General features: G+C 40.0%; 60 protein-coding genes and 7 tRNA genes (1 of these 67 running past the window's edge). 41 read left to right on the plus strand and 26 right to left on the minus strand.

All coding sequences use genetic code 11. The features are described 5' to 3' along the window. Positions 1-22: 22 nt before the first annotated feature. From ACED20_RS05015 to ACED20_RS05030, 4 genes are all read right to left on the minus strand, one after another. Complete coding sequence (locus tag ACED20_RS05015) at positions 23-340, minus strand: hypothetical protein (RefSeq protein WP_378103681.1); 318 nt, start codon at positions 338-340, stop codon at positions 23-25. A gap of 303 nt (positions 341-643) precedes the next feature. Further along, entirely contained in the window at positions 644-1,183 is a 540-nt protein-coding gene (locus ACED20_RS05020; protein WP_294236246.1) for a hypothetical protein, read from the minus strand. 3 nt (positions 1,184-1,186) lie between these two features. After that, positions 1,187-2,545: a hypothetical protein gene (locus tag ACED20_RS05025; RefSeq protein WP_294236244.1), complete on the minus strand. Its 1,359-nt coding sequence runs from the start codon at positions 2,543-2,545 to the stop codon at positions 1,187-1,189. A gap of 119 nt (positions 2,546-2,664) precedes the next feature. Continuing rightward, positions 2,665-6,363 carry a hypothetical protein gene (locus tag ACED20_RS05030; protein WP_294236242.1) on the minus strand — a complete coding sequence of 1,233 codons (3,699 nt, stop codon included), beginning with the start codon at positions 6,361-6,363 and terminating at the stop codon, positions 2,665-2,667. Positions 6,364-6,881: 518 nt separating this feature from the next. Here ACED20_RS05030 and ACED20_RS05035 point away from each other — a divergent pair. The 4 genes from ACED20_RS05035 (at position 6,882) to ACED20_RS05050 (ending at position 9,232) form a co-directional block, all read left to right on the plus strand. Further along, positions 6,882-7,847, plus strand: coding sequence for an ion channel (locus tag ACED20_RS05035; RefSeq protein WP_378103684.1), 966 nt, complete (start codon positions 6,882-6,884; stop codon positions 7,845-7,847). Between the two features lie 6 nt (positions 7,848-7,853). Next, complete coding sequence (locus ACED20_RS05040) at positions 7,854-8,342, plus strand: YkgJ family cysteine cluster protein (RefSeq protein WP_294236238.1); 489 nt, start codon at positions 7,854-7,856, stop codon at positions 8,340-8,342. 115 nt (positions 8,343-8,457) lie between these two features. Continuing rightward, positions 8,458-8,796: a hypothetical protein gene (locus ACED20_RS05045; RefSeq protein ID WP_294236236.1), complete on the plus strand. Its 339-nt coding sequence runs from the start codon at positions 8,458-8,460 to the stop codon at positions 8,794-8,796. Between the two features lie 181 nt (positions 8,797-8,977). Then, a complete protein-coding gene (locus tag ACED20_RS05050) occupies positions 8,978-9,232 on the plus strand; it encodes a hypothetical protein (protein ID WP_378103685.1) in 255 nt (84 codons plus the stop codon). 468 nt (positions 9,233-9,700) lie between these two features. Here the strand turns inward: ACED20_RS05050 and gdhA are convergent, their stop codons facing one another. The 3 genes from gdhA to ACED20_RS05065 all read right to left on the minus strand — a co-directional run bounded on the left by gdhA (position 9,701) and on the right by ACED20_RS05065 (position 13,225). Beyond that, a complete protein-coding gene (gene gdhA / locus ACED20_RS05055) occupies positions 9,701-11,059 on the minus strand; it encodes an NADP-specific glutamate dehydrogenase (RefSeq protein WP_294199597.1) in 1,359 nt (452 codons plus the stop codon). A gap of 190 nt (positions 11,060-11,249) precedes the next feature. Beyond that, positions 11,250-12,359 (minus strand): DNA-processing protein DprA, encoded by a 1,110-nt coding sequence (gene dprA, locus ACED20_RS05060; RefSeq protein WP_294236232.1) that lies wholly within the window; start codon positions 12,357-12,359, stop codon positions 11,250-11,252. A 95-nt stretch (positions 12,360-12,454) separates the two neighbouring features. Continuing rightward, a complete protein-coding gene (locus ACED20_RS05065; RefSeq protein ID WP_294199594.1) occupies positions 12,455-13,225 on the minus strand; it encodes a rhomboid family intramembrane serine protease in 771 nt (256 codons plus the stop codon). Between the two features lie 271 nt (positions 13,226-13,496). On the opposite strand from ACED20_RS05065, the gene ACED20_RS05070 reads away from it, so the two are divergent. From ACED20_RS05070 to ACED20_RS05085, 4 genes are all read left to right on the plus strand, one after another. Next, positions 13,497-14,426, plus strand: coding sequence for a DUF3078 domain-containing protein (locus ACED20_RS05070; RefSeq protein WP_294199592.1), 930 nt, complete (start codon positions 13,497-13,499; stop codon positions 14,424-14,426). 188 nt (positions 14,427-14,614) lie between these two features. Further along, the gene (locus ACED20_RS05075) at positions 14,615-14,962 is read left to right on the plus strand and encodes a tRNA-binding protein (RefSeq protein ID WP_294220530.1); all 348 of its coding nucleotides are present in this window, start codon (positions 14,615-14,617) and stop codon (positions 14,960-14,962) included. A gap of 11 nt (positions 14,963-14,973) precedes the next feature. Beyond that, a complete protein-coding gene (locus ACED20_RS05080) occupies positions 14,974-15,678 on the plus strand; it encodes a 3'-5' exonuclease (RefSeq protein ID WP_294220528.1) in 705 nt (234 codons plus the stop codon). Positions 15,679-15,681: 3 nt separating this feature from the next. Further along, positions 15,682-16,008 carry an SUF system Fe-S cluster assembly protein gene (locus ACED20_RS05085; protein WP_146940630.1) on the plus strand — a complete coding sequence of 109 codons (327 nt, stop codon included), beginning with the start codon at positions 15,682-15,684 and terminating at the stop codon, positions 16,006-16,008. 476 nt (positions 16,009-16,484) lie between these two features. Here ACED20_RS05085 and ACED20_RS05090 read toward each other — a convergent pair whose 3' ends face one another. Beyond that, on the minus strand, positions 16,485-16,886 hold the full coding sequence (locus tag ACED20_RS05090) for an OsmC family protein (protein WP_294236230.1): 402 nt from the start codon (positions 16,884-16,886) through the stop codon (positions 16,485-16,487). 37 nt (positions 16,887-16,923) lie between these two features. After that, the gene (locus ACED20_RS05095) at positions 16,924-17,772 is read right to left on the minus strand and encodes a hydroxymethylglutaryl-CoA lyase (RefSeq protein WP_294236229.1); all 849 of its coding nucleotides are present in this window, start codon (positions 17,770-17,772) and stop codon (positions 16,924-16,926) included. 188 nt (positions 17,773-17,960) lie between these two features. Between ACED20_RS05095 and pepT the strand changes: the two genes are divergently transcribed. Beyond that, a complete protein-coding gene (pepT, locus tag ACED20_RS05100) occupies positions 17,961-19,208 on the plus strand; it encodes a peptidase T (protein WP_294236228.1) in 1,248 nt (415 codons plus the stop codon). Between the two features lie 48 nt (positions 19,209-19,256). Here pepT and ACED20_RS05105 read toward each other — a convergent pair whose 3' ends face one another. After that, positions 19,257-19,706 carry a hypothetical protein gene (locus ACED20_RS05105; RefSeq protein WP_294199585.1) on the minus strand — a complete coding sequence of 150 codons (450 nt, stop codon included), beginning with the start codon at positions 19,704-19,706 and terminating at the stop codon, positions 19,257-19,259. A 133-nt stretch (positions 19,707-19,839) separates the two neighbouring features. Here ACED20_RS05105 and ACED20_RS05110 point away from each other — a divergent pair, with 133 nt between their 5' ends. After that, positions 19,840-20,127, plus strand: coding sequence for a hypothetical protein (locus ACED20_RS05110; protein WP_294224012.1), 288 nt, complete (start codon positions 19,840-19,842; stop codon positions 20,125-20,127). Positions 20,128-20,186: 59 nt separating this feature from the next. On the opposite strand, the gene thiL is transcribed toward ACED20_RS05110, so the two are convergent. Beyond that, positions 20,187-21,248, minus strand: a complete 1,062-nt coding sequence (gene thiL / locus ACED20_RS05115; protein ID WP_294199583.1) for a thiamine-phosphate kinase — start codon at positions 21,246-21,248, stop codon at positions 20,187-20,189. Positions 21,249-21,308: 60 nt separating this feature from the next. Next, a complete protein-coding gene (locus tag ACED20_RS05120; RefSeq protein ID WP_294231939.1) occupies positions 21,309-21,803 on the minus strand; it encodes a thioesterase family protein in 495 nt (164 codons plus the stop codon). A gap of 312 nt (positions 21,804-22,115) precedes the next feature. Here ACED20_RS05120 and ACED20_RS05125 point away from each other — a divergent pair, with 312 nt between their 5' ends. The 4 genes from ACED20_RS05125 to ACED20_RS05140 all read left to right on the plus strand — a co-directional run bounded on the left by ACED20_RS05125 (position 22,116) and on the right by ACED20_RS05140 (position 25,505). Further along, complete coding sequence (locus ACED20_RS05125) at positions 22,116-23,330, plus strand: NAD(P)/FAD-dependent oxidoreductase (protein ID WP_345766806.1); 1,215 nt, start codon at positions 22,116-22,118, stop codon at positions 23,328-23,330. Between the two features lies 1 nt (position 23,331). Next, positions 23,332-23,739, plus strand: a complete 408-nt coding sequence (locus ACED20_RS05130) for an energy transducer TonB (RefSeq protein WP_294199580.1) — start codon at positions 23,332-23,334, stop codon at positions 23,737-23,739. 148 nt (positions 23,740-23,887) lie between these two features. Further along, positions 23,888-24,526 carry a DUF2306 domain-containing protein gene (locus ACED20_RS05135; protein WP_378103690.1) on the plus strand — a complete coding sequence of 213 codons (639 nt, stop codon included), beginning with the start codon at positions 23,888-23,890 and terminating at the stop codon, positions 24,524-24,526. Between the two features lie 61 nt (positions 24,527-24,587). Then, the gene (locus ACED20_RS05140; protein WP_294265123.1) at positions 24,588-25,505 is read left to right on the plus strand and encodes a YARHG domain-containing protein; all 918 of its coding nucleotides are present in this window, start codon (positions 24,588-24,590) and stop codon (positions 25,503-25,505) included. 8 nt (positions 25,506-25,513) lie between these two features. Here ACED20_RS05140 and ACED20_RS05145 read toward each other — a convergent pair whose 3' ends face one another. Next, the gene (locus ACED20_RS05145; protein WP_295220740.1) at positions 25,514-25,900 is read right to left on the minus strand and encodes a DUF2809 domain-containing protein; all 387 of its coding nucleotides are present in this window, start codon (positions 25,898-25,900) and stop codon (positions 25,514-25,516) included. Positions 25,901-26,041: 141 nt separating this feature from the next. On the opposite strand from ACED20_RS05145, the gene ACED20_RS05150 reads away from it, so the two are divergent. After that, positions 26,042-26,473 (plus strand): energy transducer TonB, encoded by a 432-nt coding sequence (locus ACED20_RS05150; RefSeq protein ID WP_294199572.1) that lies wholly within the window; start codon positions 26,042-26,044, stop codon positions 26,471-26,473. A gap of 31 nt (positions 26,474-26,504) precedes the next feature. Here ACED20_RS05150 and mutS read toward each other — a convergent pair whose 3' ends face one another. From mutS to ACED20_RS05165, 3 genes are all read right to left on the minus strand, one after another. Continuing rightward, on the minus strand, positions 26,505-29,096 hold the full coding sequence (gene mutS / locus ACED20_RS05155; protein ID WP_378103692.1) for a DNA mismatch repair protein MutS: 2,592 nt from the start codon (positions 29,094-29,096) through the stop codon (positions 26,505-26,507). A 301-nt stretch (positions 29,097-29,397) separates the two neighbouring features. After that, positions 29,398-30,267 carry a cupin-like domain-containing protein gene (locus ACED20_RS05160; protein WP_345766808.1) on the minus strand — a complete coding sequence of 290 codons (870 nt, stop codon included), beginning with the start codon at positions 30,265-30,267 and terminating at the stop codon, positions 29,398-29,400. 104 nt (positions 30,268-30,371) lie between these two features. After that, complete coding sequence (locus ACED20_RS05165; RefSeq protein WP_345766809.1) at positions 30,372-30,536, minus strand: hypothetical protein; 165 nt, start codon at positions 30,534-30,536, stop codon at positions 30,372-30,374. A 110-nt stretch (positions 30,537-30,646) separates the two neighbouring features. On the opposite strand from ACED20_RS05165, the gene ACED20_RS05170 reads away from it, so the two are divergent. The 9 genes from ACED20_RS05170 to ACED20_RS05210 all read left to right on the plus strand — a co-directional run bounded on the left by ACED20_RS05170 (position 30,647) and on the right by ACED20_RS05210 (position 38,571). Then, complete coding sequence (locus tag ACED20_RS05170; protein WP_294237839.1) at positions 30,647-31,528, plus strand: bestrophin family protein; 882 nt, start codon at positions 30,647-30,649, stop codon at positions 31,526-31,528. A 62-nt stretch (positions 31,529-31,590) separates the two neighbouring features. Beyond that, a complete protein-coding gene (locus ACED20_RS05175) occupies positions 31,591-32,121 on the plus strand; it encodes an RNA methyltransferase (RefSeq protein ID WP_294199567.1) in 531 nt (176 codons plus the stop codon). 184 nt (positions 32,122-32,305) lie between these two features. Continuing rightward, on the plus strand, positions 32,306-32,956 hold the full coding sequence (locus ACED20_RS05180) for a CBS domain-containing protein (RefSeq protein WP_294199566.1): 651 nt from the start codon (positions 32,306-32,308) through the stop codon (positions 32,954-32,956). A 6-nt stretch (positions 32,957-32,962) separates the two neighbouring features. Further along, on the plus strand, positions 32,963-33,829 hold the full coding sequence (locus ACED20_RS05185) for an NAD kinase (RefSeq protein ID WP_294199565.1): 867 nt from the start codon (positions 32,963-32,965) through the stop codon (positions 33,827-33,829). A gap of 69 nt (positions 33,830-33,898) precedes the next feature. Beyond that, positions 33,899-34,969: a class II fructose-bisphosphate aldolase gene (gene fbaA, locus ACED20_RS05190; protein ID WP_294199564.1), complete on the plus strand. Its 1,071-nt coding sequence runs from the start codon at positions 33,899-33,901 to the stop codon at positions 34,967-34,969. Between the two features lie 88 nt (positions 34,970-35,057). Continuing rightward, positions 35,058-35,912, plus strand: a complete 855-nt coding sequence (gene accD, locus ACED20_RS05195; RefSeq protein ID WP_294199563.1) for an acetyl-CoA carboxylase, carboxyltransferase subunit beta — start codon at positions 35,058-35,060, stop codon at positions 35,910-35,912. Positions 35,913-35,964: 52 nt separating this feature from the next. Continuing rightward, positions 35,965-36,477 carry a DUF6973 domain-containing protein gene (locus tag ACED20_RS05200; RefSeq protein WP_294199562.1) on the plus strand — a complete coding sequence of 171 codons (513 nt, stop codon included), beginning with the start codon at positions 35,965-35,967 and terminating at the stop codon, positions 36,475-36,477. A gap of 209 nt (positions 36,478-36,686) precedes the next feature. Next, positions 36,687-38,090, plus strand: a complete 1,404-nt coding sequence (locus ACED20_RS05205; protein ID WP_294202137.1) for a nucleoside recognition domain-containing protein — start codon at positions 36,687-36,689, stop codon at positions 38,088-38,090. A gap of 88 nt (positions 38,091-38,178) precedes the next feature. Further along, positions 38,179-38,571, plus strand: coding sequence for a hypothetical protein (locus ACED20_RS05210; RefSeq protein WP_294224039.1), 393 nt, complete (start codon positions 38,179-38,181; stop codon positions 38,569-38,571). Between the two features lie 15 nt (positions 38,572-38,586). On the opposite strand, the gene ACED20_RS05215 is transcribed toward ACED20_RS05210, so the two are convergent. The 4 genes from ACED20_RS05215 to ACED20_RS05230 form a co-directional block, all read right to left on the minus strand. After that, positions 38,587-39,471 carry a ferric siderophore ABC transporter substrate-binding protein gene (locus ACED20_RS05215; protein WP_378103696.1) on the minus strand — a complete coding sequence of 295 codons (885 nt, stop codon included), beginning with the start codon at positions 39,469-39,471 and terminating at the stop codon, positions 38,587-38,589. 30 nt (positions 39,472-39,501) lie between these two features. Continuing rightward, the gene (locus tag ACED20_RS05220; RefSeq protein WP_294202141.1) at positions 39,502-39,900 is read right to left on the minus strand and encodes a biopolymer transporter ExbD; all 399 of its coding nucleotides are present in this window, start codon (positions 39,898-39,900) and stop codon (positions 39,502-39,504) included. Between the two features lie 44 nt (positions 39,901-39,944). Further along, on the minus strand, positions 39,945-40,649 hold the full coding sequence (locus ACED20_RS05225; RefSeq protein ID WP_294202143.1) for a MotA/TolQ/ExbB proton channel family protein: 705 nt from the start codon (positions 40,647-40,649) through the stop codon (positions 39,945-39,947). 173 nt (positions 40,650-40,822) lie between these two features. Beyond that, positions 40,823-41,284, minus strand: coding sequence for a hypothetical protein (locus tag ACED20_RS05230; protein WP_294202145.1), 462 nt, complete (start codon positions 41,282-41,284; stop codon positions 40,823-40,825). A 286-nt stretch (positions 41,285-41,570) separates the two neighbouring features. Between ACED20_RS05230 and ACED20_RS05235 the strand changes: the two genes are divergently transcribed. The 6 genes from ACED20_RS05235 to ACED20_RS05260 all read left to right on the plus strand — a co-directional run bounded on the left by ACED20_RS05235 (position 41,571) and on the right by ACED20_RS05260 (position 46,527). Beyond that, positions 41,571-43,367 (plus strand): DUF885 domain-containing protein, encoded by a 1,797-nt coding sequence (locus tag ACED20_RS05235; protein WP_378103699.1) that lies wholly within the window; start codon positions 41,571-41,573, stop codon positions 43,365-43,367. Between the two features lie 164 nt (positions 43,368-43,531). Beyond that, positions 43,532-43,921, plus strand: a complete 390-nt coding sequence (locus ACED20_RS05240; protein ID WP_294202149.1) for a DUF1398 domain-containing protein — start codon at positions 43,532-43,534, stop codon at positions 43,919-43,921. 62 nt (positions 43,922-43,983) lie between these two features. Further along, the gene (locus ACED20_RS05245) at positions 43,984-44,340 is read left to right on the plus strand and encodes a hypothetical protein (RefSeq protein ID WP_294224048.1); all 357 of its coding nucleotides are present in this window, start codon (positions 43,984-43,986) and stop codon (positions 44,338-44,340) included. 225 nt (positions 44,341-44,565) lie between these two features. Continuing rightward, entirely contained in the window at positions 44,566-45,012 is a 447-nt protein-coding gene (locus tag ACED20_RS05250) for a DinB family protein (RefSeq protein ID WP_378103700.1), read from the plus strand. Between the two features lie 167 nt (positions 45,013-45,179). Further along, entirely contained in the window at positions 45,180-46,001 is an 822-nt protein-coding gene (locus tag ACED20_RS05255) for a transposase (protein ID WP_378103702.1), read from the plus strand. Positions 46,002-46,083: 82 nt separating this feature from the next. Next, on the plus strand, positions 46,084-46,527 hold the full coding sequence (locus ACED20_RS05260) for a hypothetical protein (RefSeq protein WP_345766816.1): 444 nt from the start codon (positions 46,084-46,086) through the stop codon (positions 46,525-46,527). A gap of 150 nt (positions 46,528-46,677) precedes the next feature. On the opposite strand, the gene nth is transcribed toward ACED20_RS05260, so the two are convergent. Continuing rightward, a complete protein-coding gene (nth, locus tag ACED20_RS05265) occupies positions 46,678-47,298 on the minus strand; it encodes an endonuclease III (RefSeq protein ID WP_294202154.1) in 621 nt (206 codons plus the stop codon). Between the two features lie 33 nt (positions 47,299-47,331). Here nth and bcp point away from each other — a divergent pair, with 33 nt between their 5' ends. After that, a complete protein-coding gene (gene bcp / locus ACED20_RS05270) occupies positions 47,332-47,781 on the plus strand; it encodes a thioredoxin-dependent thiol peroxidase (RefSeq protein WP_294316861.1) in 450 nt (149 codons plus the stop codon). 90 nt (positions 47,782-47,871) lie between these two features. Here bcp and ACED20_RS05275 read toward each other — a convergent pair whose 3' ends face one another. The 5 genes from ACED20_RS05275 to ACED20_RS05295 are packed head-to-tail and all read right to left on the minus strand — an operon-like array spanning position 47,872 to position 52,105. Next, complete coding sequence (locus ACED20_RS05275) at positions 47,872-48,411, minus strand: GNAT family N-acetyltransferase (RefSeq protein ID WP_294237863.1); 540 nt, start codon at positions 48,409-48,411, stop codon at positions 47,872-47,874. Further along, positions 48,374-49,045 (minus strand): hypothetical protein, encoded by a 672-nt coding sequence (locus ACED20_RS05280; RefSeq protein ID WP_294311569.1) that lies wholly within the window; start codon positions 49,043-49,045, stop codon positions 48,374-48,376. Before ACED20_RS05280 ends, ACED20_RS05275 begins: the two co-directional genes overlap by 38 nt. A 32-nt stretch (positions 49,046-49,077) precedes the next feature. Further along, positions 49,078-50,163, minus strand: a complete 1,086-nt coding sequence (locus ACED20_RS05285; protein ID WP_294219739.1) for a mannose-1-phosphate guanylyltransferase — start codon at positions 50,161-50,163, stop codon at positions 49,078-49,080. A gap of 2 nt (positions 50,164-50,165) precedes the next feature. Continuing rightward, a complete protein-coding gene (locus ACED20_RS05290; protein ID WP_294202160.1) occupies positions 50,166-50,756 on the minus strand; it encodes a SprT-like domain-containing protein in 591 nt (196 codons plus the stop codon). 2 nt (positions 50,757-50,758) lie between these two features. After that, positions 50,759-52,105 (minus strand): TolC family protein, encoded by a 1,347-nt coding sequence (locus tag ACED20_RS05295; protein WP_345766819.1) that lies wholly within the window; start codon positions 52,103-52,105, stop codon positions 50,759-50,761. An 89-nt stretch (positions 52,106-52,194) separates the two neighbouring features. Here ACED20_RS05295 and ACED20_RS05300 point away from each other — a divergent pair, with 89 nt between their 5' ends. The 10 genes from ACED20_RS05300 to ACED20_RS05345 form a co-directional block, all read left to right on the plus strand. Next, positions 52,195-53,439 carry a folylpolyglutamate synthase/dihydrofolate synthase family protein gene (locus ACED20_RS05300; protein ID WP_345766820.1) on the plus strand — a complete coding sequence of 415 codons (1,245 nt, stop codon included), beginning with the start codon at positions 52,195-52,197 and terminating at the stop codon, positions 53,437-53,439. A gap of 44 nt (positions 53,440-53,483) precedes the next feature. After that, positions 53,484-53,558: transfer RNA gene (locus ACED20_RS05305), tRNA-Gly, on the plus strand. A gap of 33 nt (positions 53,559-53,591) precedes the next feature. Continuing rightward, positions 53,592-53,666, plus strand: a tRNA-Val gene (locus tag ACED20_RS05310). A gap of 33 nt (positions 53,667-53,699) precedes the next feature. Continuing rightward, positions 53,700-53,774: transfer RNA gene (locus tag ACED20_RS05315), tRNA-Gly, on the plus strand. A 33-nt stretch (positions 53,775-53,807) separates the two neighbouring features. Beyond that, positions 53,808-53,882 (plus strand) — tRNA-Val (locus ACED20_RS05320). 33 nt (positions 53,883-53,915) lie between these two features. Next, positions 53,916-53,990: transfer RNA gene (locus tag ACED20_RS05325), tRNA-Val, on the plus strand. 33 nt (positions 53,991-54,023) lie between these two features. Continuing rightward, positions 54,024-54,098, plus strand: a tRNA-Val gene (locus ACED20_RS05330). A 33-nt stretch (positions 54,099-54,131) separates the two neighbouring features. Then, positions 54,132-54,206: transfer RNA gene (locus ACED20_RS05335), tRNA-Val, on the plus strand. Between the two features lie 54 nt (positions 54,207-54,260). Continuing rightward, positions 54,261-55,763, plus strand: coding sequence for a T9SS type A sorting domain-containing protein (locus ACED20_RS05340; protein ID WP_345766821.1), 1,503 nt, complete (start codon positions 54,261-54,263; stop codon positions 55,761-55,763). A 249-nt stretch (positions 55,764-56,012) separates the two neighbouring features. Next, positions 56,013-56,180: the 5' portion of a cysteine peptidase family C39 domain-containing protein gene (locus ACED20_RS05345; RefSeq protein ID WP_378103706.1), read on the plus strand. The gene runs 2,205 nt beyond the window's last position; 168 of the gene's 2,373 nt are visible here — the first part of the coding sequence; its start codon is at positions 56,013-56,015; the stop codon falls past the right edge of the window.

Raw genomic sequence — 56,180 nt, forward strand, 5'->3', positions numbered from 1 at the left:
CCTTTTTTCCAAAGAAAAAAGTTTAAATGACTTCAGTAATAAAAACACAAATTACAGAAGTAATAATTAAAATAAATTTATTGTCTGTTAATAATTTAATTATAAAACCTAAAATAAACATTGTCGGTATTGAAAAATTTAAAATAAATATTAGCATAAAAAAATAAGCTTCCCAAAATGCTCCATCAAATATTGTTTCTTGGAAATTAAAAGAGTAACTCGTAGAATATTGATTAAAAAAAAGATGAACAAATGTTGAAATAACACATGTCAAAATCCATACTTTTAACATGAAGATTAAAATAGAAAAACCTGATATTTTTGTACTGAAAGGTTTCATAAAATTTCAATTTTTATACTGTTCTATATTTCCAATGAAATTAACTGGCTTGCTGGATCTTAATTTTTTAAAAAAATTATTAAAATCAATTCTAATAGGTTTTGATTCCATTATAGTTGTTTTTCCTCCATTTTTTCTAATAAATTCAGATACATTTTTTATTAAATTACTACAAGTTGCATCAGCAACTATAAAATAATTTTCTATTGAATACTCTTGTTATCATTTATAAAATAAACTTATGTATAGTGGTAAAAAAAATGACTAGCGGAAGAAATCATAAGAAATTAATAAACTCATCCTCTATTTCGTTACTACTAAATAATTAAATTTTCCATTAATAAAGCAAAGTTTTAAAATACCATATCTATTTTCTTTTTTAATAGCGATTTTAAAAAATTTTTCTTTCATATCAGAATTATTACTTTTTTTGTATTCATAATAAGATTTTTTATAAACTTTACCCAAACTCTCTACCTTTAATGATCGTGTTAATTTTAATCCTTTTAATCTTAAAATAACCTCTTTATTTGGAGAAACGCTTTGAATATAAATTAATTTGGGTGCAGATTCTAAATAATAGAAAGAAAGCCATTTATTTCTCACCAAATAAATAATATCGTTTTGTTTTGAAGATATAAATGGATAATCCAAATCTTTTCCTAAAAAAACATTTCCTTTTGTTTCTGAAGGGTCAATATATTTTTCTAATGTAGAAAATTCAGTAATAAAAAAAGAAGAATTAATTTTTAAGTTTTTAAGTTCTACTGTATCTAATTTTTGCTTTTGAGCATAAAGCAGCGTTGATAAGATTAAATTTAATAATAAAAATAGCTTTTTCATATCTTAATTTTTAGGTTTATTAATTATTACTTCTTTCCAAAACATTGTAAGTCCGTATTGTGCAACTGATTTCAGGCGAATTTTATTCTTATTAGTCATTCCTTTATAATTTGATACTGCAAATTTTCTTTGTGGTACGTTAAAATAAGTCACTCCAAATTTATTTGAAACAACTTTTTTCCAAGAAGAATAGAGTTCATCTGTTATATCCCAACCCATTACGTTTACTTTAAACATAAATCTTCCGTTAGAGCTAATGTCTTTATCTACTGGCAAGTGTGTTTGCTCTGCACCATCCCACTGTTTTGCCCCATTGCTATAATCAGTTCCATCTAACAGTGCATTTATTTCACCTGCAATAGCATATTTCATAGCTATCTTCTGACTTCTTTGAACATCTGTTAGATTTCTAAATTTCACTGCAAAATCAGAATTAACCCCATATGCAACTTTATTTCTTTTATGGACACTTGCAATAGCAAAAATTTCATATTTATCAACAACATTATATGCAACTGAGCTTTCTCCATACGCTGTTGAGGCATGATTTATAAAAGCACTATATGTTGTATTAAGCTTTTTAGCACCAATGAATGTATTTTCCCTATCTCCTTTCTCCTCACAAACATATACATCTGTATTCAATCCGTTCTTTTTACCTGTAACTTTACTCAAAAAAAGACCATCATAATCATAGAAATTACCATTAGTATTTTCCAAGACATTCGTGCTTTCTCCATCACTAATCTCAAAATAAGTTCCTTCCGAATTACTAAAATTTTGTATACCTTCAGATTTATCTCCATTTATAAATATTGTATCTCTATCTTGCTCATCCAAAACTTCAGCATGGAAATACAAATATAATTTCTTTTCTCTTGAATCTTCTATAGTTCTTTTCCATTGTTCAAATTCATTATCACTTTCAGGTCTCAATAAAAAACTTTTCCAGGCAAAATTTTCTAATTTGTTTGCATTGGCATATTTGGAAAAATAATCCTGTCCGTTTTCGTCTTTGTCCTTTGTTCCTTTTCCTACAGTAATAGTAATACTTCCACTTCTATCCTGATTTTTAAAAATTACAGGTCGATCCTTATCGGCAATCTGCCTTTCTTTAGCTTGTCGGATTTCAATTTTCAGCTTTTTACCAATTAGATTTTCTGTTCTAGCAACTAAAAATATTTCATCTCCGAGGTTTGCTTTATGAATTTCAGGAAAACGTTTTTTTTGTTTTGGCTTTCCCTCAAGAATATTTTCTAAATCGTCTATTTCAGGCTTAGATAAATATACATCAATAACATTTTTTATTCCATCATTAGGCAGATTTTTATTGTTTCTACTTTCTCTCTCTTCATCTGCCATTATTTTGGCAGAATTTATTCCTATTGGTCTATAGTAATACATGACTTCAGCTTTAAAACTTTCTCACAAACTCCTCTTTTTTCAAGAGGAGTTTGTTAAGAAAGCAGGTTAAAAATTTATTATTTATTGAAAATTGTAGTTATTTCTTTTGGTAATGTTGTAGTTCCATTACTATGAGATAACTGCGCATCCTTGTCAAGGTAGAAACTTGTTTCACCCTCCAATTCTCTAGGATTCTCACAATTCTTAGGATCACTTTCCGGAAAGATTGGAAGAGGTTGATCCACCAGCAAGCCTGTAGATTTATCCTGAAGGATCGTCAGCGTTGTAGGCACTCTCGTAATCCAGTATTTCCCTTGAGGTTTTCCTGTAGGCTGTCTCATCTCGTCTACGATGGACATATACAACGGATCTCCGATCACCGGTACTGCGCCACCGTTCCAGATCAGCCCGGTTTCCAGGAAGAATTGTACGGCTGCTTCGAAGCCCGGCTTTACGGTAACGATAATTCTCGCCATCCCCGCCTGAAGGAAGCTTCTGAACAGTGGGTCCATGCTTTCGGTCAGGTAGAATTCCTGCCAGCTTTTACGGTTCGCCCAATAGTATGGATAAAAAGTATAATCCATAATTTCCCACTCGAATGCCTGCTCCATAAACTTCGCTAAAGCAGCATACTGATCGAGGTTGTCGCTAAGATATACCTGGAAATTATCCATTTTGGTAGTATCATCAGCACCATTGGTGGTTACCTGACCTAACGTGATAAGATAATCTTGCAACAAATAGGCAATACAGTTGTGCTTCAGGGTGTCATGCTCCATATAACGGTAGAAGTTACCTTGTCTTTCTTTTGCTGCCGCTTCTTTTTCTTTTTGTTCGGCATCTAATCTTGCCTGCTCTTCTTGGAATTTTTTGTACGCTTCTTCGTACGCTTTGATAATGGTATTGAAGCTTTCTGTTTTCCAGCTTTGGATAAAGGCATCCGACAGCCTGCAGTTTAAAGTAATCATTAAAGTGACCGTAGATAAATACTTTCCTTTATAAGGTACTTTAACCGTTCCCTCCGTATTGATTCCTCCGATGACACCGAATGAAGTCCCTCCGTCTGATGTATAGGCTATTTCACTTCCATTCGTCGGATGATATACCCATACTTTTGCATTATGCCAACCCTTTGTTCTTTGGTATTCCACTCTTCCGCTTAAACTTACACAAATGTAATTTTGCGGAACGGTATAATCCAGAACGTTTGTATCTCCACTACTTATTTTAGTATCAGAAACCGATTTGTTAGCGTCAGGCAGGCTTGTAAGAGATACACCATAAATCTGTGCCCAGTGCTGGATCTGTTCTACCGTTGCGGACTTTGGATCAGGCATCGTCCATGCTCTTTCAGGCGCCGTTCTAGGATCTACCGGAGCGGTAAGAACCTGGGCTTTAGTGACGGTAAGTGCAAGACGGTGCAGTCTTGAAGGTTCGGGAACCATAAATTCAAACATGGTCCGCTTACCATAGTTGTAAATCTGGTTTTTCATCTTCTTATCGATCCACCGGTAGACTCCGGTAATGTGTTTCGGCTGGGCGGCATCAGGGTTGTCCGTATTGGTAACTTTTCCTCTGTTGTCGAATTCGTGAACATTGGTTTCCGTGTATTCCTTAATGATCTTCTGTACTCTTTCTTCAGAAATCTTGGTAAGCACCCTTTCCATTGCTCTTTCGGTAATTTCCTGGGACTTCATGACCGCCTGTCTTGTACTGTCATGCTGGGCGGTAGTGTTGGCGTACTCTGCTCCCACCTCAAAAAAGGTTTTGCTTGCTCCATAGCTGTATCTTGTATGGGCCGTAATACTCTGGTCTCTTTCCAGTTCTTTTGCCACTTCCGTCTGCATGTCCGTTCTGGACGTTTTGGAAGTATCCGAAATTTTCTCCGTTTCCTGGGATTTTGAAGTTGTGTCCGTAATTTCGGAATAGTCCCGTGCTACGGATGATTTATGCCTCAACTCACTGGCCATGACATTTTCGATATTCGAAACTTCTCCCGGAACGTAAGCATGTACGCTTTGTACAACTTTCAGGTAATCGGCAACCCCCAGTCTTTTAATTCCGAAATTTTTCCTTTTCTGAATCTTAACCACCGCAGGTTCTTCCTGATTTTCAACCGCACGTTTCAGGGTAAGCATTCCGGTAAGGCTCAGGTCACCTTTGGGGTACAGCTGGCCTAGGTCCGCATAGGCCTGGCTTCCGTTATCAAAGATAACCTCGATCCTGAAAGTCATGCTTGCCCGGAACTTATTGATCAAACTGACGGGTAAAGTTATTTTATCATCGACAACCTGAATATTGCTGAAGTTCTCCTCAAAGCTTCCGGCAGAATCTGTCGTTGCAACGATTCTGGCATTGGCCACGCTCCATGAAGCATCGTCCACTTCAAAGGAAAAATTGACGAAACCGCCGGAACCAAGGATCCCGAAAGCATTATGCGCGAAAAAGCTGTAGGCCAGCGGTGTTCTTGCCATCGTCTGAACAACAGGAATGGATGCGCCTCCGATATTCACATACTGTTGCTGCTGAAGCGGAGAATTTTCCAGTGCAGTTTCCAACGATGAAGAAATAGCATTGTTTACTGCATTAATAGCATCACCGTAGGTCTGCAGGCCTTCATCCAGTGTGATCGTTTGAGAGCCTATCTTTAAAGTAGTGTCTGAAAGAATTGCAATACCGATTCTTACCACTTCTTCCGAAGCTCTTTTCTGGTCGAATTCGGCAAAAAGCTTTAAAAACTGATCGAAAGACCCTGGAGAGAGTTTTTCTTTGAGCTCCGGCAGGCTGATCTCGTTTTTATAGGAAAATAAAAATGGCCTAACCTCATATTTTTTCAGCTCTTCGTAATAGCGGATCTTATCGGTTTCCGGTGTTTCCTCCGTGATTCGGCTTTCAATTTCTGCCAGCTTTTTCTCGTATGCATCAAGAGCCTCCCTGTTTTCTTCAACGTACCTCGCATGTTCATCCTGGTAAGCCCTGTCTCTTGACATCTGATATTTCTTCTGAAGCTTTTCCAGTTCTGTACCGAGTTTTTCCAATGCTTCTTTACGATGAAGCGCAGCATCTGCCGTTAATGCAGCCTTTGCTTCGGCTTCGAGTCTCTTTGTTGTTTTCAGAGAGAGCGAAGAGGCGGATAACGAATCTTTTGAAGTGGATGATCCTGCAACCGCCTGCTCTTCGGAGAATAGGCTCTGCGGTAATATAATCTTGCCATCCAGCGCTCTTTCCAACGGTTTTTCTCCGTTAACCTTAATAACTTCAGCATCCGTTAAGTTCATACTTTGGGCAAATCCCAGGTGAATAGCCATTAAAATGTGGCTAATGGTTTCTTTAACATAAAAATCTTTCTGGGTGAGGATCTGATAGATATAGTTGTTCCAAAGCAATGAGAATATTTTTATACCATCCGAAGTAAGTTCCTTGTTGGAATCAATAAGATTCTTGTAGAAATCCCTGGTGTAGGTCCATTCGTCACTTTGCAGCTCTTCTCGTTTAGAGATTTTCCTTCCGATAACCAGTAATCTTCCGAACTCACCCTGCTCGATTTTTTTTTCCGTTTCCAATCCGGCATTGCTGAATCCTATGGCAACTTTCATCATTTCATTCAGCTTAGAAACTCTCGAGGATGCTCCTGCAACCGCTGCATCGAAAAGGCCCGTGGCTCCTTTTGGCCTGTGGATAAAGCCTAAGTTCCGTTCTTTGGTTTCTGTAAGTTGTGGATTTCTTAAGCTTACGAATCTAAAAAGCGTCTGTGACGCATTGTTGTTTGTAGACATTTGTGTAAATTTGTTTTGGTTTTATATAGGTTAAAATTTGAAGGCTCTTTTTAATAGAGTAGACTTCAGGTTTTTAGCCTTATTTTTTTAGGTGGTCTCAGACTATTGATGTCCACCCTGAGTTTTAATATCGAGTTTCATTCGCTGTATTTTTGATATTGCAAATATCCATCGGCATAGCGTCAAAACTCGTCGTATTAAAATTTATTTTCAATTTTTTTATATTTTTTTAATTTCATGCTGAAAAGCAGAATATAAGATTGAATAACTATTAAATTTAATTTGATGCAAAACGTTTAGTTATTTTTAAAATTATCATTAATTTATTTTATATTTCAAAACACTCCTGTACAAGCCTAATCCCGGAAACAGAATAGATTTTCAGCCAAACTTTTGTAAGAAAATTTTTCTCATTTCCATCCGCACAAAGTTTTATCTTTGCACAAAAGGCATCTGGGAAAAAGCAGGATTAAACAACGTCTTTAAGCGGAAGCAGAAAACAAACGGGATTTACATCAATGGCTAAAGGATTTAAAGAGAATATTCAGCAGAAGAATACGGAAAACAGCGGATTTGGCGATAACGCTTCGGGAAGATTCATTAATAAGAACGGGCTTCCGAATGTCAGCCGGAAAGGGGTAAATATCCTCAACCGGTTCAGCTGGTATCACACGATGCTGGATTTATCCACCTTCCAGTTTCTTTCCTATCTGGTGATTGCCTACATTCTGGTGAATATTTTCTTTGCCTTCATTTATTACCTCATTGGAGTGGAACACCTGACGGGAATCGACAAAAGCAATCCCATCAATGAGTTTATCGATGTCTTTTTCTTCAGTTCGCAGACCTTTACGACCGTCGGTTACGGAAGAATTGCACCCGTCGGATTTACCGCGAGCCTGGTGGCCACTTTTGAGGCTTTTCTGGGATTGCTTACCTTTGCCATTGCAACGGGTCTTTTTTACGGAAGGTTTTCCAGGCCGAGAGCTTATCTTAAGTTTTCCGATATTGCGGTTATTACCCCTTTTAAAGAGGGTTCAGCACTGATGTTCCGGCTGGCTCCTTATAAGAATAACGCCCTGACGGATGCTGACGTAATTGTTACGACAGCCATTGAAGTGATGGAAAACGGTGCGCCGAAGAGTAAATTCTACCAGCTGAAAACACAATTAAGCAGGATCAATACCCTGGCGCTGAACTGGACCATTGTACATGTGATCGACGAAGATTCGCCATTTAACGGATTTTCGGAGGACGATTTTAAGAATACGGCTATTGAAATTATTGTTCATATCCGGGCATTTGACGAAGTATTTTCGAATACGGTGGTTCAAAGGACGTCCTATGTGAGCCGCGAGATCATATATGGGGCTAAATTTGTTCCGATGTACTATCCGGATAAGCAGAATCTGTCTACAATTCTGGATCTGGATAAAATTAATGATTATCAAAAAGCAGAGCTTCCCGTACTGGCGGAGAAATAAGAATAAATGGATTTGGAATTCTACAAAAAGCAGGCTTTACAGAAACAGAAGGAGCATAAGAAATTTCTTGACGGACTGAAAAAGAAACCGCCCAAAAACCTTGATTACGTCGTCCAGGAGACCCATGATGGAGTTTTTGAGCGGATCGACTGCCTGCAGTGCGCCAACTGCTGCAAGACGACCGGCCCATTGTACACGGAAAAAGATATTGAACGGATTGCCAGACATCTCCGGATGAAGCCTGCCGATTTTGAAGCCAAATTCCTCCGGGTAGATGAGGACAACGATAAGGTTTTACAGAACCTTCCCTGTTTTTTCCTGAATGACGACAATACCTGCTCCATTTACGATGTACGTCCTAAAGCCTGTAGAGAATACCCGCATACCGACAGAAAAAAGATTTACCAGATCAATAACCTGATGATTAACAATACCATCATTTGCCCTGCCGCGTATGAATTTGTAGAGAGAATTATGAAGAATTTAGCAAAATAAACTCCAGTTCTAAAACTGTCTTAAATAATGATAAAGTGCGTTAAATAAGAGATTTTGATATAATATCCTGTACAATGGCTTCGTTTTAATTAAACAACCATTTAAATATTACATCATGAAAAAATTAGTTTTAACGGCAGCACTTGCCATTGCCGGAATCGTATCAGCCCAGACGGGAACAACAACGCAAAACCAAACGCAGACATCCGCGAACCAGCAGACCGGGCAGCTGCAGCAGAATTCCCAGACGACTTCAAACTCGGGCACGGCTTCTTCACAATCTACTTTGAATCAAAACACCGCAGCGACTGCTACGGTAGAGGCTTACGGGGCTAGCCATTCAACAAATACGGATGCGAATACCGGGATAAATACAGGAATTGCAGCAGATACCACCAAATCTACCATCACTATACAGGAAGAAAAGAAAACCAAAAAGAAAAAGTCTAAGTAAATATTTAAATTCAAAACAAAGTAGAAATGAATTCCGGGATGTATCATTCCGGAATTTTTTCATGATACCCAAAACGTAATTTATCATAATTGGTTATAAATCAAGTTAAAACATAAATTTCCGGTACCATTTTGTACAATAATTGTACTTAACATCATATCACCAAACTTAATAGTACTTTATGAAAAATTTAATGTTAGCAGTAGCTTTCGTAGCTTTCGGTACCATTACCGCATCTGCACAGACCACCCCACAGAAAAAGATGGACACGACCCGTTCTGATACGACCCGTAACAACGGAAATATGGGAACCGGGAATACGAATAATCCCAACGGAACAACCAACAACGATTGGGACAAATCGAAAACCGACACAGCCAACTGGAAAAACAAAGACGGCATGAAGACCGGGAGAAAAATGAAAAAGAAAAAATAATCGATAAGCAAAATACCGGATCCTGGAAATTTTTTCAGGATTTTTTTATGTTCTGGTTTTATAGATTGATATTAAAAATTCCTGGTAATATCTCCACTGAAGATGCTTCCAGCATTCAGCACGCCTACTCCAACCTTTTTAAATATGGCTGTAATTCGAGTTCACGTTACAGTAATATTCACAGCTGCTATTTGCTGAATGAAATGTGTCATGCTGAGCTTGTCGAAGTACCTTTGCGATCAAAAAAAATATACAGCTGCAATATAAACTACTCTTCGCATCCATAGCATTAAAAACTTTTAAGTTCTTAGGTTTCCTTATGCCCATGCAAATAAAATTACAGCCTACAAAAAAAGCGCTGAACTGATTCAACGCTTTCTCCTTTCACTTTTTTACTTTTATCCCATTTATAAATCCCGGGAACAGGTTATACGAAAAAAGGCCGGGAATTTTCCCAACCTTTATATGTTATACGACTCCCTGAGCGAGCATGGCCTCTGCTACTTTTACGAAGCCGGCGATATTGGCGCCTTTTACGTAATTTACATAGCCGTCTTCCTCTTTTCCGTAGTCTCTGCAGGCTTTGTGGATTCCGATCATAATCTCTTTCAGTCTGGCATCTACTTCTTCGGAAGTCCAGTTCAGACGGATTGAGTTTTGTGTCATTTCCAGTCCTGAAGTGGCTACTCCTCCTGCGTTGGAAGCTTTCCCCGGAGAGAACAGTACCTTATTGTCTAAGAAATAATTGATGGCATCCAGGGTAGAAGGCATATTCGCCGCTTCCGTTACGCATACACAACCGTTTTCAACCAATAATCTGGCATCCTCAAGATCCAGCTCGTTTTGGGTGGCAGAAGGGATGGCTACATCACACTTCACTTCCCAAGGACGTTTTCCGGCGAAGAATTCCGCGTTCGGATATTTCTTCACGTAATCTTCTGCTCTGTTATTTCCCGAAGCTCTCAGTTCCAATAAATAATCGATTTTCTCTCCGTCGATTCCGTCTTTATCATATACATAACCGTCCGGTCCGGAAAGCGTTACCACTTTTCCGCCCAGCTCGTTTACTTTTTTAATAACGCCCCATGCTACGTTTCCGAAACCTGAAACCGTCACCACTTTATCTTTGAAGGTCTGTCCGATAGTCTTCAGCATCTGCTCGGCAAAGTATACCACACCATATCCTGTAGCTTCAGGACGGATCAGTGAACCTCCGTAGGCCAGCCCTTTTCCGGTAAGAACCCCCGTAAATTCATTTCTGATCTTTTTATACTGACCGAATAAATACCCGATCTCCCTGGCACCTACCCCGATATCCCCTGCTGGAACGTCGGTTTCAGGACCGATGTGCTTGCACATTTCCGTCATGAAAGCCTGGCAGAAACGCATTACTTCCATATCGGATTTCCCTTGCGGATCGAAATCCGAACCTCCTTTTCCGCCACCCATCGGAAGTGTTGTCAAAGAGTTTTTAAATACCTGCTCGAAAGCTAAGAATTTAAGAACGGAAAGATTTACGGTAGGATGAAAACGGATTCCCCCTTTGTATGGACCGATCGCAGAGTTCATCTGGATTCTGAATCCTCTGTTTACCTGGATTTCTCCTTTATCGTCAACCCATGGAACTCTGAAGATAATTACTCTTTCAGCTTCCGCCATTCTTTCCAGAAGCTTCATGCCCGTGTACTCCTTCTTCGTCATAATGAACGGAATTACTGTTACGGCAACTTCTTTTACCGCCTGTAAAAATTCCGGCTCATTAGGGTTTTTCGCCTCAATTTTAGCTATAAATTCTTGAATTTTCTGGTCAATATTATATTGTTCCATATATTAGGGTTGAATATTATTGTCAACAAATTTAATTTTTTTTTCAAAATTCGCAATACCTCATTTAAAGATTGTTAAAAATTTAATAATAATGTCCCGAAATATTATTAAATCAATAACATCAATGTAATTTTTATTAAAAATTAAATGTTAGGTCTGATATGATGCAATATTAAGAAATCATTAAATATCAGATTGCCAGAAATTGCCTCCCTGAAAACGATTTTACTTTCCCCAAAAGTTCCAATTCTAAAATTACCGGTAAAATCTTGTGGGAAGAAAGGTCTATTTTATCAGCGAGATCATCTAAAGAAATATGGGGATTTTCAAAAATAGCATCAAACACGACTTTTTGATTTCCAGTAAATTGAATGGTAATTTCACTGTACGGAAACAATTCTTCGGTTTTGGCCTGCGGCTTATTAAATCCGAGATCATCCACCAGATCTTTCACAGTAGAAATGGCAGAAGCTTTATGCTGAAAAATGAGATGATTGCAGCCCTGGCTCTGTTTATCCGTAATCTTTCCGGGTAAGGCATAAACTTCACGGTTGTACACATTCGCGTAGGTCGCCGTACTGATGGAACCTCCTCCAAATGCAGTTTCCACAACAATGGTTGCCGGGGAAATTCCTGCTACGATCCGGTTGCGCTGAATGAAATTTTCACGGTCCGGCTTTCGGGACGAATTAAACTCCGTCAGCAGGCAGCCGCCTTCTTCCATGATTTTTTCTGCCAGTTTTCTGTTTTTTGAAGGATAAAGCGTATGGAATCCGTGCGCTAAAACACCCACCGTAGGAATATGATGATGAAGAGACTGCTCGTGTACTTCTTTATCAACGCCCAGGGCAAGACCGCTCACCGATATAAAATCGCAGCACTTCGCTTCTTCAAAAAAATCTTGGATAAATTGCTTTCCATAAGGTGTAATATTGCGGGTTCCGACTATGCTTACTGTCTGCCGGGAATGATCGAATGTTCCTTTCTGATAAAGGATTGCCGGAGCATCATCACATTCATTCAGCAAATAAGGAAGTTCATTAAGATACCTTACATTGATTTTAATGTTGTTTTTTTCACAGAATTTAAGCTCTTCTTCAGCAAATTTAAGATGTTCAGGATTTTCAATGTCCGAAATGATTTTTTTGCCGAACCCGTCAAGCTTTTTGTATTCTTTCCTCGCATTTTCCCATGCTGTTTTAGCACTTCCAAAAGTACGGACAAGTTTATGGAAATTAATATCTCCGATCAGGTTGGATTCACGTAAAGCGATGGAATACAGGTGTTCCTCAGAATACATTTGTGCTGTTTTTTACAAATGTAGAAAATTTTTAATTTCTTTCAAAAGGCCGGAAGAGGGAAAGCCTGAGATTTTTAATTAGCTGATATAAAAATTTATTTTCCCCTTAATTCATCCAGCCGGTCCCAGATATCATCTTTCTTTTTATACGGCAGCTCCATAAAATCTTCAGGATGGTTTTCCTTGTATTCCTGCCAGAGCTTATCGTCTTTTTCGCTGTAATAGTTTGGAAACTCCCAGATGAATTTTTTTTTCCTGTCTCCTACCCTTTTAAACATAAAAGCCAGGATAATTCCTACGATAGCCCCGGCAAGATGCGCCTGCCAGGCAATCCTGCTCGGCTCCTGAAGGTTGGAGAACAATTCCTCCGGCAGCATGCCCCATACCAGACTTCCGTAATACAGTACGACCAGCAGGGAAATCGTCAGCAATTTTATACTCCATTTAAAAACCCCGCTGAAAAAAAGGAAAAAGGCCAGAACATACACCACTCCGCTTGCCCCAATGGTACAAGTGTAAAGATAATCGCCGGTCATAATATCGATCGGGGGAAGCAGCCATACCAGAAATCCCGTTGCCAGCCAGCCGATAACAAAGACTTTATTGGCCACCAGCGGATAAAACTCGTACAGCAGAAACATCAGCACTGCGATCGGAATCGAATTTCCGATGATGTGATCCAGGCTTCCGTGTAAAAGCGGAGACGTTACGATTCCCAGCAGGCCTTCCGGCAGCAAAGGAATAATCGCTCCGAAGCAACTTGCAAAAAAGCCGTGCAACTGCAGAAAATAGCCTATCCACATCGCCGAGAGCATCAGCAACGGATTTACAACAGCTCTTTTGGAAATTACATTATTTTTAAACATGAAGATTCTACGTCAAATGAAAAGCCAATGCTAAATTTCGGAAAATTTGTCGATGAATCGCCACGACCCGGCTTCATTTCAGCCAAAAAGTAATGATTTTCATCTCTTTCGGGAATCCCGCCCTTGTGTCGTGTCATGAACAGCGTAAGAATTGCCTTAAAAAAATATTAAAATACGGGAATAATCTAAAGACAAAGTCTCAGATTCCTACCCGTAAAATTTATATTTGATATTTTTGTACAGAAATTTTGTAAAATAAAATATTGAAGTCATGAAGAAGTTTTTGTTAATGCTTTCATTTTCTTTAGGAATTTTCGCCGGTGCACAGGTCGTTATCATTGATACGGCTGCCGTTGTAAAGGACACCGTAAAACATTGGTCGGTGGTAGGAAAGCAGTCCGTAATGATCAATCAGGCTGCGTTCTCCAACTGGGTCGGCGGTGGAGCCAATAACGTAGGATGGCTTGCCGCGCTGGACTACAACCTGACGTATGAAAAAGACAAAGACCTTTGGGAAAACATTATCCTCCTGAATTACGGACAGAATGATACGAAAGGGGTGGGCGTCAGAAAAACCCAGGATGTCATCAACATTTCCACCAATTACGGACGGAAGTTCTCCAAAGGCTGGTACCTTTCAGCAGGTGCGGGATTGCTGTCCCAGTTTTCAGCGGGCTATGAAGACGGCAATAATCCGGATGCAAAAAAGATTTCCAATTTCATGGCGCCCGGCTACCTGAACGTCGGGATGGGGATTACCTACCGCCCGAATGACAACATCAACGTGACGCTTCGCCCTAGTAATGCAAGGTGGGCTTTTGTACTGGACAAAGAGTTGCAGCTGGCCGGAAGCTATGGGTTGAAGGCTGACGGGGATTCCTCTATCCTGCAGTATGGTTTCCTGGGAACGGCTTACTATAAAGTGAAGCTGATGGAAAACATTAACGTCACCAATACGGCCTCTATTTTCTCCAACTATCTGGATCACCCGGAAAGGTTGGTCCTGGCTTACGGAATGGTGCTTAATATGAAAGTCAACAAATTCATCTCGTCCAATATTACCGTGGATTTGATGTACGATCACAACCAGATTCAGAAGACACAGCTTAAACAGACCCTCGGCGTAGGTTTTGCCTATACGCTGAATAATGGCGTGAAACGCTCTGACAGGAAAGACAGCCAGTGGTGGATCAAGAAATAAAAAGTATATAAACGATAGATCATAAGCTGTTTCAGGATGGGAACAGCTTTTATTTTTATATTTTTAATACATTTGTTAAAAGCATATTTTCTGATGAATTCAGGCAACCTGTATATTTAAAAAGTATGCATATCAGAAAGCCAAATTTAAATCAGATCTAAAACACGAATATTAAATCACCCGTTGCAATGAGCATAAAACCGGAAATTTCCTGGACCGATTTTGAAAAAATAGACATCCGCTGCGGAACTATTACCGCCGTCCATGATTTTGATAAAGCAAGAAACCCGTCTTATCAGCTGGAAATAGATTTTGGGGATCTGGGTATTAAAAAATCTTCCGCGCAGATCACTTCCCTCTATCGGAAAGAAGAACTTATCGGGCAACAGGTACTGGCTGTGGTTAATTTTCCAAAAAAACAAATCGCCAATTTTTTCAGTGAATGCCTGGTTTTAGGTGTTTACGGTGAGGATAAAAAAGACGTTACCCTTTTAACCCCGTCGTTGCCCGTAAAAAACGGAATGCAGGTTGGCTAAAACACAAAAAAATGATACAGAAAATCCCTTTAGAAAGAATCTTATTCCTTGATATTGAAACCGTTCCGGGCTTCGGGTTATGGGAAGAATTATCAGAAGCAGAACAGATGCTCTGGGATAAGAAGACAAGATTTCAGAGAAAAGAAGAAGTAACAGCAGGAGAATTCTATACGGAAAGAGCCGGGATTATGGCAGAATTCGGGAAAATCATCTGCATTACGATCGGGATGGTAGAGAAAAACGATACCCTGAAGATCAAAAGCTTCGCCGGAGACGATGAAAAGAAGCTGCTGCTGGAATTTGGCGAAATTTTCAACAGCCAGCGGCTCCGTGAGGTAATCCTCTGCGCGCATAACGGAAAGGAGTTCGATTTTCCGTGGATTGCCAGACGCTATCTCATCAACGGAATGATGCCGCCTACCCCCTTCCAGATGTTTGGGAAAAAGCCGTGGGAAATCCCGCATATCGATACGATGGAACTCTGGAAATTCGGAGATTATAAAAGCTTTGTTTCGCTGGAACTGTTGGCCCATGTTTTCGGAATTCCCACCCCAAAAGACGATATCGACGGCTCAATGGTTTCATCAATCTACTACATAGAGAAAGACTTGCAAAGAATAGTGGATTATTGTGAAAAAGATGTCTTAACTTTGGCAAATGTTTTCCGGCGCATGCGTCAGGAGGATTTATTGAAAAGGTACATCAATTTAGATTAAAAAATGAAATTTACAGACGATCAGGTTGCTGACATCGGTGAGGAGATCATCGGTGTCCTGAAAACCGTTTATGACCCGGAAATTCCGGTGGATATTTATGAATTGGGCTTGGTTTATGATGTTCAGATCTCCGATGAAGCAGACGTTAAGATCATTATGACACTAACCACTCCCAACTGCCCGGTGGCGGAAACCCTTCCTCAGGAAGTAAAGGATAAAGTGGCGGAAGTGGAAAATGTTAAAAGTGTGGATCTTGAGCTTACATTTGAGCCAAGCTGGCACAAAGACATGATGAGCGAAGAGGCTAAGTTTGAACTTGGAATGCTTTAAACCGTATTAAAGATAAATAGAGGCTGTCCAAAAAGGGCAGTCTTTTTTATTAACCCTTTTTTTCAGGTTCTTTTTATAATAATGTTACAGGATAGCGCGTGAAATCACCTTTTAATTTGCTCCGTAGGAGCAACATCTGTGTAGACATACATTAGCATCTTGTAATACCTGAACTCCTTTGGAGTTCTATCTTATCACAGCACACCGACGGCGTACTTGCCATTCTATTATTTTTTCTAAACATATATTGCTCCTCTGGAGCATAAAAAATTATTTGTTCATTTTTTACAAAAAAAGAGACTGCCTAAACTTTTAGGACAGCCTTTATTTTTTATACCTTCTTTGCGATTTCTTTTCCTTCCTGCTCCACTCGCCCCACGAGCCGAAATAGATACAAAATAAGGAATCTGCAGGATCTAAATCTAGTGGTATCGCAGGAAATAGAAAACCGCAGAAATTTCTGCGGCCCGATATTTTTATTGATAAATGAAAATCATGGTCTGCACCAGATCCGGATGAAGGCTTTTCGCCACCGGACAATTATGGGCGGTCTTTTCTATAAATGCTTTTTCCTCATCGGAATAGGAATCTGAAAAAACAAAATTACATACAATTTCACCGATCCTCCTAGGCTCCCCTTTCATTATTTTTTGAAGATTGCAGTATGCACCGTCGATATTGATGTTTTTTTCTTTGCCTAAAATCGCAATGGTGGTCAGTGCACATTCGGCTAAAGAGGTTGCACACAGATCCGTAGGGGAAAATTTCTCCCCTTTTCCGTGATTATCCGTCGGAGCATCGCTTTCGATAAGCGTTCCGGATTGTAAGTGTTCTGCCGAACATCTTAAACCTCCGATATAGGTAATTTTTGAAGTCATTGTATTTAATTTTAATTAAAGCTAGGAAAATTTTTGTTTAAAAATGAAAAATATCCTTGGCTTTATTATACGAGCTTTCGAAATTCAGGAGGTTCAGTTTATGATCGGCTTTCTCCACGCTCATGAAATTGATTACCTGCTCGGTCGGCATATTTCCCACCAGGTCGTCTTTTGCCATCGGGCAGCCTCCGATTCCTTTAATCGCACTGTCGAATCTTGTACATCCCTGGTCATAAGCTGCCTTTAATTTTGAATAAGACTCTTCGTACCGGTTATGGAAATGCGCTCCAAAATTGATTCCCGGATATTTTGAAGGAATTTTCTCAAATAACAGCGAGATGGATTCCGGCGTTGCAACACCTGTTGTATCAGATAATAAGACATCTTTAACTCCTATTTCCGAAAACCGCTGTGCCCAGAAATCTACATCCTCCCATTTCCACATTTCGCCGTAAGGATTTCCGAAGGCCATGGAGAAGTAGATATTCAGCTGCCTGTTTTCTTTTCCTACCAGTTCCAGCATTCTGATGATTTCATTAAAAGCTTCTTCCTGGCTTTTATTGGTATTCCGGTGCTGGAACGTTTCGGAAATCGAAAACGGAAAACCGATGATATCCACCGACTGGTGCTTCAAAGCTTTCTCCGCTCCCCGGTAATTGGCAACAATCGCGGAGACTTTTGTATTGGAACGGGACTTGTCGATATTTTCAGCCACTTCGGCAGAATCGGCCATCTGCGGAATGGCTTTGGGAGAAACGAAGCTCAGGCAGTCCAGAACATCAAACCCCACATCCATCAGAGAATTGATATAATCTATTTTTTGATCAGTCGGGATAAATTCTCCCCACCCCTGCATTGCATCACGCGGACATTCAGTAAGAAACATGTTTTACTTTTAGATTTTCTCAAATATAATAAAACTAAACAAGTTCCGGAAAGATCTCGTCAATCACAATACAAACCTGAATTTCAATCATTTACATTAATTATTCAATCTCAGCACCTTATTCTGAAGTACAAATAAGAGATTCTGAGCCTCAAAATTGTTAACTTTACAGGAAATTTATACCAATAATGAGCGCAATAGAATTCAACCCTTTGTGGAAAGAAAAGCTGCTGAACCGTTTTCTGAATTATGTAAAAATATATTCGACCAGTGATGCCGAAAGCGAAACCACCCCATCTACCGAAAGACAGTGGGACATCGCGAGATACATCACGGAAGAACTGAAAACGATCGGCCTTGAAAATGTATCGATTGACGAAAACGGCTATATCATGGGCTACGTGCCTTCCAATCTGGAAAACGACGATAAACCGACCATCGGATTTATCTCCCATTACGATACATCGCCGGATTTCAGCGGGGAAAACGTGAAGCCGCAGGTTTGGGAAAATTATGACGGAAATGATCTGATACTCAATCAGGCCACAGGATTTACGTTATCGCCTTCAAAATTTGAAAGCTTAAAAAAATACATCGGCCAGACGCTAATTACCACCGACGGAAATACGCTTCTTGGAGCGGACGACAAAGCAGGCTGTGCGGAAATTGTTACGGCGGCAGAATATTTAATGGCGCATCCTGAAATCAAGCATGGAATAATTGCCGTAGGCTTTACGCCTGACGAGGAAATCGGAAGAGGAGCGCATAAGTTTGATGTCGCTAAATTCGGGGCAGAATTTGCCTACACCATGGACGGCGGAGAAGTCGGCGAACTGGAATATGAAAATTTCAACGCCGCAGGAGCAGTGGTAAAAATCCACGGATTAAGCGTTCACCCGGGTTATGCGTTCGGAAAAATGGTTAACGCGGCTTTACTGGCTTCTGAATTTGCCCAGATGCTTCCTGCCAATGAAACCCCTGCCACGACGAAAGGTTTTGACGGTTTTTATCATTTAATGGATCTTAATGCGGATATTTCTGAAGCTAAATTGCAATACATCATCCGTGATCACGACGCTGATAAATTTGAGGCAAGAAAGAAATTCATGGAAGAAAAAGTGGCTGAATTTAACAAAAAACACGGCGAAGGAACCGCTGAAATCCAAATTAAAGAGCAGTACAGAAACATGAAGCAACAGTTTGAAGGTAAAATGTACATCGTGGATCTTGCGGCCAAAGCAATGAAAGAAGCAGGAATCGAACCAAAGATCAAAGCCATCCGCGGAGGAACCGACGGAGCGCAGTTATCTTACATGGGACTTCCTTGTCCGAATATTTTTGCGGGAGGAATCAATTTTCACGGACCGTATGAATATGTAGCTTTGGAGAGTATGGAGAAGGCTATGGAAGTGATTCTGAATATTGCGAAGGCTTAAAAAATTCTAACTTATATAATTAATCCGGCTTTGTTGAGCCGGATTTTTTTATTCAAACACAGTCTTTTCCTTTACATAATCTGTATTTCCCGAATATTCAATTACATGTAACTGTGAAATATATTTTGAATGGGTTTTTGTTGACTCAAACTCAATTTCATGTGATTTTGATCTTACAGTTATTGTATCATTATAATCAAGATCGGCTGGTACAGTTGTATAAATTTCTGCAACATCACCAATAATTTTATAAGGATAAATTCCATTTTGTAAACTATCATTAAACATATTCACAGAACTCTCTGTTAATTTTAATTGTATAATCCCAAATCTGTGATTGTTGGATGTTCTCAAATCATTTACATATCCTTTAAACTCAACACTATTATCTAAAATCTTGTCTCTTTTAATTCCTTCATCTGTAGAAATTATGCCCAAAAATAACAACACTACCATGAATAAAATTAGTAAAATGATCATTTTGAATGCTTTTTTCATATTATTTGTATCAGTCACAATACAAATTTATTGCTTATAATCCTTATAAAATCCCTCATTATTAAATTATTCTGAATTTTTATACACTATTGGTTTGATTTTTGTTGAAAAAACGAAAAAAACATTCTCCTAAATGAAAAAGAGATTATATTCAGCAGCATTGATTCTTTTAATTGGAATCGGTATATCTGCACAAAAAACAAATTCTGTAAAGCAAGAGGTAAAAAGAGATGCCAAAAAAGTAGGAACCGCTGTTAAAGACGGCGCAGAATGGACCGGCAAAACCGCAGAAAAAGGTTATGATGCAACCAAAAAGGGTGTTAAAAATGCAGCGAAATGGACCAAAAAAACAGCTAAAAAAGGTGCTGATGCGGTAGACAAATCCTACCAGAATGTAAAAGCAGATATTAAGAAAGATTAATTACTTAAAAAACCACCGCTATTGCAGTGGTTTTTTTAATATCTAAACAATAAGATTATCTATCCTTGCTGATTTCCTAAAAAAGCATCCCAGCCCTGTGCCGTTAGTGCAACCAATTGGTTGGATCCTCTTGCGACCATAAAATTACCGTCCTCTTTGGCAACGGCATGGCCGATGATGGTGAAATCCGGATGGTTTTTAATCTTATCGAAATCATTCGGAGAAATCGTGAACAGCAGTTCGTAATCTTCACCTCCGCTTAATGCCGCCATCACGGGATTTAAATTAAATTCATCCGCCGTAGTAATTGTCAGGTTATCCATCGGGATTTTCTCTTCATACAATCTGAAACCTACTTCCGACTGATCCGAAAGGTGAAGAATTTCCGAAGCCAGGCCATCCGAAACGTCAATCATGGAGGTAGGTTTAATGTCCAGCTGTTCCAGGATGCCTTTCACATCTGTTCTGGCTTCCGGTTTCAGCTGTCTTTCCAGGATATAATCGTAGCCTTCCATTTCCGGCTGCATATTCGGGTCTGCCAAAAATACAGCATGTTCTCTTTCCAGGATCTGAAGTCCCATGTAAGCGCCTCCCAGATCACCGGTAACCACGAGCAGATCATTGGGTTGGACACCGCTTCTCTTCACAATATTTTCCTCGTTTTCAATTCCGACAGCCGTGATGCTCATCACCAGACCAGCGTTGGAACTCGTTGTATCTCCGCCGATTAAGTCGACTTTATACCGCGCGCAGGCCGCCTGTATTCCGGAATAAATTTCTTCCAGCGCTTCCACCGGGAAACGGTTGGATACCGCGAGGGAAACCAGGATTTGTGTCGGCGTGGCATTCATGGCTGCAATGTCACTCAAGTTTACCACAACAGCTTTGTACCCCAAATGTTTCAGCGGAACATATCCAAGATTGAAATGGACGCCTTCCGCCAGTACATCGGTCGTAAGGACTACTTTTTTCCCTTCAGGGTTGATCACCGCTGCATCATCGCCTACGCCAAGCTCAGAAGAATCGTTGGCCAAAGGAAAAAACTGCGTCAGGTGTTTGATCAGTCCGAATTCTCCCAGTTTGGAAATCGGCGTCAGTTCAGGATTTTTATCTTCAAACATATCTTTATTTATAAGTAATGGGTAATGAGTAATTAAACTTTGAACTCAAAACCTTAAATTTTAAACCGTAAATGCTGCCGGATCTATATTCTCCGGTCGGAACGGCAGGTTTTTGAAATCTTCCCGGGTCAGCACAGCCGTTTCCGGGGATTTATATTTGTTCATCGCTTCCACCACATCATCCGGCGGGGTCGTCATTTTCCTCAGCATCATATCGATCCATACCCCGGTAGCTTCTGCGGTTGCACAGTGTTCGCCATCAGGCGTGTAGAATTTGTGGACGAAACGGTAAATCGAGGAGTCCTCGGCGCATCCGTCGATTTCCAGGCTTACGATAACCGTCTGATCGGCATAGATTTCTTTAAAAAAAGAGTATCTTTCATGCAGGATTACCGGTCCGATTCCCCATCGGCTGAGCTGGGTAACCCCCATTTTTTCTTTCGTCATAAAAGCCATTCTCGACTGGGCACAGTACTGCATGTAAGACGAATTGGCCAGATGTTTGTTGGCATCCAGATCACTCCAGCGCACTTCAAAGGTATGGTAGAATATCATTTTAATTTTGTTTTAAATAAGAACTTAAATTTCACCACAAAAGTCTCAAAAGCTTTTAACACATCAGGCACATTAGATTTTAAGCTCCCTGCATTGCGTATATTCAGATCACAGAAGAAGAAAATCAAAGATTTTCAAAACCATAATGCTCTTTTTACTGTGGGAAGACAACTAAAAAAACTTTTATGACTTTTGTGGTTTATCATTTCCCGGTTTTGGCCGAAAATTACATTCTCCAAAATTACTCAAATAAGATGGTTTATAAAAATTGTAGTTTTGCAAAAATAATCTTGAGCATAAGATTAACGAACTATGAAGCGAATTATCATTATCGGAGGTGGTGCTGCCGGATTTTTCTGTGCGGCCAACCTGGACGAAACGAAATATAAAATCATTATCCTTGAGCAGAACTCCGATGTCCTGCAGAAAGTAAAGATTTCCGGCGGCGGCCGGTGCAATGTCACCCACGCTTGTTTTGATCCCCGGGAACTGGTTCAGTTTTATCCCCGGGGAAACAAAGAACTACTCAGTGTTTTCACCAAATTTCAGCCGGGCGATACGATGGATTGGTTTGAGCAGAGAAATGTTGCCCTGAAAATAGAAAACGACAACCGGGTTTTTCCGGAAAGCAATTCTTCACAAAGCATCATCAATGCGATGTTGAATGAGGTTCAAAATAAAAACGTGGAAGTGAAAACCAAATGTTCCGTCAAAGAAATTGAAAAGCTTGATGAGAAATATCTGGTGAAAACAAGCCTGGGGGATTTTGAAGCTGACATTGTGATTTATACGACCGGAAGTTCTCCGAAATCTTTAAAAATGATTGAAAACCTGGGACACAAAATTGTGGATTTGGTCCCTTCTCTTTTCACCTTCAACATCAAAGACGATTTGCTGAAAGATTTGGCCGGAACGAGTTTTGAAATGGCGGAAACCTCTATTCCGAAGCTTAAAACCGAAGAAAGCGGACCACTGCTGATTACCCATTGGGGACTTTCAGGGCCGGCCATTCTGAAAATTTCTGCCTGGGAAGCGATCAATCTGGCGAAAGTGAAATACAATTTCGAAATCGAAGTGAATTTTATCTCTAAAGAAATAGAGAAAGCAGAAAAACTGTTCCAGCAATTCAGGCAATCCAATCCAAAGAAGACCATCGGGCAATCGAAAATTTTTGAGATCACCAACCGTTTCTGGCAGAGAGTTCTGGAAGTTTCAAAAGTCGACCTCAACAAGCAGGTGGCGAATCTTTCCGGAAAAGAAATGCAGACCATCATCAGCAATTTATGTCAGAAGAAATTCCAGGTAACCGGAAAATCCACTTTCAAAGATGAATTTGTCACCGCCGGAGGGGTTGATTTAAAGGAAATTAACTTCAAAAATATGACTTCCAAGATCTTACCCAACTTCTACATCGCCGGGGAAGTATTGAATATCGATGCCGTGACCGGAGGTTTTAATTTTCAGGCCTGCTGGAGTGAAGGCTGGCTGATTGCACAGGATTTGAATAATACTATAAACAAACTATAACATGAAAAAATTAATTGTACTTGTTCTTCTGATTTCTTTTGCAAAGGTTTTTGCTCAGGAAAATGCCATGCCAAATAAAGAAATTGTTTCTTCAAATAATAATATTTATGAAGAAGTTGATAAAATGCCGGAATATCCCGGAGGACTCAATCTTTTCAGAAAAAATTTTTCGCAGAATTTTGATATAAGCAAAATTAATGGTTCAGGTACTATGAAATCTGAAGTGCAGTTTGTAATTTCTAAAGAAGGAATGATTACAGACATCACAGTAACTGGGAATAACAGATCCATGAATAAAGAAATGGAACGCACCATAAAAGCATTGTCTATCACCAGGTGGAAACCGGCTGAAATAAAAGGTTATCCTGTAAAGTATAAATTCAGACTCCCAATGACGATGAATTTATAGATTACCTGAATATTTTCAGCTAGATTCTTTTTTTACCGGCGATAATTTAAACACAAATCACACAAATATCTTCACTAATAACACCCTATGATTTGTGAATATTTGTAAGAAAATTTGCGATATTCGTGGTTAAAAAACCGCAGATTCCATGCTTTCAGTCAAAAGAAATACATTCAATGCTTTAAAAATCCTTCTCATTCTGGGGTTCGGGTATTTCTTTTGGTTGATGCTGAATATCACATTGGAATACATTCCGCTGAGACCGGATGCCAGTTTCCTGATGATCAAACAGACGGAAGTTACCGACCGGCCAGAGTATCTTTGGTTTTTCTACACCCATGTCTACACCAGTATTTTCGTATTGTTCAGCGGGTTTTTAGCCATTCTTAGAAAAGATTTCGGGATAAAAAATTTTCACAGGAACGCCGGCAAGATTTATATTTTCCTGATCCTGATATTAGCTGCTCCCTCAGGAATTTATATGGGAATTTTTGCCAATGGCGGACTGTATTCCAAAATTTCATTTGTCCTTTTGGGTGACCTCTGGTGGTTTTCGACCTTTAAAGCATATCTGTTAGCCAGAAAGAAAATATTTGCAGCCCATAAACAATGGATGTGGCGGAGTTTTGCCTTTGCCCTTTCAGCCATCACCCTGAGAATGTGGAAGGTGATTCTTATTTATTTATTTCATCCGGATCCGATGGAGGTTTACCAAATCATTGCCTGGCTCGGCTGGATTCCTAATATATTCCTTGTCGAATATCTGATTTCAAAAAAATGCCTGTAGCCTTTTCTCATTTCTTTTATTTCACGATCTTTAGTTCCATTAAAATCACATTGAATCACTTATGAAAAATTTAAAATTGACATCCGCTTTCCTGCTCGTTTTGGCTTTAGCAAGCTGTAAAAAAGAATCTAAAGCAACCGATTCAGCCCAAAATAATCCTTCTGCCCAAAAGGACACCGCCGTCGCCCCGGAAATCCATAAAGAATATTACGGCATTTACATGGGCAATTTTGCCGGGAAAGAAATGATCACCCCTGAAATCGGAGAAGAATATGAAGGTGATGTGTATAAAAAGCTTTCCCTGAAAATCAACCGGATTACCAAAGACAGTGTTTACGGGCAGAGCATAGTCAATGGTAATCAGCGCCCTTTCCGTGGTATCTTCAACGAAACCGCAAAATCTTTTATCCTGGACGAACCGGGAACTGATAAAAGTGACGGAAGATTCGAGGTAAAACTCAGTAAAGACAGTCTTACCGGAAAGTGGAACGCCTTCAATACCTCAGCCGTAAAATCACCACACAAAATACTGAAGCTGGCGAAAAAAGAGTTTGCCTATAATCCGAATTTTATGCTCAGTGAAAACAGTGATCTGATCGACTGGGAAAATCCGAAAGATTTTACCGAAAAATATACCGACGAAGAAACCGGAAAAACGGAAACCTATATGGCTTCCAAGAACAGGATTGCCTCTGATGCTGTATTTAAAATCAATGCCTCCAAGCAAAAACTTACGGAGAACGATCTTAAAAAGCTGAGAAAGCTTGATCTGGAAATCATTAAAAATGCTGTCTTCGCAAGACATGGCTACGCCTTCAAAAAACAAACTTACCGGAATTTCTTTGAGCAGACCGACTGGTACATCCCGGTTTCAAACAATGTCGATAAAGACCTGACTCCTATAGAAAAGGAAAATGTAGCTTTACTGAACCGCTTCATCAAATACGCGGAAGATAAATACGACAGTTTCGGGCGGTAATTATGATTTTATTTTCCTGTAAATTTCACAAAGATAAAAAGCATAAAGCATCCAACGGCGTAACAGAGCATATCGATCCAGGAGAATGAATTCCCTACTACGATGTACATGATACTTCCGGGTTGAAAGCCCAGCTTTTCTGCAATATTGAAATGCTGTGCAAATTCTACCATGAAAGAAAAGATGAGAATACCGGAAATCAGTTTTACATCACGCTGAGTGTTGAAAAAGCTTTTAATAAAAGTGTAAAGCAGCATCACGACAACGACGTCGCCCAGATACGCTCTGATGAAGAAAATATCTTTAAAGACAGTGGCGATCAGAACTTCGGAGAGAAATATAAGAACAGTAGCCAGGAAATATTTGTAATGAAACTGAAATACAGATTTTTTCACATGCAGTGTGTATGATTTGTTTTCTGCAAAAGTAAATATATAACACAATAAAAATATAATTTGGGGGAAACAAATAATGAAAAGCACGCGAAAAAGCCCGGCTTTATTTTTGCTGTTCTAAAAATATTTATTTTTGTAGCTATGAAGAAGTTCCTATTTTTTGTAAGCTTGTTTATAAACATTTCTTTACTTGCACAAACGCAATACAACACCGTCAGAGAGCTGCCGGATTACACTGTTCTCAAAACAAAAATGAAGCTGGATGATGCCGTTATCAAAGCAGATACGCCCGCTGAATTTCCGGGCGGCATGAAAAATTTCAAAAAGGAATTTGCCGATAAGATGGACGTTATCGACGTAAAATCCAAGAAAATCGATACCCGCGTTTATTTTATCGTGGAAAAAACAGGATACGTACGGTACGTAACGGCTCTGGGAAGCGATAAAAACCATTCCCATGCCGCCGAAGTGGCCGTAAGAAGGCTTTTCGTAAAGTGGAAGCCGGCTATGATTAATGGACAGCCGGTACGATATCTGCTCTATTTTCCGCTAACATTGAAAAAGTATGATTGAAAGCAAGTCCTGGAAATTCCGGGACTTATATTTATCCTCCGATCATCTTTTTAATTGAATTCAGTTTCATTAGAGCTTCAATTGGCGTTAAAGTATTGATGTCTATTTTCGTCAGTTCTTCCCGAATATTTTCCAACACAGGATCATCCAGCTGAAAGAAAGAGAGCTGCAGGTTTTCTTCCGTTACCCTTTTGATCTTTTCTGACGAACCTCCTCCCTGCGTCCGGCTGGCTTCCAGCGTTTTCAGGATTTCATTGGCACGGTTTACCACCTTTGCAGGCATCCCGGCCAGCTTGGCCACATGAATCCCGAAACTATGCTCGCTTCCGCCCGGCACCAGCTTCCTTAAAAAGATAATGTTCCCTTTGTTCTCCTGAATGGAAACATGGAAGTTTTTTACCCGCTCGAAATTTATCGTCATTTCATTAAGTTCATGGTAATGCGTGGCAAATAGTGTTTTGGCCTGCGTCGGATGCTGGTGAAGGTATTCTGCAATCGCCCACGCGATCGAAACTCCGTCATAGGTGGAAGTTCCGCGGCCTATTTCATCCAGCAGGATCAGGCTTCGTTCGGAAATATTATTCAGAATATTGGCGGCTTCGTTCATTTCCACCATGAAAGTCGATTCTCCGGCAGAAATATTATCCGTGGCCCCTACCCTGGTAAAAATTTTATCTAAAATCCCGATTTCCGCATGCTTGGCCGGCACAAAGCTTCCGATCTGAGCCATTAAGCAGACGATTGCGGTCTGTCGTAGGATCGCCGATTTACCCGCCATGTTCGGTCCGGTAACCATAATGATCTGCTGAGAATCTTTATCGAGGAAAAGATCATTCGGAATATATTTTTCTCCTAACGGCAAGGCATTTTCGATAATCGGATGCCTTGCTTCTTTTAAATCGATGGCAAAAGTTTCCGTTAAAACAGGCTTCGTATAACTCTCCGAAACAGCAAGTTCGGACAAACCGACTGCCACGTCCAGCTGCGCGATAATATTTGAGTTTTCCTGAATATGATCGATGTAAATCATTGTTTCACTGCACACCTTACGGTACAGTTCGTTTTCCAGGACTCCTATTTTCTCTTCGGCACCGAGGATCTGGTTTTCGTATTCTTTCAGCTCTTCGGTAATGTAGCGTTCGGCGTTCACCAGCGTCTGTTTTCTCAGCCAGTCAGCCGGAACTTTATCTTTGTGGGTATTCCTTACTTCAATATAATAGCCGAAGACGTTGTTGAAATCTATTTTCAGGCTTGAAATTCCCGTTCTTTCGATTTCTCTTTGGCACATTTCATCCAGGAAGCCTCTTCCTTTGGACTGCAGGCCTCTCAACGTATCGAGTTCCTCCGAAATCCCATTTTTAATTACATTTCCTTTTGACAGATTCACCGGCAGCTCGTCGTTCAGGTGGTTCTGAAGGCATTTGATCAGTTCGTCCTGATCATATAGGGGATCCAGCCAGGCCAATACATCGGCATGCGGATGAAGCAGGGCTTTGATTTTATGAATATTAATCAGGCTTTGGCGAAGGTAGCCCAGCTCTTTGGGACATATTTTTTCCGCTGCCAGTTTCCCCATCAGCCGGTCCAGATCCGAAATGGATTTGAGCAATTGGGAAATTTCATATTTAAGCTGATCATTTTCATTTAAAAAGTCAATTAAAGAAAGCCGCCTGTTGATTTCACCGACTGATTTCAGTGGTAAAATAATTCTCCGTCTCAACAGCCTTCCACCCATCGGTGTTGACGTCTTATCGATGATGTCCAGCAAGGATTTTCCCTGCGGATGGCTGGGATATACGATTTCGAGGTTCCTCAGCGTAAAATGGTCCATCATCAGGAAATCCTCCTGCGGAATAACCTGGATTTTGGTAATGTGTGATAATAAATTATGATGCGTATCTTCTACGAGATAAGCAAAAATAGCACCTGCTGCCGTAATTGCCAGCTGCTGTCCTTCTACCCCAAACCCTTTTAAAGAATTGGTTTTAAAATGGTTCGTCAGTTTTTCATAGGCAAAATTATACTGATAGGCCCAGTCTTCCAGCTTGAAAGCACTTCTTTTTTTAAGCTGTTCCGGGATCTGAACACTTCGCTGGTAAATGATTTCACTCGGATCGAAAGTATTGACAATGTGGATCAGCTTTTCCAGGTTTCCCTCGCTTACCAGAAATTCCCCGGTAGAAATATCCACCAGGGAAATCCCGTATTTCTCTTTTTCTTTATGCAGCGAAAGCAGGAAATTATTCTTTTTGGAATTCAGCACCTGGTCGTTGAAAGTTACACCAGGCGTCACCAGTTCCGTAACCCCTCTTTTTACGATTCCCTTTACCATTTTCGGGTCTTCCAGCTGGTCGCAGATGGCCACCCGCATTCCGGCCCGTACCAGCTTCGGAAGATAAGAATCCACGGAGTGATGCGGAAATCCGGCCAGCTCGATATGGCCTTCGCCATTGGCCCTTTTGGTAAGGACAATTCCCAAGATCTGGGACGTCCGCACGGCATCCTGCCCGAAAGTTTCATAAAAATCCCCGACCCGGAATAGCAGAAGTGCATCAGGATATTTCGCCTTGATGGTGTTGTACTGGGTCATTAACGGGGTTTCTTTTTTCGCTGCCTTTGCCATTAAAATCTTTTCTTGAATTAGGACGGTAAAAATAGGAAATAAAATAGTAGAAGTAAAGTTTTTGAAAAGCTATATATTTGTTTTACTTAAACGCAAAGCCCACAAAGATTTTATGACTACTAACTGTTTTTAAGTTCACAAAGCCGTTTCACTTAACAAAGATCACAAACTTTCTTATTCTGCGAAAAAATTCAGTTGTCTAATTTGGTCACAAGAAATATTTTTTTCTTTCAGCCAACATTTCACCAAATCTAAATTCATACCTGATATTCAGACATTTGTATTAAAAAACTTAAAAAGTTTAGTTATTTAAATTCAGTAAAGCCTTCGAACTCTTTTCACAGGCCCATTTCTGTTTGTAATTAACCCATTTTGCTTTGAATAGTTTCCGCATCAGCTTGTCGGTATACCGCATGATGAAAACATGGTACAGCATATTGGCGAAAACGGCAGGTTTGTTGGGCAATGCCCGCAGCGACATGGAGAATCCCGGTTCCAGATAGCGGTTGAAATGCCAGAATGCCCCGGGAATAAAAAGTGCATCGCCGTGTTCCATAAAGATTTCAAAACCTTTGGCGTGCTTCAGGGCCGGAAATTTTTCGTAATCGGGATTTTCGTAATCCAGGTCATAAACGGTATGTACCGACAACGGAACTTTATACAGGAAAGCCGATTGTTTCTGATCAAATAATAAGATTCTCTTCTTCCCTTCAAAATGAATATGCAGAAAATCCCCCAGGTCCACATCATAATGCATCAGCACATGGGCTTCGCTTCCGCCGAAAAATAAGGTCGGAAGGCGTTTGAAAAATTTCATTCCCAGATCCGGGTAGGTAAAGTTTTTCAGCAGTTCCGGGAGCCGGTCGGTAATGATATAAAAGAAAATCCTAAGATCGGAAGGTTTACTTTTTATCGTATCGATATATTCCTTCATTTTCATGTGGGTCACGGGAGCGTCGGAGCTTTTGCCGGCATCCGCAGGTTTGTTGTCGTACAGCGGAACTTCCTGTTCGCCCGCTTTTTCCCTGATATAATCGAGATTCCATAGATCAAAAGCTTCCCAGCGGCTCGCAAAATTTTTGATCAGGAGGGGCTTCTGTTTTTTAAAATAATTTTTCTGAAAATCCTCTTTACTGATATCGGTAACAGCATCTACGTTCTCAAGAATCATTTTGTGTGGTATTTAGTGAGACTAAAAATAGCACTTTTTTGAAATCCTGGAAAATTTTAAAGTTAATAATCAGTTATCATTTTCCATCAGCCTCCTGTAATCTTCTACCTTATAAAATAAATCAACAGCGAGACCAAGCCTCCTAATATAATTACGGCACAGCCATTTGGACTTTTTACTTTCCTTTTTCCGCGTCCGAAGGCATTTACATAATGCCCGCTTACCCACGTTCCGTCTTTCTTAAAATGTCCTTTTCTGTAATATCCCATTTTTGATAATTTTTATGACAAATAACCATCAGCTTAGCCGGGAAAAATTACGGCTTCCCGTAAAGCAGGGATAAAATGAAAAATTTATATTTGTAGGACCAACCTTATCTATGAGAGTTTACAACACCAAACATTTTCTGAAAATCCTTTTCAGCCTGCATAAAAGCGATACATTGAAGATCCTGTTTCCGAGCATGATCCTGGTCGGACTGTATTCCTGGGGCGTGGAATACCTTGAGCTCGAATATTTCCGGCTTAACTCGAAATCCGGCATCAGCAATGTCGGACTGATTCATTCTTTACTTGGATTCGTGCTTTCTTTATTACTGGTTTTCAGAACCAATACGGCGTATGACCGCTGGTGGGAAGGACGGAAACTCTGGGGAAAACTGGTGAACGATACCCGGAACTTTGCGATAAAAACCAGCATGATTTTAGGAAACGACCGACAAAATACCGAACAGATCAGCCGTTACCTGAAATTCTTTCCGCACCTTCTGGCCAAGCACCTGTCGAAAGAATCGACCCGCCTGGCTTTGGATGAGGATTACTCGGAAATAGAAAAGGAACTGAAGAGCCACGGGCCGAGCGAATTGGTGATCCTGATGAGCCGGCAGCTGAACCAACTGAAAAAAGAAGGAAAAATCTCCGATGTGGAAATGCTGTATCTCGACACCCAGCTTTCCGGATTCCTGGATGTTTGCGGCGGCTGTGAAAGGATCAAGAACACACCGATTCCCTATTCCTATTCTTCTTTCATCAAGAAGTTTATCATCCTGTATGTTCTAGCCTTGCCCATTGCCTATGTGATCAATATCGGGAATTACATTATTCCTTTAACCGTTTTTATTTATTACGTACTGATGAGTCTTGAGCTGATTGCCGAGGAAATCGAAGACCCCTTCAATAATGATGAAAACGATATCCCGATGGAGACTATTGCCCAGAATATCGAGAAAAATGTGCATCAGATTATGGAATCTCAAAAATAATAAATCCGTTTCCGGCTGGAAATCGTAAATATTTATACCTAATTTTGCCAAAAAAATAAAAATTGGTACAGAAATTAAAACTGGAAGAACTCAACAGGCTGGATGTGGAAACATTTAAATCCGTTGAAAAAATTCCGCTGGTGGTGGTCCTGGACAATATCAGGAGTATGCACAATGTAGGAGCAACTTTCAGAACGGCAGATGCTTTTCTGATCAGGAAGATTATCCTGTGCGGAATTACGCCGCAGCCGCCTCACAGGGAGATCCATAAAGCAGCTTTAGGGGCTACCGAAAGTGTAGACTGGAGCTATGAGAATGATATTAATGCGACCATCGATGATCTGAAGGCCCAGGGTTTTGAAATCGTAGGTATCGAACAGACGACCGGCAGCCGGATGATTACCGATTTTATCATTGACTCATCTAAAAAATACGCGGTGATCTTAGGGAATGAAGTGGAAGGAATCAGCGATGAAGCATTGCCGAATATCGATTCTTTCGTGGAAATTCCGCAGTTGGGAACCAAGCATTCCCTGAATGTAAGTGTATGCGGCGGGATCGTGATGTGGGAGTTTGCCAAGGCCCTAAAATAAAAAACTGCATGTGCCTTACAGACATTGCAGTTTGAAATAAATCTAATAAAAAGTAAAAATGAAAGGCGACAAAGATACTTCTTTTTTCGTCACGAACAAATTTTAAATTTACTTTTTTGGTTTTTTCAGAAAAAAAACCAATATTTCAGAAAAAGTTTCGTTTAATTTTTTATAAATTAGCACAATGTTTATCAAGGACTATATCTCAAAAGACTTCCCGTGTTTCAGCCTTTCTGACTCGATAGAATCAGCGAGGGAAATGTTAGAAGCATTTGGATATTCTCATATTTTCATCAAAAAATCCCACCACTTTTACGGAGCACTGGCTCAGGATTTTCTGTATGAAGCAGAAGGACCCCTGAAAGAGCTTGAGCATCAGATCGAGCGTTTTGCGATTCTGGAAGACAATAACATTATGGACAGCATACGGCTGTTCTATACATTTAATTCCAACATCATTCCGGTGATCAACAAAGCGGAGAAGTATCTGGGCTATATCAGCTGTGAAGATATTTTCCAGGATTTTTCGAAATATCCGCTGTTCTCTGAATCGGGAGCCATTCTCACCATTGAAACGCCGGCCAGGAAATATTCCATGACGGAAATTGCCAATATCGTGGAAAGCAACAACTCCAAGTTTTACGGTGCATTTATCAGTTTTATGTCGGATGAGGTGATCCAGGTGACGATTAAGATCAGCAATGAAAACCTGAGTTCTATTGATGAAACATTCGACCGGTACGATTACCGCATTGTGCAGAAGTATTACTCTGATGAAAAATCGGACCTGTTGCAGGACAGATTCGGGTTTTTCCAGAAATTTATAGAAATTTAAACACGGATGAAGGCAGCCATATATTCTCAGAAAAAAGATCTTGATACTTTTTTATACTTAAGCAAGTTTATTTCAGAGCTGGAAAGCAGAGGCGTAAAATCTGTTTTGTATGATGAAATGGCCGAAGCTCTTCAGTTTTCAAAAATATTCGAAACCTTCAATTGCAAGCAGGATCTTCTGGATAAGGAAGTGGACCTGTTCTTTACTTTCGGAGGCGACGGAACCATTGTGAATTCCCTTACTTTTATTGAAGACCTGGAAATTCCGATCGTCGGTGTCAATACCGGAAGACTGGGATTTCTAGCCAGCTTTACGAAGGAAGAAGCATTCAATGCCCTTGATTCTATCCTGAAGGGTGATGTGAAGACGAGTCGCAGATCGGTTATCCATGTGGTGTCTCCGGTTTTTGAAGATTTTTTTCCGTATGCCCTGAATGACGTTACGGTTTCAAGAAAAGAGACGACCTCCATGATCACGGTAGATTCCTATATTAATGATGAATTCCTGAACGTATTCTGGGGCGACGGCGTTATCGTTTCAACGCCTACCGGTTCCACAGCCTATTCATTAAGTTCAGGCGGACCGATCATTTCCCCGAACAACGAAAATTTCGTCATCACGCCTATTGCACCCCATAATCTCAATGTAAGACCTTTGGTGGTGAATGACCGGGTAGAAATAAAATTTAAGGTGGAAAGCAGGGTTCCTCAATATTCCCTTTCGCTGGACTCACGGCTGATCCATATTGAAACCGATCAGGAAATTGTGATCAGAAAGGCTGATTTCCAGATCCTTCTGGTACAGCCAAACAACCTGAGTTTTTATGAAACCATCCGCCAGAAGCTGCTTTGGGGAAGGGACAAAAGAAATTAAGCATATTTTTAAAAATGATTACCTTTACAGGAATTAAAAACACCCTATAATTATATTAAAAAGCAAAACATGAGCAGAATTTTCCCGGCAGGAGTTGCCACAGGTCAATTAGTTACTGATATTTTTCAGCATGCTAAAGAAAACAAATATGCATTACCTGCAGTAAACGTAATTGGTTCCAGCAACATAAACGCAGTAATGGAAACTGCCGCAAAACTCAACTCACCTGTTATCATCCAGTTTTCTAACGGTGGTGCTGCTTATAATGCCGGAAAAGGACTAAGCAACGACGGGCAGAAAGCGGCTGTCTTGGGAGCGGTGGCCGGAGCAAAACATATCCATACCCTGGCTGAAGCTTACGGGGCAACCGTTATTCTTCACACCGATCATTGCGCCAAGAAATTATTGCCTTGGATCGATGGATTAATGGATGCCAATGAAGAATTCTACAAGCAGACCGGAAAATCCCTTTACTCTTCCCATATGCTCGATCTTTCTGAAGAATCTTTGGAAGAAAATTTGGAAATTTCCGCACAGTATTTCGAAAGAATGGCTAAGCTTCAGATGACGCTTGAGGTGGAAATCGGGGTAACAGGGGGAGAAGAAGACGGCGTTGATAATTCAGACGTTGACAATTCCAAATTATATACCCAACCGGAAGACATCGCTTATACTTATGAAAAATTAAAAGCGATTTCCGACAATTTCACTATCGCGGCGGCTTTCGGAAACGTACACGGAGTTTACAAGCCGGGCAATGTGGTTCTTACCCCGAAAATTCTTGACAATTCCCAAAAATACGTTCAGGAGAAATTCGGAACGGCTGAAAAACCGATCAACTTTGTATTCCACGGAGGTTCAGGTTCTACGATTGAGGAAATCAGAGAAGCGATCGACTACGGTGTGATCAAAATGAACATCGATACCGACCTACAGTTCGCTTATACCGAAGGAATCAGAGATTATATGGTGGATAACATCGATTATTTAAGATCTCAGATCGGAAATCCGGACGGCGAAGAGAAGCCGAACAAGAAATTCTACGATCCTAGAGTATGGGTAAGAAAAGGAGAAGAAACTTTCGCTAAGCGATTGGTTCAGGCATTTGAAGATTTAAATAACGTAAATACGCTTAAATAAATTATGAATGGCAGAGATGAAGCAAGTACTTTTTGGAAAACTACTTGCTTCATCTCTTATCATTTATTAAACATCAATTATATACAATATGGCATTCGAGTGGTTTAAAAGAAAAGCACAAAATATTACGACCTCTACTGATGAGAAGAAAGACGTTCCAAAAGGTCTTTGGCATCAGACTCCTTCGGGAAAAATTGTTGAGCATGACGAGCTGAAAAGAAACAGCTATGTTTCTCCGGAAGACGGTTTCCATGTAAGAATAGGAAGTGCAGAATTTTTTGATATCCTTTTCGATGAAGGAAAATTCACTGAGCTGGATGCCAATGTTGAAAGTATTGATATCCTTAACTTCAAAGACACCAAGTCTTATACAGACCGTCTAAAAGAAGTGAAAGCCAAAACAAAGCTTACCGATTCCATCAGAAATGCCGTAGGAACCGTAAAAGGAACCGAAATGGTCGTTTCATGTATGGATTTCGCTTTCATCGGAGGTTCTTTAGGCTCCGTAATGGGTGAAAAAATCAGAAGAGCGGTTGATTATTGTATTGAGAAAAAACTTCCGTATATGATCATCTGCCAGTCCGGAGGAGCCAGGATGCAGGAAGCGACGTATTCTCTGATGCAGCTGGCAAAAGTACAGGCGAAACTCGCACAGCTTTCAGAAGCAGGGCTTTTATATATCGCTTATCTTTGTGATCCTACCTTTGGAGGAATTACCGCTTCATTCGCAATGACTGCCGATATCATCATGGCAGAGCCGGGTGCCCTGATCGGATTTGCCGGGCCAAGGGTTATCCGTGAGACCATCGGAAGAGACTTGCCGGAAGGCTTCCAGACCTCGGAATTCCTTCAGGAGAAAGGATTTGTGGATTTTATCGTAAAGAGAACGGACATCAGAAATACTGTTGCTAAAACTGTAAATCTGCTGACTTCCCAGGCATAATTTTATTTAACAAAATACATCAATCTCTCTCATTCCGGGAGAGATTTTTATTATGAGGACTTTCAAAATATTTTTCAATACGATCCGGAGCATGAGCTTTCAAAAGATCCGCCGTCTTTTAGGGCTTATCCTTCCCCATCCCATTTTTTCTCTGTTAAGTTTTTATGCCACCATAAAAGCATATACCATCGCGCAGAAAAAATTCCCGGACACCGCCTCTACAAATGGTATTGGAAACGCTTTCAGACACGCGCTTTGGTGTTGCTTCATCATGATGTACTGCTGTAAAGTCTCTTCTCCTCAAAAAGCCCTGAAATTCTGTAAAAGAATTACAGATCTGCATGAAGAGCTCTTCCCTAACAAACCGTTGGAAACCAAGATGGACCTTCACAACAATAAATTTGGAATGGAATATTTCATGGAAATGCTTCAAGGTGTCCATCGTCAGTTTTTTGAAAAGAGCTTTTTCATCGACGGACTCGAAAAGAAAATGAAGGAGGCCAAAGTGCTGAAAAGTACAGATGATGATTTTGAAGGATTTTTGGTCTATCTTGATGAAAAGTGAATGTTAAACCACGGTAAGATTGACCATTGACTCCAAAGGAAATTGAACATTGACAAAGTGAATAGTGAATTTTGCTGCGCAAGTGAATTTCAGACTATTAAAAAATTGACAAGCGGTGCTGATTCAACCAAAGGAATTGACCATTGACAATTCACTCTTTGTAATCTGGACTTTTTTTGATAAGTTTAACCCATATTTAATTCTATCGGATGGTTCTCAGCAGAATTTGGTCGGCATTCATTATCGTTGCCATTGCCATTGCCAGTATAAAATACATTTCATCAAGCTCTTACAAAACCATTTTCAACGATATGGTAGTGGGAAAAGGAGGTGATACCGTGCAGATTGCCACGCAGAAAATCATTGCTCTCTCCCCTGTTTTACGGGATAGCCTGATGAAAAAACCGGATTTTGAGGACAACCGGATTCATTACAAAACTGACTCTTTACGACAAGAAGTAAAAGTCTACCGGGTACAGGAAGCCGACGGCGTGATCGGAACTTCTGAAACAGCCGTCAAGATTTGCCTCGGCCTGATCGGGATAATGGCCCTGTTTATGGGATTCATGAGCATTGCGGAAAAAGCAGGCGGCATCAACCTGCTGAGCCGGCTGATCCAGCCTTTTTTCTCAAAATTATTCCCTGAAATTCCTAAAAACCATCCCGCTTTCGGGCATATGCTAATGAATTTCAGCGCCAATCTGCTTGGTCTGGACAATGCGGCCACCCCATTCGGATTAAAAGCCATGGAAAGCCTGCAAACCCTGAATCCGAATAAAGATACCGCAACCAATTCACAGATTATGTTCCTTTGTCTTCACGCTGGAGGAATGACGCTTATTCCGGTTTCCATCATTGCGCTCCGGTCGTCTGCCGGATCCAAAAATCCTACCGATATTTTCCTGTACTGCATGATTGCGACTTTTGCCGCAACGTTGGCAGCTATGATTATTGTTTCCTTGTATCAGAAAATCAACCTGTTAAAACCTATTGTATTGGCTTATGTCGGTGGAATTTCCGTGCTGATCGGACTTTTGGTATGGTATTTAACTTCTCTCAGCAAGGAAAACCTGGATACGTTCAGCCAGATCTTAAGCAACGGATTAATTCTCTTTATCTTTCTGGCTATTGTTCTGGGTGCGGTGTATAAAAAGATCAATGTTTTTGAAGCCTTTGTGGATGGAGCGAAAGAAGGTTTTACGACGAGTGTGAAGATTATTCCTTATCTGGTCGGGATGCTGATCGCCATTTCGCTTTTACGAACTTCCGGGGTTTTCGATGTTATTATTGATGGAATGAAATGGGTGGCCAATGCGGCTAATCTGGATGCGAGGTTTGTAGACGGAATGCCAACGGCACTGATTAAGCCATTATCCGGTTCCGGAGCACGCGGAATGATGATGGATACCATGGCAACCTTCGGACCGGACAGTTTCCAGGGGAAACTGGCCGCCGTTCTCCAGGGAAGCTCGGATACGACCTTCTACGTGATTGCTGTTTATTTTGGTGCCGTAGCCGTAAAGAATACGAGATATACCGTAATTGCCATGCTTCTGGCCGATCTGGTGGGAATTATCACTTCCATTGTGTTGGCTTATTTATTTTTTGCTTAGAAATTCAAGGTTCAAGATTCAATGTTTAAAGATTGAACATACAAATCAATTAACCTCAAAACAATAAACTTTAAATTTTAGACCATTTATGATTACCGATAAAGAATTTACGTTAAGACTCATCCGCCAATTGAGCCAGGCGCTGGAAAAACTGATTTTAGACAAACCCGAAGAAAGCTTAATGCAGAAAGAACTGGATTTCGATTCTTTGATGCGGGATATTTTTAAGCTTGATTTTACAACGCTTTCCTCAAAATCCAAAGAAGAGATTATTGAAATCGTAAACGAAAGGCAGGAAAGGGATCATAAGGATTATTACGAAATGCTGGGAAACCTTTTCTATTTCAAGGGAAAGACAGAAGCCAACAACGACTTCCTGGATAAAGCAAAAACATTCTACGAGCTGTATCTCCAGAGCAGCGGCATCTTCGCTCTCCCGATTATCAACAGAATATCAGAAGTAAAAAAAGCACTTGAATAAAGTGCTTTTGTATTTTTAGAAAGTAATCTTATACGTTCCTGTAGAAGAAACAGCAGCTTTTTCAGCTTTCACGTATTTCTTCACCCATGAAATTGCGTTGGAAGTAATACAGGGGTCTGAAGTTCCTCCCGATCTTCTCGCGGAAACCACGTTTCCGGCTTTATCTACGGTATAAGCAATCGTTATGGTTCCGCTTGCTGTACAGCTGTTCGCAGGCTGTGCTCCTCCTCTACCCATCGTTCCGGGAATAAACCCTACCAGCTTACGGTCGATGCCTACTTTACTGTCACCGTTTCCGTCTCCCCCCAAAGGATCTCCAGCATTCCCGATTCCGTTGCCGTCACCCTGGCTGCCGGCTTTTATACCGCGACCGCGGATTAGATTTCCGATGGCAGCATTTCCTTTTCCGTCACCGTTTCCTGTTTTTGAGTTAGCCGTTGCAGCTCCGGATTTCTTTGTATTCTTCGTTGCAGAGGTGCTGGTAGCCGATTTTTTATTGTCGGCTTTGGACTCCTCTTTTTTCGGCACCGAAACTTTCGCGTTGTTTCCGGTGATGATTTTATCTTTAGCGTCTGATTTTTTTGTTTCGGGCTGCGGTTCCGGCTGAATAACGGTCTTGGTTTCCGGAACAGCTGTTTCCGCAAGTTCGGGAGTTACCTCATCCGTTGCTGCAGCAAGGCTTCCCGGCTGATCGGCAGGCTCTTCCAATCCTTTTCCGTTGCGGTTGTCCCCGAAATTTACCAGCATGGTCGTAACCACTTCCGGCTGCTGATCGAGTTCAGGTTTTAATTTATAGAGAAATACAAACAGCAGAATGGCAGACCAGATAAGGATAGAAAGCACTGCGCTTTTTATCCTATCTTTGTTTTGCTCATCTTTGTTTACAATATAACTTTTCATCGTATACTTTTTCCGGGTTTTCCGGAAGTATTATTTATCCTTAACGGTTGCAATGGCAATGTTGAATTTATTTTTTTCGGCAATTTCCATTACGAAAACCACGTCTTTGTGAAGGGTATTTTCGTCTGCCCGTATGGTGAAAGATTTATTGGTCTGGTTCGTCAGTTTATTTACGATAGCTTGCTCCAACCCACTCCTGTTTACGGGAACATCATCCACATAATAAGAGCCGTCCGGCTTTACGCTTACCACCAAAGGATTCGGAATATTGTCGGCTGCAGTATCAGCTTTAGGTAATTTTACATCGATCGCGCTTTGGTTGGCTGCCGAGGAAGTTACCATAAAGAAAATCAGCATGAGCAGGATCACATCCGTCATCGCCGCCAGACTGAATTCCGGGTTCGCTCTATTTCTTCTCTGAATTTTCATCTTTTATTTTTTTAGTCAGATACAACCTTTATTAGATTAAAAAACTATAAAGGTTTATTGATCAGGTCTAAAAATTCACCTGACATGTTCTGTGCCTTCAGTACAAATTTATCAATCCTTGTTAATAACAAATTATAGAAGAAGTTGGCCGGAATGGCTACTGCAAGACCTACTGCCGTCTGTCCTAATGCCGTATAGATCCCTTCAGATAGTGTTTTCGGGGAGAAGGATCCGCTGGCATGAGATAAATTGAAGAAAGCAATGATCATCCCGATTACCGTTCCTAAAAGTCCTAACATCGGTGCAATACTCGGCACAACTGCTAATAGATTTAAGTTTTTCTCCATATTGGCTACCTCAACCTGCGCCTGAGACTCCATTGCGCTTACAATATCTGAGACAGGTCTTCCAAGCCTGGAAATCCCTTTTTCAAGAATCCTTCCTTCAGGAGAATTCTGTCTTTTACAGTAATCCAGTGCTGCCTCCATTTTCCCTTCACGGATAAAGTCTTCGATATTATCCATAAAGTTGGAATCCGTCTTTGCGGTTAGTCTCTTAATAAAGAAAAAGCGCTCAAAGAAAAGGTATACTGAAAATACACCCAGCAGCAGCACGGTTGCCATCACGATTTTAGCGAAAGCGCCTCCGTGGAACATGATTTTCCAAAATGAGAATTCTAAATCTTCGGCCGCCACCGATGGCACGGCAGCCTGGGCAAATAACATCTGAGTAAGTTCCGTTAACAGCATTAATGTGTATTTTTATAAAAGTTGTAACGACAAAAATAGTGGAATATTATGAATTGATCTCTTAAAAAATGCTTAAAAAGCAACTTAAATTCTGTCTCTCCATAAAGCAGCAAATTTCTTTCCAAAAATACATTTGAAAAGAAATCTGATATAAGGATAAGATAAAAGAAGGATTAATCTTCGTCTACCTCAATTTCTTCCTGTTTGAATTCGCATTTCAGCCTGAAAGGAATAGGATTTTCGGAACCTGTGTAGAAATCATCAATTGTCCCTTTCCAAATTACCTCAAGCTCACCTTCCTCGTTTTTCTCAAACTTAAGTTCGTTATCATAGATGAAAGCGTCTTCGTCATCAAAAAGGTTGACCTCCGTGTAGATATCTTCATCAGTATCGTTAATGGTGATGGTTTTGCCTTCGATTTCTGCCGTATCGATAGGAAAATCGAAAACTTCAAGAGAAAGCTGCGGAAAGTTATACTGTAAAGAATCATCTTCTACATGATCCAACCCGTCATCCGTGATAATCTCAACCTCTAGGAAATGTTGCTGGTTGCTGTAAACCGCTTTACAATAAGTATTTCTTATATTGTACTTTAGCGTTTCCTCCGGATGGTAAATTTTTAAAATCCCTTTCATTATTTCTTAAAAAAGAGCTGTAATACTATGATTGTTAAACGTTTTCAACAAAGATAAAAAATAGATTGAATGTGAAAAATTTTTTGAAAGTATTTTTAGAAAAATCCGCAGCAATTAGTCATAAGCTGTGTTAATAAGAAGGTCCTGATAAAACTCACTGCGTTTCTCCGAACTGACAAACTCTATAAATAAAGATCTGTGTTTTTAAATAAATCAGACATCAGAAATAATCTTTTCAGGGTTCTGTTTTAAATATTTACATTTGTTTGATAAAGAATTCTGAAATATGAAAAACATTTTAGCAAAAGGCATGGTCGGGTTAGGCCTCATCATAAGCCTTGCTTCGTGCAGGAAATCCGATTCGCCTTTAACGAAGGTGACCCCGTCCAATCTGGATTCCATTGCGGCCAATTATTATGAGCAGTACCTAAAATTATATCCACTGGATGCCACTTCGCAGGGAGATCTCAGATACAATGATCAACTGCCGATCAATATAGACAAGGATTTCATTGGCGGAGAAGTCGATTTTTACAATTCCGTGCAGAAGCAGCTTGAAAATGTGGATTATAAAAACCTTTCCGATCAAGACAAAGTAATATATGATGTCCTGGATTTCACTTTAAAAGACAAAGCCCAGGCCTACAACTACCACCCGGAATATATTCCTTTCACCCAGTTCGGAGGCCTGCCGCTGAATTTTCCGCTGTACGGAAGCGGAGAAGGCAGCCAGCCTTTTAAAACGGAAAAAGATTATAATGACTGGCTGAAGAGAATGGAAAAATTTCCGGAATGGATGGAAGCGGCCACCGATAATTTCCGGGAAGGAATCAACAATAAGATGGTCCTGCCTAAAAAACTGGTGATCAAAATGATTCCGCAAATGAGAGCAGAAGAGATTACAACAACAAACCCGGATAAAAATATTTTCTTCGGACCGCTCAGGAAATTCCCGAAGGACTTCACCAAGGAACAAAAGGACCGATTTACCAAACTGTACAAGGAGGCTGTTACAAAGAATATTATTCCTGCCTACATAAAAATGGGCGATTTCCTGGAAAAAGAATATCTGCCGAAAGCCAGGGATACGGACGGCTATAACAGCTTACCGAATGGCAAGGAAATTTACCGGTATTATGTGAAAAGCTGGACAACGACCGATAAAACGCCTGAAGAGATCAATAATATCGGACTTCAGCAGGTGGCCATGCTCCGTGCGGAAATGGAAAAGGTGAAACAGCAGGTAGGTTTTACGGGGACACTGGAAGAGTTCATCAATTACGTTAAAACAGATCCTAAAGCCATGCCGTATAAGACTTCGACAGAGGTTCTGGCTGCGTTCAACGGGATTTTAACTAAAATTACGCCCAAGCTGAAAACGATGTTCTCCGTAACCCCGAAAACCGGGTTTGAGATCAGGCAGACGGAGAAGTTCCGGGAAGCCAGTGCCAGTGCAGAATACATCCAGGGGACACCGGACGGAAAAAGGCCGGGTATTTTTTATGTTCCGCTTCCTGATCCGACGAAATTCAATTTGACCTCGGGAATGGAATCGCTGTTTCTTCACGAGGCCATTCCGGGACATCATTATCAGGTTTCCCTGCAGCAGGAAAACACAAAGCTTCCCAAGTTTATGCGGTTTGGATGGTTCGGTGCCTATGGTGAAGGCTGGGCCCATTATTGTGAAACTTTAGGCCCGGAGTTCGGACTGTATACAGATCCTTATCAGAAAATGGGCTACCTAAGCGACCAGATGCTGAGGGCGGTACGATTGGTAGTAGACACAGGACTTCATACAGGGAGAATGACCAGAGAACAGGCCATCCGATATTTCCTGAACAATATTTCCTATGATGAAGCAGGTGCTACGGCAGAAGTAGAGAGATATATGGCGATGCCGGGACAGGCTCTGGGATATAAAATAGGTTCATTAAGAATCCGTGAGCTAAGGGAAAAATACCAGAAAGAACTGGGAAGCAAATTCAGCCTGGCAAAATTTCATGATGAAATTTTGAGTCAGGGCTGTCTTCCTCTGGATGTTTTGAACAGAAAAATGGAACTTTGGGCGAAAAAACAGAAATAATTTAACGCAAACCCGATGGAGAACCGGATTTTCAGACTGGAAGAAGGAAGCCGGATGCTGAAAATTCTTTTTGTCAATAGTAAGATTAAAAGTACTGGCTATCAAATGAATCATTTATTGTCTGCTATTCACTTCATAACTCATAATCTATAACTAACAAACAGATGTTTACCATAGAACAAATTGAAACCGCACACGATAAAATACAATCCGGAGCCGATTTCCCGGATTATATCAAAGAAATAAAAGCACTGGGCGTACAGTCTTTTGAAACCTGGGTAAAAGACAGCCATACCGAATATTTTGGAAAAAACGATTTCAGGGCGGAATCAAAACCCAAGTATACTGAACTTACCATCGCTGATGAAACGGATAAAGATACGTTCATACGGCAGTTAAAGAGCCATCAGAAAGGAGAAACGGATTACATGAAATTTTGCGAAGACTGCGCCACAACGGGAATTGAAAAATGGATCGTTGACCTGGCTGCCCATACCTGTATTTATTACGATAAAGCCGGAAATGAAATTTTAAGGGAAGAAATTCCACATTAAATATAAAGTCACAAATTAATTTTTGTGGCTTTTTTGTTTAGCTTTATACTTTGAATCAAATCATGATAAAAATAGCTCATGTCATTATAAATTTTGTTTTGGGATTGTGTTTTTTAAGCTGTAAATCTGAGAATAATAAAATCGAACAGTTTGAAAAAATTACAGTTGATAAAAATTTAAGCGAAAATGATACATTCAAAATTCTATCAAAATATTATGAGCTTAAATTATTTAATAGTGAAAAGTTGAAAGTGTCACAAGAACGGCTTATATTGTCCAAAAAGATAGATTTTATAGTCACTTTTATAAATACAGGCACTTTCAGTTCTATGATTATAAATGTAAAGCAGAGCAAGATGGAGACACCACCAATATTTGGCTTAACAATTACAATGGATATTTTGGAAACGGTGTTTTAGTAAAGGTTTTTAAAGATCAGTTTATCATAAAAGATATTAATCCGAAAACGTTGAAAGGTGAAATAAAGTTTCTAAAAACGTATCCGAATTCTCAGAAACTGGTTCTTAATCAAGCTAAATTTAAAAAAAATGACAGTATTTATGGGTTTATAGATTATAATACAAATCTGGATTCATTGGTCACAAAAAACTTTAGAGGATATTTTAAAACCACAATCAAATAAAATGATAACTGAAAATATAAAATCCCTTTTCATAAGAGATTTAAACAAATTAAAACTAGAAATCGAAGCCTACCAAACCGAGGAAGTAATCTGGAAAATCGATAAAAACATTTCAAATTCCTCAGGGAATCTGGCACTGCACCTGGTAGGAAACCTCAGCCATTTCGTAGGAGCCATTTTGGGAAATTCAGGATATGTAAGGAACAGGGAACTTGAATTTTCGCTAAAAGATGTTCCGAGAGCGGAATTGATTCAGCAGATCGAAAAAGTTACCGAAACGGTGACACTTACCCTTGAAAATATATCGGCAGAAGAACTTGAAAAAGATTTCCCCGGGGATCCGTTAGGTTATAAAATGACCACAGGCTATTTCCTGATCCATCTTTTCGGACATTTGAGTTACCATTTGGGACAAATTAATTATCACCGCCGAATGCTGGATGAATAAATGGATTACAGTTTAAAAACAGATTAGAGTTCAATTTGGGGAGCCTGGATTTTAAATAGTCGCTCCTTAAATCTCATTTAATGTACTGAATATTAGTTATTTAAATTCAAAAGCATTTGTTTTTTCTTGCAAGTTTTTGTAACTTAGGGCATTAAAACCTTGCAAATATGTTGGGAAAAAATCCAAAAAAACAGCCGGAATTATTCCGTCCGATGTTAGTAGATTTTATTGATGACAATAACGAACTGGTTCTGCTGTCCAATAAAATAGACTGGGATTATTTCGAAAAAGAATTTTCTCCGCTTTATTCCACGACAGGTAATCCCAGCCATCCGATTCGCTTTATGGTAGGCTGTTTGCTTTTAAAGCATTTGTATAATTTGGGTGATGAAACTCTTGCGTCTGCATGGATTACGAATCCTTACATGCAGTATTTTTGTGGCAGAGTTTTCTTTGAACACAAATTCCCTTGTGACCCGAGTAATTTTGTTCATTTCCGAAAAAGAATTGGCAAAAATGGGATTGAGAAAATCTTTTCCTACAGTGTAAGTATGCATGATGCAAAGACTAATACCTCGAATTTTGTTTTATCAGACACGACTGTTCAAGAGAACAACACGACTTTCCCCACCGATGCAAAACTGTGCAAGAAAGTCATTGACTATTGCAACAAAATTGCCGAAAACCAAGGTGTAAAACAAAGACAACGCTATACGAAAGTCAGCAAGCAATTGGTTCGTAACACTTACAATGGCAAACATCCCAAACGGGCAAAAACAGCAAGAAAGTCACAAAGACAACTAAAAACGATTGCCTTGCGGCTGATAAGAGAACTGGAACGTAAATTGACATCTGTGCAAAAGGAGTTTTACAAAGAAACCCTTTCTTTTTACACCAAAGTTGTCACACAAAAAATAACCGATAAAGATAAAATTTACAGCATCCATAAAGCTTTTAACCCGATGTATTGCCAAAGGAAAAGCGCATAAACAATACGAGTTTGGCAATAAAGTAGGACTTATAGCCACCGCTAATAAAGGCAGGAAAATCATTCTTGGTATTAAATCATTTTTGCAAACGCCTTATGATGGTCACACCATTGAACCGCTTTTGGAACAAATGGAAAACAGCGGTCAGAGGCTTCCCAAAGAACTTGTTTACGACCGGGGTGGAAGAGGAAAATCAGAAATAAAAGGCGTAAAAATATCCACTCCAAGCACTCCAAGAAAATCAGACACCGCTTATCAAAAACAGTCAAAACGCAAAAAGTTTAGAACCAGAGCAGCAATAGAATCCATCATCGGACATTTAAAAACTAACTTTAGACTTGCACAGAATTACTTCTTGGGAGAATCCGGACCGCAAATCAATGCATTATTAGCTGCAACTGCATGGAACATGAAGAAAATGATGGAAATCCTAAAAGAGAAAATCATTTTCTATTTTTCAAACTTATTTAGTATTCTCATACATTGTAATTTAGGTAATAAAAATTTGAAAATGATACCTTGTTAAGGAGTGACTAAATAGAATTTCTTTTAATATGTAATAAACGATTTAATGATACCATAGATCGTTGGGTTGACAAGCTCAACTTCCAACATCCGGCTTCCCTCTTCCAGCCTGTTAATCCTATTTCTACTTCGGAGTTTACGTTATATTTAATTATTTCTCAAAAAGCATCCTGGTAATAAAATCCTTTTCTCCGTTTCCGCGGGCGGGAGAATATTCCCTTCCGTAATAGATGATCTGGAGATGCAGTTTGTTCCATGCGGTTGCCGGCCATAAGGATTTGGCATCTTTCTCCGTTTCCACCACGTTTTTGCCTGAGGTCAGCTTCCATTTTGTCATCAGGCGATGGATGTGGGTATCTACCGGGAATGCAGGAAAGCCGAAAGCCTGACTCATCACAACCGAAGCGGTTTTGTGGCCAACGCCCGGCAAGGCTTCCAACTCTTCGTAAGTTTTCGGAACTATTCCATTGTGTTTTTCAATGAGCAGTTCGGACATTCTTTTCAGGTTTTTAGCCTTTTGGTTGGAGAGCCCGATTTCTTTAATCAGTTCTTTGATTTCAAAAGCTTCAAGGCGTGCCATTCTCTGCGGTGTTCCGGCTACCCTGAACAGCTCGGGCGTTACCTGATTCACTTTTTTGTCCGTAGTCTGTGCAGAAAGGGCAACCGCAACCAATAGGGTGAACGGATCGGTATGATCCAAAGGAACGGGGACCTGCGGGTATAATTTTTCCAATTCCGTAAGGACGGTCTCGGCTCTTTGCTTTTTTGTCATATAACCATTAAATTTGAACAAAAATAAATCATTATGTTGAAAATCGGAGATCAATTACCGGAATTTAAAGGAATAAATCAGAACGGCGAAACCATTGATTCAAAAAATTTAACCGGAAAAAAGCTGGTTGTTTTCTTCTATCCAAAAGCCAATACCCCCGGATGCACAGCGGAAGCCTGTAATCTGCGCGATAATGATTCAGAGCTGAAGAAGCAGGGTTTCCAATTACTGGGCGTAAGTGCAGACCCGGTGAAAAGCCAGAAAAATTTCAGCGAAAAATATGAGCTGCCGTTTGATATCATTGCCGATGAGAACCGCGACATCATCGAAAAATTCGGCGTTTGGCAGCTGAAAAAATTTATGGGGAAGGAATTTATGGGTGTCGTAAGAACCACTTTTGTTTTCGATGAAAACGGAATCTGTACACAGGTGATCGATAAAGTGAAAACCAAGGATCACGCGGCGCAAATTCTGGAAAAGTAATTCTTTGTTTACAAAAACGTACCGGATTTCCTTTTGGTATAACGACATGAGAATATCTTATCCGATAAGGTATTCTTTTCTTGCTAAAATTTATTCGGTTTCATAATACATCAGTTCTTCCGGATCGTTTGGAATAGTCACATATTTCCGGAATCTTAGGCCCAGCTTCTCAATTAATTTTTGAGAAGAAAAATTATCTTTTGTGGTAATTGCCGAAATTTTAATCAGACCAAAATCATTCATCCCGACCGACTTTATTTTTAAAGCCGCTTCATACGCATAGCCCTTTCCTTCAAATTCATCCAGTAAAGAAAACCCGATATCCACAACATCCAGTCCTTCCCTTTCGAAAATTCCCACTCCGCCGATTTTATGGTTGCCTTCCTTTGTTATCATTAGATAATTTCCATAGCCCAACCGCTCAAACTGTGGCAGAAACCGGTTTTTAATATAATCTCCGGCATCCGCAACCGTCTTCAGATTCCGGTCTCCGATAAACTGAATAAATTTCGGACGGTTATAAAGATCCAGAATAAAATCCGCGTCTTCCAAGGACATGGGACGAAGGATCAAACGTTCGGTTTCGTAAATATTATCTGCGCGATCTTGAGGGTTTCTTTTTAGGGTCATCTTTGGGTTCTTCTTTTTTCTCGATTTTTAAAAGCCGGGGATTATTCGTACATTTTTTATTATACAGTTCAATATAAGCGCCGTTGTCTTTCACCTCCGTAATGGTTCCTGAGACTTTATTAACGGTTAAAGTATAGTGTTTTTTCTGATAGGGGCATTCTCTGGAAGTCAGTTTTCCCAAATCCAGGTAATAATTGGATTTGTCTTCGGAATAATTTCCGGCCATATCTTTGAATTCCTCATCAATAATATACCCATCTGCTGCTGCAAGAACCGCCGCTTCCTGAACATCATCCGCCTTTCCGATAAATTTTTTCAGCTCTTCCGGATTGGTAACGTATTCGGTTTTCCCGCCCGCGGAGTATACGATATAATAAAACTCGTCCTCTTCCGCGATTCCTATATTAAATCCTGAAGACGGAGAAGTATAATCTTTTACCGTGCCTACCTGTTTTAACACATTATCCTTTCCATAGCTTTTATGAATGAGAAGCCAGGAATCGATCTTCATATTCGGGATAATTCTCTGTAAGAGACCCGAAACATTGGGAAACTGCTTTTTTTCCTGAGAAAATGCAAAAATTCCTAAAAACAGAAAAACAAATACATGAAATTTGGTGGTAAGTTTAAACATAGTAAAAGAACGCAGAAAGCCTGCAGATTATTTTATATGAACCGGTCTCCTTTTTTAAGGTTTTTCAGATCGAGCACATAGTCTTTTATTAACTGATCATTGTCTCTCGGACAGATCAGCAATGCTTTATCGGTATCTACGATAATATAATTTTCCAGCCCGTCAATAATCACCGCCTTACTATTATTCTTCATACGGATTACATTTCCTTTGGCATTGTAAGTAAGGATAGGCTGCTTGGCTTTTAAGGCATTCAGATTTTCGTCTTTATCGGCATTTTCGTACACGGAAGTCCAGGTTCCGAGATCACTCCATCCCAAATTGGCAGGAATGACATATACATTCGTGGCTTTTTCCATGATCCCGTTATCGATAGAAATTTTCTGCACTTTCGGATAGATCAGTTCAATACAGTTCTTTTCGCTGTCTGCATTATATTCACACGCCATAAAATGCTGGGTCATGTCCGGAAGATAGGTTTCAAAAGCATGCTGAATACTTTTAACACTCCAAATAAAAATTCCCGCATTCCAAAGGAAATCCCCGCTCTCCAAAAAACTTTTGGCAATTTCCAGAATCGGTTTTTCAGTAAACGTTTTTACTTTATAATAATCGGAATCATGATTGTCCACAAACTGGATATACCCATAGCCCGTATCCGGCCTGGTAGGAGTAATGCCCAAAGTAACCAGGTATTCATTTTCCGAAGCGATATCAAAAGCCAGCTTTACTTTTTCAAGAAAAACTTCTTCTTTCAGGATCAAATGATCCGCCGGCAGAACAATCATAGTCGCATCCGGATTGATTTCAGCAATTTTATTGGCCATATAAAGATTGCAGGGGGCCGTATTTTTCAGCAGGGGTTCTCCAACGATATTTTCCTCAGGAATTTCCGGAAGCTGCTGGTGGGAAAGCTCTACATATTCTTTATTGGTAATAACAAATATGTTTTCATTAGGAATGATTTTGCTGATCCGGTCATAAGTCTGTTGAATCATGGTGCGACCCACTCCCAAAATATCCTGAAACTGCTTCGGAAACTTCTGTGTACTCATAGGCCAGAACCGGCTTCCGATTCCTCCTGCCATAATCACACAATATCTATCTGACTGTAACATTTTTAAGTATATTTTTCTACCCTTGCCAACGGTTTGAAAGAGTACTTCCTTCCCGTATCCAGGTGCCTGCAAAGATAGTTTTTTTTAATCAGACCTTCTAAAAGGTACTTTTCATTTCGGTAAACAAAGAAATCTCCTTTCTTTAATGTTTCGATAAAAACAAGGGTATCATCCTGTCCTTCAATATGAAAATACTTTACCAGATCCGGGCTTGCCATAAAATTGGCTTTCGGGGATTTTGAAAACTCTACAATAATTGGTCGCAGATTTTCTTCATATACATCAAGGCTCTGCAACAGCATTTTCCTGAAAGTTTCTTTCCATTCGTTGCCGTGCGGTGAGATTCTGCGTCCATATTTTTCAAAGGCGATCAGGTGTGCCAGCTCATGGGTTAGCACAAAGAAAAACAATTGTGGAACCAGCGTAGAATTAATGGTAATTTCATGCGAACCATCCGGAAGCTTACGGTAATCGCCAAGCTTTGAATTCCGGTTACGCGTAATTTTTATATGAATATAATAATCGGCAAACCAGATTTTTAAATACGGCAGGGTATTTTCAGGTAAGTACTTCTCTAGAGGCTGGATCGACATTTTTACAAGCTCAACGGAATTCCTGCATAGAAATTCAGCAGTTTAAGACTGAACACGTAATTATATTTGGCCTGTGCCACAGATCCCTGGGCATTGGCGTAGTTGTTTCTGGCTATATTTACATCGTAGATCGTAGATCTTCCTGCCGCATAGCTTTTATCTGCAAAATCCAGTGCCAGTTTGGTGCTTTTTTCAGCCTGAAGGGCAGATACATAAATTTCATAGTTTGCATCCACATCAAACTGTGCCTTCTGAACATTTTCACGGATTACCTGCTTTTGCTGTTGCAGCGTAACTTTGGCAATGTTTTCATTCAGCCTGGACTGCTCTACCTGGAGTTTTGTGATTCCTTTATTAAAGATCGGGATATTTAAAGAAACAGCTGCCTGCTGGCCAAAGTTATCTTTATATTGCCCAAAATAATTTCTTTCATATACCAAATTCCCAAATTCATCTCTTCCTGTAATATTGGTATTCAGAAGATTATTATAGAATGTTCCGATTCCCACACTTGCCGTTACCGTAGGCCAAAATGCGGTCTTATTAATTTCTGTCTGAGCTTCGGCAGACTTGATGCGGCTTTCTGCCGCTTTGATCTGAGGCTGGTTTTCATAAGCCGTGGCCAGCACTTCATCCACTCCTTTCAGTTGTGGAGCAAGCTGATCCGGAATATCCACATCTTCCACATCAAAATCCTTGTACTCCTGAAGCTGTAAAAGCTGGGCCAAAGCAAACAGGCTTCTTCCCACGTTTATTTCTGCCGTCTTCAGATTCTGCTTTTCCCGGGCCAGCCCGGCCTCCGCTTCTGCGAGAACCGTTTGAGCCGTAGTCCCTATTTCTGTGGTAATTTTTGAGCGGTCGTACTGCTTCTGAGCATTTTCCACGGCAGCTTTTGAAATCTTTACGATTTCTTTATTCAGTAGGGTGGTTAGATACTGCTGGGCGATCTGAAGCGAAATATCATTCTTGATGGTTTCAATATCATATTGGCTGGCCTCAACATCAAATTCCGTTTTTCTGACGGTTTTTTCCAGTCTTCCGTAATTGAAAACCAGAATATCCGCTCCCAGATTGGCACTGTTGCTAAAACGGTCGTTTCTTAAGCTTCCCGTACCGAAAGAGGTCTGTCCGAAGCTTACCGTGTTTCCCATATTTGCCGATATGGACGGAAGATAATTTTTCTTCGCAATTTTCAGGTTCAGATCCTGTGCTTGTTTCGAGTATTCGTTTTGGATCACCTGAAGATTATGCTCGGTTGCATAATCCACGCACGCTCTCAAAGACCATTTTTTCTGGGCATTGACAGCCAGGCACGTTAATCCCAAAACAATAGTCAAAACTCTTTTCATGTTAAATATTTTTCCCTATTAGACGAAGTAAATATAAAAAAGTTACACTTTGCTGTTTCTTTTTGAAAAACTTTTGAGAATTTTGTATCATGACTCATGAACAATACCGGGAAGCCGTAGACTGGCTTTTTGTACAGGCTCCCAATTACCAGATCGACGGGCAGAAGGCCTATAAGCCCGGACTGGATAATATCAGAAGACTCTGCGATTTTTTCGGAAATCCGCAGGAAAAAATAAGATGCGTCCACATCGGGGGAACAAACGGTAAAGGATCTTCCAGCAATATGCTGGCTTCTGTCTTACAGGATGCTGGATATAAAGTAGGTTTGTACAACTCTCCCCATCTTATCGATTTTACGGAACGTATTAAAGTAAACGGCAACAATTGTGATAAGGAATTTGTTTTTGATTTTATCCAAAAGTTAAAAAATCTTCCGGGAGATATTCAGCCGTCTTTCTTTGAGTTTACCACGATCATGGCTTTTGAATACTTTTACCACCAACATGTAGATATAGCCATTATTGAAGTGGGGTTAGGAGGAAGGCTGGATTCAACTAATATTATCCAGCCATTGGTTGCTGCGATTACCAATGTCCAACTGGACCATCAGAATATTTTGGGAGACACCATTGAAGAGATTGCTTCGGAAAAGGCAGGAATCGTAAAACCGAATATTCCTGTTGTTTCAGGAGATGAAAATGAAACGGTAAAAAATATCATCCGGAATAAAGCAGCCCAGGAACATGCTTCATTCATTGATGCTTCTTTATTCGAGACTGCATTGAAATCCGATCTGAAAGGAAATTATCAGACAAAAAACATAAAAGTAGTCCTGAGCTTAATTGAAGAATTAAAGAAATTGAATTTTACCATTTCCGATGAAAATATTGAAAACGGACTTTTACATGTTCATCAGAATACCGGTTTTATAGGACGCTGGTTTGAATTTTCGAAAGATCCGCTCACGATTTGCGATACGGGACACAACCAGGCCGGACTGGAATATGTCTTTACACAGCTGAATTCTATTGACCGACACAAACATGTTGTTTTAGGTTTCGTCAATGACAAAAAAATCGATGTTGTCATGAAGATCCTGCCGGAAAATTCTACGTTTTATTTTGCAAAACCTTCTATTCATCGGGGAAGACATCCGGAAGATTACGAAAACATGCTGCAGGAGGCAAAAATTTCTTATAAAATTTTCAATTCAGTGCAGGATGCGTATCTTTCTGCAAAAGAGCAATGTACAGCCGAAGAATTGATTTTTATCGGCGGGAGCAACTTTGTTGTGGGAGAATTTTTAGAAAAAAATTTGGAGGTTTCCAAATAAGTCGTATATTTGCACCACTCTAATCGAGGAAACAACGATAAAGAGGGTTCTTAGCTCAGTTGGTTCAGAGCATCTGGTTTCCACCCAGAGGGTCGGGGGTTCGAATCCCTCAGGACCCACAGAAACGGAAACGAAACCTTTCAAAAAAATTCGGGTCCTTAGCTCAGTTGGTTCAGAGCATCGGGTTTACACCCAGAGGGTCGGGGGTTCGAATCCCTCAGGACCCACAGAAAAGGAAACGAAACCTTTCAAAAAAATTCGGGTTCTTAGCTCAGTTGGTTCAGAGCATCTGGTTTCCACCCAGAGGGTCGGGGGTTCGAATCCCTCGGGACCCACAGAAAAGGAAACGAAACCTTTCAACAAAATTCGGGTTCTTAGCTCAGTTGGTTCAGAGCATCTGGGTTACACCCAGAGGGTCGGGGGTGCGAATCCCGCAGGACCCACAGAAAAGGAAACGAAACCTGTCAAAAAAATTCGGGTTCTTAGCTCAGTTGGTTCAGAGCATCTGGTTTACACCCAGAGGGTCGGGGGTTCGAATCCCTCAGGACCCACAGAAACGGAAACGAAACCTTTCAAAAAAATTCGGGTTCTTAGCTCAGTTGGTTCAGAGCATCTGGTTTACACCCAGAGGGTCGGGGGTTCGAATCCCTCAGGACTCACAGAAAAGGAAACGAAACACTTCAAAAAAATTCGGGTTCTTAGCTCAGTTGGTTCAGAGCATCTGGTTTACACCCAGAGGGTCGGGGGTTCGAATCCCTCAGGACCCACAGAAATCTCTCTTTTTAAGGGAGATTTTTTTTGTTAAAAATTTAACTATAAACATGAAAACAATAATTTTACTTTCTGTATTTATTTTAACTTTTGCGAAAGGCCAGGTTCCCGGGACCCAGGATATGTCGTTCGGTACAAACGGAAAAACTGAATATTTATATGATCCTGCCAGTGTAAAAGGCTTTCACGGATATACAATGAATATACTTCCTGATAATCGTTTTTTTGTCGGCGGAGTATCAAATTGGGGCTGCAGTTCCAATCAATACTATACTGGCGTTCTCACAAAATTTACCTCCAACGGAATTCCAGATACTTCATTCGGACAAAATGGAGCCAACGGAAACTTTGGAGTAATAACAGAAATACAGCCAGCATCCGATGGAAATTATTTGATTATAAACCAATATGCAAATCTTACCAAAATAAATGCAGCAGGCAATCCTGTTACCTCATGGGGCACAAACGGAAGCATAAGCCTTCCCTACGAGCAAACTATACGTGACTGGAAAGAAACTTCTACCCACGAGATTATCATGACGACAGTAAAAAGAAATTATGATAATAAACTTTACACAACCCTTTATAAATTTAATCCGGACGGAAGTGTTCAGACCGCTTTCGGAAATAATGGAAAAATAGAATTTGGAACAAGCCCAAACTGGATTCTAACAAATGTTAATATTGATAATGACGGCAACTATATATTTACCGGTAAAAAAACGATTGGCGCTACCTACGGTGATGCAAATATTGTCGTTTATAAAACAAACCCTCAGGGACTTCCGATAGCTACTTTTGGAACAAACGGCAGCCTCACTATAACCAATTATATCGCATATGATAATAAGCAGCATTTTTCGTTTTTGACACCGGATAACAGTATCGTAATAAGCACTATCGGAAAAATGGGTCCTGCTTCCAACAATCGCTGCCTTATCATGAAAATCCTTGCTAATGGTACGCTGGACAGCAATTTCAACAACGGCTTTAAATATACATCAAATTATATGGAACCCATCAGTTCCTATTACATTGACAATAGCTTTTATATCGTAGGAGAAATGGGAAATATATCGTACATGATAGGAAAAATAAACAGTTCCGGAAATGTAGACAATACCTATAATAGCGGAGGATATATAACAATCCCGCGGTTAACCGGCAATCACAATGGAACAAGAACAATGCTGCATGGTGATAAGATTATTCTGGCGGAAACCATGGATAATTTTTATTGCGCCCAGTCCAATTGGAAACTGGTGATGAGAAGGTTCAGTTTTGATTCATTCACCCCACTTTCAACAAATGAAACTACCTTTACTAAAAATATCAACATCTATCCGAATCCTGCTGATAATAGAATTTTCTTAGAAGGGTTTGATAGAAGAATTGAATTGGTTTCGATTGATGGTAAGAAAATCAAAGCCGATCTAAAAGATGAAGGAAAAACAATCAGTATGGATATCAGCCACCTGATAAAAGGTATGTACATTATAACAGGAAAAAATTCCAATGGAAAAATAGTATCTAAAAAATTTTTTAAGAACTAATCTTTTAAACTGATTGAAAAATCTCTCAAGTTTTTTGAGAGATTTTTTTAGGATCAGTGCCAAAACCTGGGGACTAGGCAAAAATATTAGTTTTTAGGTTTCCACTTCTTATTACTAATTGTAAGATTCGATGATAAGATTTACATAATTTAAAAAAAAATAAAACACGTCGAGTTTTTGCGCAGTCAGGATTTAGCTTTGCTTTTAGAAATATTTAAACAAAATATTAATTACTAAAACGCAAAGCTTATGGAAGAATTCGATGACGAATTTGGTGATTTATCAGAGTTCAAAACACGCTCTTTTGAAGAATTAAATCAAAGATCTAAACAAAACAATGCTTTTGTCAACACAATGATCAACAAGGATGATTTTCCTGATTACAGAAGCCCATTTCACGATTACAGAAACACACCA

The organism is Chryseobacterium sp. sg2396, assembly GCF_042610505.1.
GTDB lineage: Bacteria > Bacteroidota > Bacteroidia > Flavobacteriales > Weeksellaceae > Chryseobacterium.

Excerpts from the sequence above, each read along its gene's own strand:
- ACED20_RS05090 (WP_294236230.1), bottom strand. The coding sequence starts at position 16,886 with ATGACTTCAAAAATTACCTATATCGGAGGTTTAAGATGTTCGGCAGAA.
- ACED20_RS05095 (WP_294236229.1), bottom strand. The coding sequence starts at position 17,772 with ATGTTTCTTACTGAATGTCCGCGTGATGCAATGCAGGGGTGGGGAGAA.
- ACED20_RS05140 (WP_294265123.1), top strand. The coding sequence starts at position 24,588 with ATGAAAAATTTAAAATTGACATCCGCTTTCCTGCTCGTTTTGGCTTTA.
- ACED20_RS05235 (WP_378103699.1), top strand. The coding sequence starts at position 41,571 with ATGAAAAACATTTTAGCAAAAGGCATGGTCGGGTTAGGCCTCATCATA.
- dprA (WP_294236232.1), bottom strand. The coding sequence starts at position 12,359 with ATGTATTCTGAGGAACACCTGTATTCCATCGCTTTACGTGAATCCAAC.
- ACED20_RS05250 (WP_378103700.1), top strand. The coding sequence starts at position 44,566 with ATGATAACTGAAAATATAAAATCCCTTTTCATAAGAGATTTAAACAAA.
- ACED20_RS05070 (WP_294199592.1), top strand. The coding sequence starts at position 13,497 with ATGAAGAAGTTTTTGTTAATGCTTTCATTTTCTTTAGGAATTTTCGCC.
- ACED20_RS05180 (WP_294199566.1), top strand. The coding sequence starts at position 32,306 with ATGTTTATCAAGGACTATATCTCAAAAGACTTCCCGTGTTTCAGCCTT.
- ACED20_RS05040 (WP_294236238.1), top strand. The coding sequence starts at position 7,854 with ATGGATTTGGAATTCTACAAAAAGCAGGCTTTACAGAAACAGAAGGAG.
- ACED20_RS05050 (WP_378103685.1), top strand. The coding sequence starts at position 8,978 with ATGAAAAATTTAATGTTAGCAGTAGCTTTCGTAGCTTTCGGTACCATT.
- ACED20_RS05170 (WP_294237839.1), top strand. The coding sequence starts at position 30,647 with ATGAGAGTTTACAACACCAAACATTTTCTGAAAATCCTTTTCAGCCTG.
- gdhA (WP_294199597.1), bottom strand. The coding sequence starts at position 11,059 with ATGGAACAATATAATATTGACCAGAAAATTCAAGAATTTATAGCTAAA.
- ACED20_RS05280 (WP_294311569.1), bottom strand. The coding sequence starts at position 49,045 with ATGTTTAAACTTACCACCAAATTTCATGTATTTGTTTTTCTGTTTTTA.
- pepT (WP_294236228.1), top strand. The coding sequence starts at position 17,961 with ATGAGCGCAATAGAATTCAACCCTTTGTGGAAAGAAAAGCTGCTGAAC.
- accD (WP_294199563.1), top strand. The coding sequence starts at position 35,058 with ATGGCATTCGAGTGGTTTAAAAGAAAAGCACAAAATATTACGACCTCT.
- ACED20_RS05030 (WP_294236242.1), bottom strand. The coding sequence starts at position 6,363 with ATGTCTACAAACAACAATGCGTCACAGACGCTTTTTAGATTCGTAAGC.
- ACED20_RS05275 (WP_294237863.1), bottom strand. The coding sequence starts at position 48,411 with ATGACCCTAAAAAGAAACCCTCAAGATCGCGCAGATAATATTTACGAA.
- ACED20_RS05165 (WP_345766809.1), bottom strand. The coding sequence starts at position 30,536 with ATGGGATATTACAGAAAAGGACATTTTAAGAAAGACGGAACGTGGGTA.
- ACED20_RS05255 (WP_378103702.1), top strand. The coding sequence starts at position 45,180 with ATGTTGGGAAAAAATCCAAAAAAACAGCCGGAATTATTCCGTCCGATG.
- ACED20_RS05185 (WP_294199565.1), top strand. The coding sequence starts at position 32,963 with ATGAAGGCAGCCATATATTCTCAGAAAAAAGATCTTGATACTTTTTTA.
- ACED20_RS05080 (WP_294220528.1), top strand. The coding sequence starts at position 14,974 with ATGATACAGAAAATCCCTTTAGAAAGAATCTTATTCCTTGATATTGAA.
- ACED20_RS05025 (WP_294236244.1), bottom strand. The coding sequence starts at position 2,545 with ATGGCAGATGAAGAGAGAGAAAGTAGAAACAATAAAAATCTGCCTAAT.
- ACED20_RS05130 (WP_294199580.1), top strand. The coding sequence starts at position 23,332 with ATGAAAAAATTAATTGTACTTGTTCTTCTGATTTCTTTTGCAAAGGTT.
- ACED20_RS05290 (WP_294202160.1), bottom strand. The coding sequence starts at position 50,756 with ATGTCGATCCAGCCTCTAGAGAAGTACTTACCTGAAAATACCCTGCCG.
- ACED20_RS05035 (WP_378103684.1), top strand. The coding sequence starts at position 6,882 with ATGGCTAAAGGATTTAAAGAGAATATTCAGCAGAAGAATACGGAAAAC.
- thiL (WP_294199583.1), bottom strand. The coding sequence starts at position 21,248 with ATGTTTGAAGATAAAAATCCTGAACTGACGCCGATTTCCAAACTGGGA.
- ACED20_RS05230 (WP_294202145.1), bottom strand. The coding sequence starts at position 41,284 with ATGAAAGGGATTTTAAAAATTTACCATCCGGAGGAAACGCTAAAGTAC.
- fbaA (WP_294199564.1), top strand. The coding sequence starts at position 33,899 with ATGAGCAGAATTTTCCCGGCAGGAGTTGCCACAGGTCAATTAGTTACT.
- ACED20_RS05045 (WP_294236236.1), top strand. The coding sequence starts at position 8,458 with ATGAAAAAATTAGTTTTAACGGCAGCACTTGCCATTGCCGGAATCGTA.
- ACED20_RS05220 (WP_294202141.1), bottom strand. The coding sequence starts at position 39,900 with ATGAAAATTCAGAGAAGAAATAGAGCGAACCCGGAATTCAGTCTGGCG.
- ACED20_RS05300 (WP_345766820.1), top strand. The coding sequence starts at position 52,195 with ATGACTCATGAACAATACCGGGAAGCCGTAGACTGGCTTTTTGTACAG.
- mutS (WP_378103692.1), bottom strand. The coding sequence starts at position 29,096 with ATGGCAAAGGCAGCGAAAAAAGAAACCCCGTTAATGACCCAGTACAAC.
- ACED20_RS05215 (WP_378103696.1), bottom strand. The coding sequence starts at position 39,471 with ATGAAAAGTTATATTGTAAACAAAGATGAGCAAAACAAAGATAGGATA.
- ACED20_RS05105 (WP_294199585.1), bottom strand. The coding sequence starts at position 19,706 with ATGAAAAAAGCATTCAAAATGATCATTTTACTAATTTTATTCATGGTA.
- nth (WP_294202154.1), bottom strand. The coding sequence starts at position 47,298 with ATGACAAAAAAGCAAAGAGCCGAGACCGTCCTTACGGAATTGGAAAAA.
- ACED20_RS05160 (WP_345766808.1), bottom strand. The coding sequence starts at position 30,267 with ATGATTCTTGAGAACGTAGATGCTGTTACCGATATCAGTAAAGAGGAT.
- ACED20_RS05200 (WP_294199562.1), top strand. The coding sequence starts at position 35,965 with ATGAGGACTTTCAAAATATTTTTCAATACGATCCGGAGCATGAGCTTT.
- ACED20_RS05340 (WP_345766821.1), top strand. The coding sequence starts at position 54,261 with ATGAAAACAATAATTTTACTTTCTGTATTTATTTTAACTTTTGCGAAA.
- ACED20_RS05015 (WP_378103681.1), bottom strand. The coding sequence starts at position 340 with ATGAAACCTTTCAGTACAAAAATATCAGGTTTTTCTATTTTAATCTTC.
- ACED20_RS05125 (WP_345766806.1), top strand. The coding sequence starts at position 22,116 with ATGAAGCGAATTATCATTATCGGAGGTGGTGCTGCCGGATTTTTCTGT.
- ACED20_RS05075 (WP_294220530.1), top strand. The coding sequence starts at position 14,615 with ATGAGCATAAAACCGGAAATTTCCTGGACCGATTTTGAAAAAATAGAC.
- ACED20_RS05020 (WP_294236246.1), bottom strand. The coding sequence starts at position 1,183 with ATGAAAAAGCTATTTTTATTATTAAATTTAATCTTATCAACGCTGCTT.
- ACED20_RS05065 (WP_294199594.1), bottom strand. The coding sequence starts at position 13,225 with ATGTTTAAAAATAATGTAATTTCCAAAAGAGCTGTTGTAAATCCGTTG.
- ACED20_RS05285 (WP_294219739.1), bottom strand. The coding sequence starts at position 50,163 with ATGTTACAGTCAGATAGATATTGTGTGATTATGGCAGGAGGAATCGGA.
- ACED20_RS05120 (WP_294231939.1), bottom strand. The coding sequence starts at position 21,803 with ATGATATTCTACCATACCTTTGAAGTGCGCTGGAGTGATCTGGATGCC.
- ACED20_RS05110 (WP_294224012.1), top strand. The coding sequence starts at position 19,840 with ATGAAAAAGAGATTATATTCAGCAGCATTGATTCTTTTAATTGGAATC.
- ACED20_RS05225 (WP_294202143.1), bottom strand. The coding sequence starts at position 40,649 with ATGCTGTTAACGGAACTTACTCAGATGTTATTTGCCCAGGCTGCCGTG.
- ACED20_RS05245 (WP_294224048.1), top strand. The coding sequence starts at position 43,984 with ATGATAAAAATAGCTCATGTCATTATAAATTTTGTTTTGGGATTGTGT.
- ACED20_RS05205 (WP_294202137.1), top strand. The coding sequence starts at position 36,687 with ATGGTTCTCAGCAGAATTTGGTCGGCATTCATTATCGTTGCCATTGCC.
- ACED20_RS05295 (WP_345766819.1), bottom strand. The coding sequence starts at position 52,105 with ATGAAAAGAGTTTTGACTATTGTTTTGGGATTAACGTGCCTGGCTGTC.
- ACED20_RS05135 (WP_378103690.1), top strand. The coding sequence starts at position 23,888 with ATGCTTTCAGTCAAAAGAAATACATTCAATGCTTTAAAAATCCTTCTC.
- ACED20_RS05085 (WP_146940630.1), top strand. The coding sequence starts at position 15,682 with ATGAAATTTACAGACGATCAGGTTGCTGACATCGGTGAGGAGATCATC.
- bcp (WP_294316861.1), top strand. The coding sequence starts at position 47,332 with ATGTTGAAAATCGGAGATCAATTACCGGAATTTAAAGGAATAAATCAG.
- ACED20_RS05210 (WP_294224039.1), top strand. The coding sequence starts at position 38,179 with ATGATTACCGATAAAGAATTTACGTTAAGACTCATCCGCCAATTGAGC.
- ACED20_RS05150 (WP_294199572.1), top strand. The coding sequence starts at position 26,042 with ATGAAGAAGTTCCTATTTTTTGTAAGCTTGTTTATAAACATTTCTTTA.
- ACED20_RS05240 (WP_294202149.1), top strand. The coding sequence starts at position 43,532 with ATGTTTACCATAGAACAAATTGAAACCGCACACGATAAAATACAATCC.